Source organism: Micromonospora sp. NPDC049240, assembly GCF_040647835.1.
Taxonomy (GTDB): Bacteria; Actinomycetota; Actinomycetes; order Mycobacteriales; family Micromonosporaceae; genus Micromonospora.
This window is the reverse complement of record NZ_JBEZCX010000030.1, coordinates 1-56,977: the sequence shown is the minus strand read 5'-3', so window position 1 is coordinate 56,977 and position 56,977 is coordinate 1. Positions and strand designations below refer to the sequence as shown.

Annotated in this window: 51 protein-coding genes (1 of these 51 cut by a window edge); 22 read left to right on the top strand and 29 right to left on the bottom strand. The window is 75.1% G+C overall.

Going from position 1 to position 56,977, the window contains the following annotated elements:
• Together AB0B02_RS30330 and AB0B02_RS30325 are read right to left on the bottom strand one after the other, a co-directional pair.
• Positions 1 to 361: the 5' portion of a YciI family protein gene (locus AB0B02_RS30330; RefSeq protein WP_357306203.1), read on the bottom strand. It extends 50 nt beyond the left edge of the window; only the first 361 of its 411 coding nucleotides appear in the window; it begins with the start codon at positions 359 to 361; its stop codon lies off the left edge, out of view.
• Between the two features lie 174 nt (positions 362 to 535).
• On the bottom strand, positions 536 to 952 hold the full coding sequence (locus tag AB0B02_RS30325) for a DUF6069 family protein (RefSeq protein ID WP_357306200.1): 417 nt from the start codon (positions 950 to 952) through the stop codon (positions 536 to 538).
• Positions 953 to 1,123: 171 nt separating this feature from the next.
• Between AB0B02_RS30325 and AB0B02_RS30320 the strand changes: the two genes are divergently transcribed.
• The 5 genes from AB0B02_RS30320 to AB0B02_RS30300 all read left to right on the top strand — a co-directional run bounded on the left by AB0B02_RS30320 (position 1,124) and on the right by AB0B02_RS30300 (position 5,706).
• Positions 1,124 to 2,230, top strand: a complete 1,107-nt coding sequence (locus AB0B02_RS30320; RefSeq protein ID WP_357306197.1) for a histidine kinase — start codon at positions 1,124 to 1,126, stop codon at positions 2,228 to 2,230.
• 174 nt (positions 2,231 to 2,404) lie between these two features.
• Positions 2,405 to 3,067 carry a response regulator transcription factor gene (locus AB0B02_RS30315; protein WP_281941436.1) on the top strand — a complete coding sequence of 221 codons (663 nt, stop codon included), beginning with the start codon at positions 2,405 to 2,407 and terminating at the stop codon, positions 3,065 to 3,067.
• Positions 3,068 to 3,321: 254 nt separating this feature from the next.
• Entirely contained in the window at positions 3,322 to 3,807 is a 486-nt protein-coding gene (locus tag AB0B02_RS30310) for a hypothetical protein (RefSeq protein ID WP_281941438.1), read from the top strand.
• Between the two features lie 75 nt (positions 3,808 to 3,882).
• Positions 3,883 to 4,533, top strand: coding sequence for a class F sortase (locus AB0B02_RS30305; RefSeq protein WP_281942678.1), 651 nt, complete (start codon positions 3,883 to 3,885; stop codon positions 4,531 to 4,533).
• Positions 4,534 to 4,608: 75 nt separating this feature from the next.
• Positions 4,609 to 5,706 carry a magnesium and cobalt transport protein CorA gene (locus tag AB0B02_RS30300; protein WP_357306192.1) on the top strand — a complete coding sequence of 366 codons (1,098 nt, stop codon included), beginning with the start codon at positions 4,609 to 4,611 and terminating at the stop codon, positions 5,704 to 5,706.
• A gap of 10 nt (positions 5,707 to 5,716) precedes the next feature.
• Here AB0B02_RS30300 and AB0B02_RS30295 read toward each other — a convergent pair whose 3' ends face one another.
• Both AB0B02_RS30295 and AB0B02_RS30290 read right to left on the bottom strand, forming a co-directional pair.
• Complete coding sequence (locus tag AB0B02_RS30295; RefSeq protein WP_357306189.1) at positions 5,717 to 6,328, bottom strand: TetR/AcrR family transcriptional regulator C-terminal domain-containing protein; 612 nt, start codon at positions 6,326 to 6,328, stop codon at positions 5,717 to 5,719.
• 57 nt (positions 6,329 to 6,385) lie between these two features.
• Entirely contained in the window at positions 6,386 to 7,408 is a 1,023-nt protein-coding gene (locus AB0B02_RS30290) for an aminoglycoside phosphotransferase family protein (RefSeq protein WP_357306185.1), read from the bottom strand.
• 179 nt (positions 7,409 to 7,587) lie between these two features.
• On the opposite strand from AB0B02_RS30290, the gene AB0B02_RS30285 reads away from it, so the two are divergent.
• The gene (locus AB0B02_RS30285) at positions 7,588 to 7,977 is read left to right on the top strand and encodes a YchJ family protein (protein WP_357306182.1); all 390 of its coding nucleotides are present in this window, start codon (positions 7,588 to 7,590) and stop codon (positions 7,975 to 7,977) included.
• 83 nt (positions 7,978 to 8,060) lie between these two features.
• On the opposite strand, the gene AB0B02_RS30280 is transcribed toward AB0B02_RS30285, so the two are convergent.
• The 8 genes from AB0B02_RS30280 to AB0B02_RS30245 form a co-directional block, all read right to left on the bottom strand.
• Positions 8,061 to 9,923, bottom strand: coding sequence for a transketolase (locus AB0B02_RS30280; RefSeq protein WP_281941447.1), 1,863 nt, complete (start codon positions 9,921 to 9,923; stop codon positions 8,061 to 8,063).
• 56 nt (positions 9,924 to 9,979) lie between these two features.
• On the bottom strand, positions 9,980 to 11,263 hold the full coding sequence (locus AB0B02_RS30275; RefSeq protein ID WP_281941450.1) for an MFS transporter: 1,284 nt from the start codon (positions 11,261 to 11,263) through the stop codon (positions 9,980 to 9,982).
• A gap of 255 nt (positions 11,264 to 11,518) precedes the next feature.
• The gene (locus AB0B02_RS30270; RefSeq protein ID WP_308447844.1) at positions 11,519 to 12,550 is read right to left on the bottom strand and encodes a hypothetical protein; all 1,032 of its coding nucleotides are present in this window, start codon (positions 12,548 to 12,550) and stop codon (positions 11,519 to 11,521) included.
• A 71-nt stretch (positions 12,551 to 12,621) separates the two neighbouring features.
• Positions 12,622 to 13,605 carry a hypothetical protein gene (locus tag AB0B02_RS30265; RefSeq protein WP_357306177.1) on the bottom strand — a complete coding sequence of 328 codons (984 nt, stop codon included), beginning with the start codon at positions 13,603 to 13,605 and terminating at the stop codon, positions 12,622 to 12,624.
• 53 nt (positions 13,606 to 13,658) lie between these two features.
• Positions 13,659 to 15,302, bottom strand: a complete 1,644-nt coding sequence (locus AB0B02_RS30260) for a serine/threonine-protein kinase (RefSeq protein WP_357306174.1) — start codon at positions 15,300 to 15,302, stop codon at positions 13,659 to 13,661.
• Between the two features lie 238 nt (positions 15,303 to 15,540).
• Entirely contained in the window at positions 15,541 to 17,346 is a 1,806-nt protein-coding gene (locus AB0B02_RS30255; RefSeq protein ID WP_357306172.1) for a hypothetical protein, read from the bottom strand.
• 150 nt (positions 17,347 to 17,496) lie between these two features.
• Positions 17,497 to 17,937, bottom strand: a complete 441-nt coding sequence (locus AB0B02_RS30250) for a DUF4395 domain-containing protein (protein WP_281941459.1) — start codon at positions 17,935 to 17,937, stop codon at positions 17,497 to 17,499.
• 121 nt (positions 17,938 to 18,058) lie between these two features.
• Complete coding sequence (locus AB0B02_RS30245; protein ID WP_357306168.1) at positions 18,059 to 18,511, bottom strand: thioredoxin family protein; 453 nt, start codon at positions 18,509 to 18,511, stop codon at positions 18,059 to 18,061.
• A gap of 212 nt (positions 18,512 to 18,723) precedes the next feature.
• Between AB0B02_RS30245 and AB0B02_RS30240 the strand changes: the two genes are divergently transcribed.
• The 7 genes from AB0B02_RS30240 (at position 18,724) to AB0B02_RS30210 (ending at position 27,940) form a co-directional block, all read left to right on the top strand.
• A complete protein-coding gene (locus tag AB0B02_RS30240) occupies positions 18,724 to 19,857 on the top strand; it encodes an N-acetylmuramoyl-L-alanine amidase (protein ID WP_357306165.1) in 1,134 nt (377 codons plus the stop codon).
• A 269-nt stretch (positions 19,858 to 20,126) separates the two neighbouring features.
• Positions 20,127 to 23,312: a penicillin acylase family protein gene (locus tag AB0B02_RS30235; protein WP_281941464.1), complete on the top strand. Its 3,186-nt coding sequence runs from the start codon at positions 20,127 to 20,129 to the stop codon at positions 23,310 to 23,312.
• A 95-nt stretch (positions 23,313 to 23,407) separates the two neighbouring features.
• Positions 23,408 to 24,595 carry a DNA polymerase IV gene (dinB, locus tag AB0B02_RS30230; protein WP_357306162.1) on the top strand — a complete coding sequence of 396 codons (1,188 nt, stop codon included), beginning with the start codon at positions 23,408 to 23,410 and terminating at the stop codon, positions 24,593 to 24,595.
• Positions 24,596 to 24,696: 101 nt separating this feature from the next.
• Complete coding sequence (locus tag AB0B02_RS30225) at positions 24,697 to 25,626, top strand: hypothetical protein (RefSeq protein WP_357306159.1); 930 nt, start codon at positions 24,697 to 24,699, stop codon at positions 25,624 to 25,626.
• Positions 25,626 to 26,078, top strand: a complete 453-nt coding sequence (locus tag AB0B02_RS30220) for an ABA4-like family protein (RefSeq protein WP_281941471.1) — start codon at positions 25,626 to 25,628, stop codon at positions 26,076 to 26,078. The genes AB0B02_RS30225 and AB0B02_RS30220 overlap by 1 nt, the downstream gene beginning before the upstream one ends.
• Positions 26,079 to 26,087: 9 nt before the next feature.
• Positions 26,088 to 27,317, top strand: coding sequence for a histidine kinase (locus AB0B02_RS30215; protein WP_281941474.1), 1,230 nt, complete (start codon positions 26,088 to 26,090; stop codon positions 27,315 to 27,317).
• Positions 27,314 to 27,940 (top strand): response regulator transcription factor, encoded by a 627-nt coding sequence (locus AB0B02_RS30210; RefSeq protein WP_281941476.1) that lies wholly within the window; start codon positions 27,314 to 27,316, stop codon positions 27,938 to 27,940. Before AB0B02_RS30215 ends, AB0B02_RS30210 begins: the two co-directional genes overlap by 4 nt.
• 4 nt (positions 27,941 to 27,944) lie before the next feature.
• On the opposite strand, the gene AB0B02_RS30205 is transcribed toward AB0B02_RS30210, so the two are convergent.
• The 5 genes from AB0B02_RS30205 to AB0B02_RS30185 all read right to left on the bottom strand — a co-directional run bounded on the left by AB0B02_RS30205 (position 27,945) and on the right by AB0B02_RS30185 (position 31,771).
• A complete protein-coding gene (locus AB0B02_RS30205) occupies positions 27,945 to 28,658 on the bottom strand; it encodes an RraA family protein (protein WP_357306154.1) in 714 nt (237 codons plus the stop codon).
• 83 nt (positions 28,659 to 28,741) lie between these two features.
• Entirely contained in the window at positions 28,742 to 29,368 is a 627-nt protein-coding gene (locus AB0B02_RS30200) for a maleylpyruvate isomerase family mycothiol-dependent enzyme (protein ID WP_281941481.1), read from the bottom strand.
• Between the two features lie 31 nt (positions 29,369 to 29,399).
• A complete protein-coding gene (locus AB0B02_RS30195; RefSeq protein WP_357306149.1) occupies positions 29,400 to 30,152 on the bottom strand; it encodes a dienelactone hydrolase family protein in 753 nt (250 codons plus the stop codon).
• Positions 30,153 to 30,231: 79 nt separating this feature from the next.
• The gene (locus AB0B02_RS30190; protein ID WP_281941485.1) at positions 30,232 to 31,161 is read right to left on the bottom strand and encodes a diacylglycerol kinase family protein; all 930 of its coding nucleotides are present in this window, start codon (positions 31,159 to 31,161) and stop codon (positions 30,232 to 30,234) included.
• A gap of 10 nt (positions 31,162 to 31,171) precedes the next feature.
• Entirely contained in the window at positions 31,172 to 31,771 is a 600-nt protein-coding gene (locus AB0B02_RS30185) for a TetR/AcrR family transcriptional regulator (protein WP_281941487.1), read from the bottom strand.
• Between the two features lie 73 nt (positions 31,772 to 31,844).
• On the opposite strand from AB0B02_RS30185, the gene AB0B02_RS30180 reads away from it, so the two are divergent.
• Entirely contained in the window at positions 31,845 to 32,390 is a 546-nt protein-coding gene (locus tag AB0B02_RS30180) for a hypothetical protein (RefSeq protein ID WP_281941489.1), read from the top strand.
• A gap of 51 nt (positions 32,391 to 32,441) precedes the next feature.
• Here the strand turns inward: AB0B02_RS30180 and AB0B02_RS30175 are convergent, their stop codons facing one another.
• Both AB0B02_RS30175 and AB0B02_RS30170 read right to left on the bottom strand, forming a co-directional pair.
• Entirely contained in the window at positions 32,442 to 33,212 is a 771-nt protein-coding gene (locus tag AB0B02_RS30175; protein WP_357306145.1) for an NAD-dependent protein deacylase, read from the bottom strand.
• Complete coding sequence (locus AB0B02_RS30170; RefSeq protein WP_357306142.1) at positions 33,209 to 33,496, bottom strand: DUF1905 domain-containing protein; 288 nt, start codon at positions 33,494 to 33,496, stop codon at positions 33,209 to 33,211. Before AB0B02_RS30170 ends, AB0B02_RS30175 begins: the two co-directional genes overlap by 4 nt.
• Positions 33,497 to 33,615: 119 nt before the next feature.
• On the opposite strand from AB0B02_RS30170, the gene AB0B02_RS30165 reads away from it, so the two are divergent.
• Together AB0B02_RS30165 and AB0B02_RS30160 are read left to right on the top strand one after the other, a co-directional pair.
• Positions 33,616 to 34,905, top strand: a complete 1,290-nt coding sequence (locus AB0B02_RS30165) for a histidine kinase (protein WP_281941495.1) — start codon at positions 33,616 to 33,618, stop codon at positions 34,903 to 34,905.
• Positions 34,893 to 35,552: a response regulator transcription factor gene (locus AB0B02_RS30160; RefSeq protein ID WP_357306139.1), complete on the top strand. Its 660-nt coding sequence runs from the start codon at positions 34,893 to 34,895 to the stop codon at positions 35,550 to 35,552. The genes AB0B02_RS30165 and AB0B02_RS30160 overlap by 13 nt, the downstream gene beginning before the upstream one ends.
• Positions 35,553 to 35,556: 4 nt before the next feature.
• Here AB0B02_RS30160 and AB0B02_RS30155 read toward each other — a convergent pair whose 3' ends face one another.
• The gene (locus tag AB0B02_RS30155; RefSeq protein ID WP_357306136.1) at positions 35,557 to 37,185 is read right to left on the bottom strand and encodes an ABC-F family ATP-binding cassette domain-containing protein; all 1,629 of its coding nucleotides are present in this window, start codon (positions 37,183 to 37,185) and stop codon (positions 35,557 to 35,559) included.
• Between the two features lie 218 nt (positions 37,186 to 37,403).
• On the bottom strand, positions 37,404 to 37,709 hold the full coding sequence (locus AB0B02_RS30150) for a DUF1330 domain-containing protein (protein WP_281941503.1): 306 nt from the start codon (positions 37,707 to 37,709) through the stop codon (positions 37,404 to 37,406).
• A gap of 121 nt (positions 37,710 to 37,830) precedes the next feature.
• On the opposite strand from AB0B02_RS30150, the gene AB0B02_RS30145 reads away from it, so the two are divergent.
• Entirely contained in the window at positions 37,831 to 38,163 is a 333-nt protein-coding gene (locus AB0B02_RS30145; protein ID WP_107158076.1) for a putative quinol monooxygenase, read from the top strand.
• A 54-nt stretch (positions 38,164 to 38,217) separates the two neighbouring features.
• Here AB0B02_RS30145 and AB0B02_RS30140 read toward each other — a convergent pair whose 3' ends face one another.
• The gene (locus AB0B02_RS30140) at positions 38,218 to 39,063 is read right to left on the bottom strand and encodes a S1 family peptidase (RefSeq protein WP_281941506.1); all 846 of its coding nucleotides are present in this window, start codon (positions 39,061 to 39,063) and stop codon (positions 38,218 to 38,220) included.
• 411 nt (positions 39,064 to 39,474) lie between these two features.
• Here AB0B02_RS30140 and AB0B02_RS30135 point away from each other — a divergent pair, with 411 nt between their 5' ends.
• Complete coding sequence (locus AB0B02_RS30135) at positions 39,475 to 40,917, top strand: endo-1,4-beta-xylanase (protein WP_357306131.1); 1,443 nt, start codon at positions 39,475 to 39,477, stop codon at positions 40,915 to 40,917.
• 106 nt (positions 40,918 to 41,023) lie between these two features.
• Here the strand turns inward: AB0B02_RS30135 and AB0B02_RS30130 are convergent, their stop codons facing one another.
• A complete protein-coding gene (locus AB0B02_RS30130; protein WP_281941509.1) occupies positions 41,024 to 42,598 on the bottom strand; it encodes a Na+/H+ antiporter in 1,575 nt (524 codons plus the stop codon).
• A gap of 76 nt (positions 42,599 to 42,674) precedes the next feature.
• A complete protein-coding gene (locus AB0B02_RS30125) occupies positions 42,675 to 43,295 on the bottom strand; it encodes an L-threonylcarbamoyladenylate synthase (RefSeq protein ID WP_357306128.1) in 621 nt (206 codons plus the stop codon).
• A gap of 96 nt (positions 43,296 to 43,391) precedes the next feature.
• On the opposite strand from AB0B02_RS30125, the gene AB0B02_RS30120 reads away from it, so the two are divergent.
• Positions 43,392 to 43,655: a hypothetical protein gene (locus AB0B02_RS30120; RefSeq protein WP_357306125.1), complete on the top strand. Its 264-nt coding sequence runs from the start codon at positions 43,392 to 43,394 to the stop codon at positions 43,653 to 43,655.
• A gap of 235 nt (positions 43,656 to 43,890) precedes the next feature.
• Positions 43,891 to 46,896, top strand: coding sequence for a glycosyl hydrolase (locus tag AB0B02_RS30115; RefSeq protein WP_357306122.1), 3,006 nt, complete (start codon positions 43,891 to 43,893; stop codon positions 46,894 to 46,896).
• 46 nt (positions 46,897 to 46,942) lie between these two features.
• On the opposite strand, the gene AB0B02_RS30110 is transcribed toward AB0B02_RS30115, so the two are convergent.
• The 4 genes from AB0B02_RS30110 to AB0B02_RS30095 are packed head-to-tail and all read right to left on the bottom strand — an operon-like array spanning position 46,943 to position 51,958.
• Positions 46,943 to 47,323 carry a VOC family protein gene (locus AB0B02_RS30110; protein ID WP_281941517.1) on the bottom strand — a complete coding sequence of 127 codons (381 nt, stop codon included), beginning with the start codon at positions 47,321 to 47,323 and terminating at the stop codon, positions 46,943 to 46,945.
• Positions 47,324 to 47,332: 9 nt separating this feature from the next.
• Positions 47,333 to 50,161: an FAD-binding and (Fe-S)-binding domain-containing protein gene (locus AB0B02_RS30105; RefSeq protein ID WP_357306118.1), complete on the bottom strand. Its 2,829-nt coding sequence runs from the start codon at positions 50,159 to 50,161 to the stop codon at positions 47,333 to 47,335.
• Positions 50,162 to 50,163: 2 nt separating this feature from the next.
• Positions 50,164 to 50,997, bottom strand: coding sequence for a nucleotidyltransferase domain-containing protein (locus tag AB0B02_RS30100; protein ID WP_357306115.1), 834 nt, complete (start codon positions 50,995 to 50,997; stop codon positions 50,164 to 50,166).
• A gap of 43 nt (positions 50,998 to 51,040) precedes the next feature.
• The gene (locus AB0B02_RS30095; protein ID WP_281941524.1) at positions 51,041 to 51,958 is read right to left on the bottom strand and encodes a diacylglycerol kinase family protein; all 918 of its coding nucleotides are present in this window, start codon (positions 51,956 to 51,958) and stop codon (positions 51,041 to 51,043) included.
• Between the two features lie 431 nt (positions 51,959 to 52,389).
• Here AB0B02_RS30095 and AB0B02_RS30090 point away from each other — a divergent pair, with 431 nt between their 5' ends.
• Positions 52,390 to 54,453 carry a M4 family metallopeptidase gene (locus AB0B02_RS30090; protein ID WP_281941526.1) on the top strand — a complete coding sequence of 688 codons (2,064 nt, stop codon included), beginning with the start codon at positions 52,390 to 52,392 and terminating at the stop codon, positions 54,451 to 54,453.
• A 202-nt stretch (positions 54,454 to 54,655) separates the two neighbouring features.
• Here AB0B02_RS30090 and AB0B02_RS30085 read toward each other — a convergent pair whose 3' ends face one another.
• Entirely contained in the window at positions 54,656 to 55,105 is a 450-nt protein-coding gene (locus AB0B02_RS30085) for a YbaB/EbfC family nucleoid-associated protein (RefSeq protein WP_281941528.1), read from the bottom strand.
• 208 nt (positions 55,106 to 55,313) lie between these two features.
• Here AB0B02_RS30085 and AB0B02_RS30080 point away from each other — a divergent pair, with 208 nt between their 5' ends.
• Positions 55,314 to 56,876: an LLM class flavin-dependent oxidoreductase gene (locus tag AB0B02_RS30080; RefSeq protein WP_357306110.1), complete on the top strand. Its 1,563-nt coding sequence runs from the start codon at positions 55,314 to 55,316 to the stop codon at positions 56,874 to 56,876.
• Positions 56,877 to 56,977: the final 101 nt, after the last annotated feature.

Sequence of the window (56,977 nt, the reverse complement as noted above, 5' to 3'; positions counted from 1 at the left end):
ACTCGCGGATCGGCTTGCCGCCCTGCCCCGGCGCGGCCGACAACTCCGCGGCCAGGTCGAGGGCGCGTTCGTGGCTGTCCACGTCGATCACCATCCAGCCGGCGATGAGGTCCTTCGTCTCGGCGAACGGACCGTCGGTGACCGGCGGGCGACCCTCGCCGTCGTAGCGCACGAACGTGCCCTCCGGGGCGAGCGCCTGCGAGTCGACGAACTCGCCGGTCTCCTCGAGGCGGGCCGCGAAGTCCTTCATGTACTGCACGTGCGCGGTCACCTCCTCCGGCGTCCACCGGTCCAGCAGCGGCATGTCGGTGACCGGGGTCGGGCCGCCACGGTAGTGCTTCAGCAGCAGGTACTTCGCCATCGTGGGTCTCCTCGGTGCGGGTGCGGCCCATTCTGGCCGCGTGCACCCCGGGGACGGAGCCGGCCGCCGGTTCTCGACATCGCGGTCGCTGCACCCCGTAGGGCATCCTAGGATCCTGGATTATAGTCGGGTCGGGGTCGCCCACCCCCGTGCCGGCGACCCCGACCCGACGGCTCAGCCGGCGGCGGTCCGCCGCAGCCCGGGCACCAGCACGGCGCCGGCCACCAGGTGCAGCACCACCAGGGTCACCGTCGCCGGCCCACCCGCTCCCCCGCCCATCGGACCGAGCAGGGACAGCAGCAGCACCAGCACCGCGACCGCGGTCCAGACGGTCCGGGCCCGCCCGGTGAAGCGCTCCAGCAGGGCCAGCAACGCCCAACCGGCCAGGCCGGCGAGCAGCGTGCTGACCGCGACGGCGAACGGCGTGACGCGCTGCTCGCCGTCGCCGCTGCGCGCCACCAGCTCCACCCCGGCCAGCGGCACCGCGACGACCCAGCCCAGCAGCGTGGCGACGGTGGCGGCGAGCACGGTGAGCAGCCGGTCACGGCGACGGACCGGACGGACGCCGGCACTCGGGATCGTGGTCTCCATCGGTGCGTACCTCCCGGTCGGATCTACTGGCGGAAACGCTAGGTCCGGCCGGGCACCGCGCGGATCACGCCGGGGAGCGGTTCCCGCCTCCGTCCCGGGACCCAGCGCCCCGCCGCATCTCCGTCTCCCGGCCGATGAACGGCGGTGGGCCGACGGCCTAGCATCCGGGGCATGAGGTGCCCGTCCCGGTCCCGGTCCGTGCTGCTGCTGATCGACGGCGGCATCGCCGCCGTCGTGCTCGGCGTGTCGCTGCTCGTGCTGCTGACGTCGGACACCCGCCCGACCACGCCGGGCGGCACCGCCGTCGCGGTCGGCCTCGCCGCGTGGCAGGCCAGCTGTCTGCTGTGGATCCGCTACCGACCCGGGTACGCGCTCGCGATGGCCGCGGCGGCCGGCGTGGGCCTGGAGGCGCTCTGCCCGGCGCTGGGCTGGCTCGGGCTGGTGGCCGCGCCGCTGTCCTACGTGGCCCGGCTGCGGCCGCCCCGCTTCTCGCTTGTCGCGCTCGGCCTGCTGCTGGCGTGCACGCCATGGAAGCTGGTCACCGGTGACTGGCGGGACCTGCTGCTCGCGGTGACGGCGCTCGGCCTGAGCTGGTCGGTCGGCGAGTTGCTGCGCGCCCGGGAACAGCGGCGCTGCGAGTGGGAGCGGCAGGTCCGCGCACGGGAGCGGGAGCGGATCTCCCGCGAGCTGCACGACGTGGTCGCCCATCACGTGGCGGTGATCGCCGTGCAGGCCGTCGCCGCCGAGGACGTCTTCGACGAACAGCCGGAACAGGCGCGCGCCGCGCTCGGGTCCATCCACACGGCGGCCCGGTCCGCGCTCACCGAGCTGCGCGCCATGCTGCACGCGTTGACCGCCGACGACGGGACCGACCCGAACGGGCCGCAGCCCGGGCTGGCCCAACTCGACGCGCTGGTCGAGGCCGTGCGGGCGGTGGGGCTGCCGGTGACGCTGCGCCGGGAGGGCGACTGCGGGAAGCTGCCCGGCGGAGTGCAGCTCTCGGCGTACCGGATCGTGCAGGAGTCGCTGACCAACGCGCTGCGGCACGGGCACGCCACCCAGGCCGACGTCGACGTCCGGTACGACGACGGGGTGCTGCGGCTCGAGGTGGTCAACGACGGCTCGACGCCGACCCGCCGGCCCGGGACGACCGGTGGGCGCGGCATCGTCGGCATGCGGGAACGGGCCCGGCTGCTCGGCGGCACCCTCGACGCCGGCCCTTTGCCGACCGGCGGTTTCCGGGTGCACGCGAGACTGCCGGTCGGCGCGGCCCGGTGAGCGCGAGGAGCGAGCCGGGCTTGCGAGCCCCGCAGTCGCGAACGAAGGAGGCCCCGTGAGCGCGAGGAGCGAGCCGGGCTTGCGAGCCCCGCGGTCGCGAACGAACGAGGCCCCGCGAGCGCGAGGAGCGAGCCGGGGTTGCGAGCCCCGCGGTCGCGGACAGAAGGGGATCCGGTGACCGTGCGCGTGGTGGTCGTGGACGACCAGGAGCTGATCCGCGCCGGGCTGCGTACGGTGCTCGACGCGCGAGCCGACCTGACCGTGGTCGGCGAGGCCGCGGACGGCGTGGAGGCGGTGGCGGTGGCCACCCGGACCCGGCCCGACGTGGTGCTGATGGACGTGCGGATGCCCCGGCGGGACGGCATCGCCGCCACCCGGGAGCTGGTGGCCGCCGGCAGTCCGGCCCGGATCGTCATGCTCACCACGTTCGACGTCGACGAGCACGTCTACGCCGCGCTGCGCGCCGGGGCGAGCGCCTTCCTGCTCAAGGACACCCGCCCGGCGGACCTGGCCGAGGCGGTACGGGTGGTGGCCCGGGGCGAGGCGCTGCTGGCGCCGACGGTGACCCGGCGGCTGCTGGACCGGTTCGCCGACCGGCTGCCCGGTCCGGCGCCCACCGCCGAGCGGGCCCTCGCCGCGTTGACCGCCCGCGAGGTGGAGGTGCTCACGCTGACCGCCCGTGCGCTGTCCAACGCCGAGATCGCCGAGCGGCTGCATGTGAGCACCGCGACCGTGAAGACCCATGTCTCCGCGATCCTCACCAAGCTGGGCCTGCGGGACCGGATCCAGGCGGTGGTTCTCGCGTACGACGTCGGGCTGGTCCGGCCGGCCGGCTGAGCCGCGCCGGGCGCGCGGCGGCGCTCACCTCGCGGGGCGGGCTCGGCGTTTTGTCCGTGGCGGCGCCGCGTGTGCCGGCATGTCCGCCGTCCGGTGGCGGGAGGGGGGACACCGGACGGCAACGAAGATTTCTCAATTACCCCCAGTGACCGCCGCAACCCTCCTAGTGTTGGCCACACCGGTGCTCGTCACGGAGTTGGCCACCCGAACGACGTCCCACGCAGACAGCGGACGAAAAGTGAGGGAAGACGCGGATGAAGGCACAGTCAATTCTCGGATCGGCGGCGGTCGGCGTGGGTCTCGGCGCACTGCTGCTCCCGGCCGCCGCGCTGGCGGACACCAGAGTCTCACCCGCCACCACCCCGGTCGGCGGCACGGTAGTGCTCACCTCGACGTGCAACCCGAAGGCCGGTGACGCGATCTTCCGGGTCACCGGGCCGGACCGGGATCAGAACGTCAGGTCCACCACGGCCGCGGCGGGCGGCGGGCTGAGCGCGGAACTGTTCACCGCCGGGTTCACGCTCGGCACGTACACGGTGGCCACGACCTGCGGCGACGGTAGCGACGGCGGCAGCGCCACGTTCACCGTCACCCCGATCGGCGGCGCGCAGGCCGGCGCCGGTGGCCGGGACGGCGACACCGGAGTGCTGGTCGCGGGCGGCGCGCTGGCCGCCGGCGCGCTCGCCGGCGGGGCGTACGTCCTGGTCCGTCGCCGGCGCCGGGCCGGCGTCACCGCCTGACAGCTCGTCGAGTGGGTCGCCCGCGCCGGTCCGTCCGGCGCGGGCCCCGCGTCCTCGCCGGACGGAGGTAGGACCCTGTCCCCAGCAGAGCGTCGGACGGGTGGGCCGTCGCGGGCCCGCACCGCCGCCGTCGTCACCGCCGTCACCCTGGCCGGGGCCACCGGCGCCGGCCTGCTCTCGGCCGGTCTCGGCAGCACCTCGGCGTCGCCGCCCCAACCGGGCGCGTCCGCCGCGCCGGCCACCGAGCGCCCCGGCTCCGCCGGTCCGGCACTCCCCCGCGCGGCACCGCTACGGGTGGTCATCCCCCGCATCGGCGTCGACGCCGAGATCGTCGCGGTGGCCACCGACGACGACGGCGCGCTGGAGGTGCCGCCGCTGGAGCACCCGGAGGTCGCCGGCTGGTACCGGCCCGGGCCGGCGCCCGGCCAGGCCGGCAACGCGGTGCTGGTCGGGCACGTCGACTCCACCCGCGGGCCGGCGGTCTTCTTCGACCTCGGCCGGCTGCGTCCCGGCGACACCGTCCGGGTGGTCCGGGCCGACGGCCGGACCGCGGCGTTCACCGTGGACGGTGTCGGCGCGTACCCCAAGGCGCGTTTCCCCACCGAGCGGGTGTACGGCGGCGGCGCGGCGGCCCGGCTGCGGCTGATCACCTGCGGTGGTCGGTTCGACCCACGCACCGGCAGCTACCCCGACAACATAGTGGTCTTCGCCACCGCCGCCGGTTGACCCGGCCCGGACCCCACCGCCGCACCGCCGGGCCGTACGGTAGGCCGTCGGTTTCCCGGCGGGCGGAGGTGTGCGGTGGACCGGATCCGGTGGCGGGATCGGCTGCCCGGCGTCGTGGGGCGCCTGCTCGGGCGCGACCTTCCGGTGGCTGGGAAACGTCCACGCCGGACCAACCCGGACGCGGTGGTCGACTGCGCGGTCTACGTCGCCGGGCGGCGGGAGCCGGGCCGGCCGCACTACGCCGACGCGTACGCCCGGGCCCGCCACGGCCGCCGCGCGTTCGTCTGGCTCGGGTTGCACGAGCCGGGCGCGGCGGTGATGGCCGCGGTCGGCCGGACGTTCGGTCTCGACGAGGCGGCGGTGGAGCAGGCGCTCGCCGACGGGCACCGGCCCACCGTGCGGCGTCTCGGCGAGGTGACGCTGCTGGTGCTGCGTAGCGCCGGGTACGTCGAGCACGGCGAGCTGACCGCCACCTCGGAGGTGGTCGACACCGGGGACGTGCTGGTGTTCCTCGGCGACCGCTTCGCGCTGACCGTCCGGCACGGCGCCACCGGCGCGCTCGCCCCGGTACGCGAGGCCGTGCAGCACCGCCCCGACGTGCTGGCCCAGGGACCCTGGGCGGTGGCGTACGCGGTCTGCGCCCGGATGGTCGAGCTGTACGGGGAGGTCGCCGAGCACCTGGAACGTGATCTGGAGCGGGTCGAGGAGAGCGTCTTCGCCCGCGAGCACGGCGCCGACATCCAGCACCTCTACCAGCTCAAACGGGAGGTGGTCGAGTTCAAGCGGGCGGTGCTGCCGTTGGGCGCCCCACTGCGCGCGCTGCTGGACCCGTCCGACGCCGGCCCGCCGACCGCACTGCGGTCCCGGTTCGCCGCGGTGGCCGACGACCTGGCCCGGGTGGTCGAGCGGATCGGCGCGTACGACGAGTTGCTCACCTCGCTGGTCCAGTCCCGGCTGGCGCAGCTCGCGGTGGAGCAGAACGACGACATGCGCAAAATCGCGTCGTGGGCGGCGATCGCCGCCTCGCAGACCGCGGTGGCCGGCGTGTACGGGATGAACTTCGCGCACATGCCGGAGCTGCACTGGCGGTACGGCTACGGTGGCGCGCTGCTGCTCATGGCGACGCTGGCGGTGACGCTGCACCGGTTGTTCCGCCGCTCCGGCTGGCTCTGACCGACCGGGTTCACCGCGGTTCGGACGGCGTTCCGGGCCCGGCCGCGGCCCGGAGCAGGCCGGTGAGGCCCTCCTCGAACAGCAGGTCGTCGCTCCACCGGCCGTCGTCGAGGTGACCGGAGGCGGTCAGCGTCGGATAGGCGTCGGCACTCGCCGCCACGTGGGCGCGGGCGGCGGCCCGCGCGTCGGGGTGTGCGGTCCGGCGCCAGGTGGCCTCGGTCAGCGACGCGCCGATGACGTAGTTGGCCAGCATCCGGGTGACCACCGCGAGATGACGGCCGTGGCAACCGCCGCGCACCAGCGTGGCCTGGAGAAACTCGGTGCGGGCCAGCACGTTGGGGCCGAGCATCGGCCGGCCGACCAGCCCCGGCGCCCAGGGGTGGTCGAGCATCGCGGCGCGCCACGCGCGGACGAGAGCCCGGACGTCCTCCCGCCAGTCGTCGCTGACCGGCGGGACCGGCACCTCGCCGAAGATCCGGTCGACGGCCAGGTCCAGGACGTCGTCCCGGGTCCGCACGTGCCAGTAGAGCGCGGTGGGCGTCACGTCGAGGCGCTCGGCGAGGCGGCGCATCGTCAGCCCGTCGACGTCGTGCCGGTCCAGGAGGGAGACCGCCGCGTCCACGATGTGCTCCCGGGTCAGCGGCGGTCGGCGGCGCGCCCGGGCTCCGCCGGCCGCCGGTCAATTGAGCGGCCCGGACAGGTCGGCCAGCTCGGCGTCGAGCAGCTCGGCCAGCCGTGCCACCCGGCCCGGGTCCGACGCCGGGGTGATGCCACGGCTGGGCATCTCCACGGTCATCAGCAGATAGAGGTGCAGCCGGTAGAGACCGAGCCGCCGCCGCACCGCCGCGTCGAACGGGAACGGCGCCACCGCCCGGTACGCCCGCACCAGCGGATCGTCCGGCTCGTCCTCGGCGCGGCGGAACAGCAGCGGCGAGACCAGGTCCAGCAGCGGATCGCCCCACAGGTACCGTTCCCCGTCGACCAGGCCGCTGAGTCGGGGCGTGCCGTCCGGGCCCTCGACCGCCAGCACGTTGCCGGCCCAGCCGTCCACGTGCAGCAGCGCCGGACGGCGGACCGCGTCGAGGACTGCCGCGTGCCGGGCGACCGACGCCCGGATCCGGGACGTGGGCAGCGGCACCGCCCAGTCCGCCGCGTCGGCGAGCAGGTCGTCCACCATCGCGAGGTACGCGCCCCGCCAGGTGGAAGCGGCGGCCCGCCCGCCGTCATAGCCGTACCGTCCGCCGTCGCCGTGCCGCCCGTCGGGCACGGCGTGCAGGGCGGCCAGCGCGCGGCCGAACTCCGCCCGCAGCGGGGCGACGTCCGCGCCGGCCCGGGTCAGGTCCCACAGGGTACGGCCGGGTAGGCGCGCCGTGAGCAACCAGTCGCCCAGCTCGGGATGGCGTCCGTGGTGCAGCAGCGACGGCACCGGCACGGTCGGCGCGCGGTCGGCCACCAGCCGCAGGTAACGCGCCTCCGCCCCGATCATGTCGCGCTCGTAGCGCAGCAGTGGCACGCCCGGCGGTGGGCCGACCTTGAGCACCACCTCACGCCCGTCGGTGAGGCGTACCCACCAGACCGCGGCGAACCCGCCGCCGGTCAGCGGACCGCAGGCCGCCACCTCGCCGGCCGGCCCGAGCGAGGCGGTCAGGTAGTGACCGACCTGCTCCGGGTCGAGGTCGCGCCGGGTCGGACTGCCACTCATGGTGCCTCGGACACTAGTGCGCCGCTCCCGCACCCGCTGCCCCGCGCCGCCCCCTCCGGTCGGCGGGTAAGGAGGGGCCCCCGGTTAACGCATCCGGTAGAGAAGGGCGCCCCGCTCGACATGCCGGCGGTGAGCGGGCCCCCTGCTTGCACCTCTCGGCGGCAGGTGAGAATCGGGGAATGGCGAAACGGAGCACGGCCTGCCCGTGCGGGTCGGGCCGGCCGTACGAGGACTGCTGCGCCCCGGTACATCGGGGTGTCGCGACGGCGGCCACCGCCGAGGCGTTGATGCGGTCCCGGTTCAGCGCGTTCGCGCTCGGCGACGCCGACTACCTGCGGCGCAGTTGGCACTCCGGCACCCGGCCCGATCGGCTGGAGCTGGACCCGGGCACCCGGTGGACCCGGCTGGAGGTGGTGGAGACCGGGCAGGGTGGCCTGTTCGACAGCACCGGCACGGTGCGGTTCCGGGCCCACTACCGGGAGGGTGGCCGACCCGGCGTGCTGACCGAGCACAGCCGCTTCGCCCGGGAGGACGGCCGGTGGGTCTACGTCGACGCGCTGCCCGGGTGACGATGCCGGCGCGCCGGCCCACGCGTGTTAAGCGGGGCCCCCTGTTATGCAGAATGCGTTAACTGGGGGCCCCTCCTTGCGCCTCAGGCGAGGGCGCGGGCGGCGGCGACGACGGCGTGCACGCCGATGCCGGCGCGGTCGAGCTGCTGGGTCGGGGTGCCGGAGCCGGGCAGTCCGCGTACCGCGAGGTGCTGGACGCGCACCGGGTCGGCCCGGTCCGCCAACGCCTCCAGCACGGCCGAGCCGAGACCGCCCTCGGGGTAGTGGTCCTCGACCACCACGAGCCGGCCGCCGGTGTCCCGCGCGGTCTCGATCAGGCGCTCCCGGTCGACCGGCTTGATCGAGTAGAGGTCGACCACCCGGGCGTCGATCCCCTCCCGGGTCAGCTCGTCGGCGGCGGCCAGGCAGACGTGCACGGTGACGCCGGTGCCGAGCAGCGCCACGTCGGCGCCGTCGCGTACCACCCGGCTGCCGCCGATCGGGAACGCCTCGCCGTGGTCGTAGAGCACCGGGTACGCGCCGCGGGTGGTGCGCAGGTAGCTGACGCCCGGCCGGTCCGGCAACTGGGCGACGAGCGCCGCGCAGGAGACCGCGTCGGACGGGCACAGCACCGTGGAGCCGGGGACCGCGCGCAGCGCGGCGATGTCCTCCAGCCCCATCTGGGAGGGCCCGTCCGGGCCGATCTCCACGCCGGCGTGCGAGCCGACCAGGGCGATGTCGGCGCGGGAGACGCCGGCCATCCGGATGAAGTCGTAGGCGCGGGACCAGAACGCGGCGAAGGTGGCCGCGAACGGCCGCCGGCCGCGGACCGCCAGGCCCACGGCGGCGGCGACGAGCTGCTGCTCGGCGATGAACATCTGGAAGAACCGGTCGGGGTACGCGTCGGCGAAGCGCTCGGCCCGGGTGGAGTCGGCGACCTCGCCGTCGAGCGCGACCACGTCCGGCCGGGCGGCGCCGAGCGCGCGCAGCGCGTCGCCGTACGCGTCCCGGGTGGCGACCTTCGCGCCGCGCTCGTAGCGGGGCAGGTCGGGTTGTCCGGGCTCGGCCCCGGTGGCGCGCGGCGCGGCGGGCGGGCGCGGCCCGGTGACCCGGATCCGGGTCGGCCCGCCGAGCGCCCGCACCGCCCGGTCGGCCAGCTCGGGGTCGAACGCCTTGCCGTGCCAGGACGGGTCGTCCTCGACCTCGGGCACGCCCTTGCCCTTGACGGTGCGGGCCAGCACCACGGTCGGGCCGGTGGCGTCCCGGGCCTGCCGGTACGCGTCGTCGACCGCGCCGAGGTCGTGGCCGTCGACGACGATCGCCCGGCAGCCGAACGCCTCGACCCGCCGACGGTAGGTGTCCAGGTCCCACTCCAGTTCGGTCGGGCCGCGCTGGCCGAACCGGTTGACGTCGACGATCGCGGTGAGGTTGCGCAGGCCGTAGTGGCCGGCCTTGTCCAGCGCCTCCCAGACCGAGCCCTCGGCCGTCTCGCTGTCGCCGCAGAGCACCCAGACGTGGGCGGTCGACCGGTCGAGGTACTGGGCGGCGAGCGCCACGCCCACCCCGACCGGCAGGCCCTGGCCGAGCGAACCGGTGGCGACGTCCACCCAGGGCAGGACCGGGGTGGGGTGGCCCTGGAGGCGCGACCCGGCGCGGCGGTACGTCTCCAGCAGCTCCTGCTCGCTGATCGCTCCGACGGCCCGGAACACCGCGTACAGCAGCGGCGAGGCGTGGCCCTTGGAGAAGATCAGGTGGTCGTTGCCGGGGTTGCCCGGGTAGGACCAGTCGTAGCGCAGGTGCCGGGCGACCAGCACGGCGAGCAGGTCGGCGGCGGAGAGGCTGGAGGTGGGATGGCCGGAGCCGGCCATGGTGCTGCACCGGATCGCGTCCACCCGCAGCTGGGCCGCCAGCTCCGCCAGCCCGCTGAGGTCCTCGTCGCGCAGCGTGCGCTCTGCTTCCAGGGTCACCGCAATCGTCTCCCGCGGTCGGTCGGGTCCGCCACTCACCGTAGTGGCGAATGCGGCTATTGTTCCTTTTTCCAGTGAGTCACCCCCCGTCCGGTGAGCAACCAGAACGCCACCACCAGGTACGGCAGCACGGCCACCGCGAACGCGGCCGGGTTGCCGAGCGCACCGGCGAGCAGGCCGTACCCGGCGTAGCAGGCGACGGTGGTCAGGTCGGTGGCCATACCGGCCAGCGAGGTGACCGTGGCCCGGGCGTCGCCGGTGATCCGCGCCTGCAACCGCGCGTCGGCGAGCACGGTGGCGAGCTGGAACGCGGCGAACGCGACCGCCAGCAGCAGGAACCCGGCCGGGTGGCGCAGCAACGCCCCGGCCGCCGTCGCCACCGCCGCGGCCACCAGCAGGCCGGCGTACCCGCGGTGCGACAGCCGCTCGCCCAGCGGGGCGAGCAGCCCGCCCACGCTCATCCCGCCCCACACCAGCAGGAGCAGCAGCGGCACGGCCGCCTCGGTGACGCCGGTGTCGCGGGCCAGCAGCCCGGTGTACTCGTCGAGTCCGCCCCAGATCGCGGCCACGGCGGCGACCAGCAGCACGGCGGCGCGGACCGCGTGGTCGGCCCGCACCTCGGCCAGCCCGCCGCGCAGGCTCTCCCGCCAGCCGGGCTCGTCGTCGGCCGCGTCCTCGCCCGGGCCGACGCCGGGGGCGGTCTCCCCCGGGCCGGCGCCGCCCGGCACCGGTCGGTCGGCCGCCGGCACGGTGACCGGCGCCCGGCGCTCCGGCAGGCGCGCCGCGACGGCGGCGGCGAGCAGGCAGGTCAGCACGCTTGCCGCACCGACCGCGAGGTAGCCGCCGAGCGCGAACACCGGGCCGGCGAGCACCCCGGAGCCGACCGCGCCGAGCACCTCGGCGGTGCGGGCGCGACCGATCAGGCGGGCGTACCGGTCGGCCGCGCCGAGGCGGTCCAGCTCGGTGAAGACCAACGCCTCCAGCGCGCCGGAGCGCAGCGCGCCGCCCGCGCCCCAGAGCAGGAAGCCGACGGCGAACGCCGGGTACGACGGCAGCAGCACCCAGAGCGCGAAGCCGGCGGCGGTGAGCAGCGGCGCCAGGCAGAGCAGCAGCCGCCGGGACAGCGCGTCGGCCCACGCGCCGGACGGGATCTCCAACAGGATGCCGGCGGCCGACCAGAGGACGAACAGCGAGGAGATCTGCCCGACCGACAGCCCGGTGTCGGCGAACAGCAGGACGTAGAGCGGGTACAGCAGGACGAGGTCGGTGAGGAACGCGTAGCCGTAGAGCGTCGCCGCCAGTCGGCGGGTCGCGGGCACGCGGGCAGGGGCGACGAGCATGGGGCCTTCCCACGGGACGTGACGGACACCGGTCGGAGTGCACGGTGTCCGCGGCGGCCCGCGGCCTCGTCGGTCAGGCGGGGATCAACATCGCCAGGTCATGCCGACGATCCTAACCGGACTCCGCGTTCGACGAACAGGCGGAGCTGCGCCCACCCTCGAGCGGCCCACGGCCGGGCCGAGCGCCCCTACCCCCGGCTGAACACGCGCCGGGGCGGGACCCGCATCGGATCCCGCCCCGGTCGTGCGCTCGGCTCAGCGGCGGAACTTGTCCACGTCGGCCGGCGGGATGACCATCGTCGCCTCGCTGTCCGCCGCCTGCTCGGCGGTCGGCTGGCGCGGCGCGGCCGGCGGGGTGCGCCCGGAGTCGCCGAGCGGCGGGATCACCTGGGTGGCGTCCTCGGCGCCCGGGGCCGGCACCGGCTGGGTCGGCTCGGCGGCACCCGCGTACGCCGGCACCGGCTGGGTCGGCTCGGCGTCCCGGGACACCGGCTGAGCGCGGTCCGCCTCGGCGTCCCCGGCCACCGGCTGGGTCAGCTCGGCCTCGCGGTACGGGCCGGTCGTGGCGAGCCGGGCCTCGACGTCACGCCGACCGGCCTGGTAGGCGCGGGCGTGCGTGGCGATGGTCCGGGACTCCTCCTCGGCCCGGGTCAGCCAGCTCTCCCAGCGGCTCTGCATCGGCCGGACCAGACCGCCGCCGACACCCACCACCAGGATGCCGCCGACGGTGGCGAGCACCGCGATCAGCACCGGCGTGGTCACCGCGGTGGCGACGCCGATCTGGTTGAGCGCGGCGATCACCCCGAGGCCGAGGATGAACACCGAGGCGAGGTTGGCCAGCACCCGGCCGTAGGAGAGGCCGCCGAGCGCGCTGGAGATGATGTCCTTCACCGCGCGGGCGATGGCCGCGGCCACCACCACGATGACGATCGCGACGAACGCCCGCGGCAGCCAGGCGACCACCATGGCGATCAGGTCGGAGATCGGGTTGGGCCCCCAGATGCCGAACGCGAGCTGGAGCGTGACCAGCAGCACCGCGTAGTAGGCCAGCTTGGCGACGATGTCGCTGGCGTCGTACTTCGAGCGGGCCAGCGCGGTCTTGATGCCGCCGCGCTCGACCGCCCGGTCGAAGTGCACCCGCTCCAGGACCTTGTCCACCAGCTTCAGCACCGCCTTGGCGATCAGCCAGCCGGCGACCAGGATCGCGACGAACGCGACCGCCTTGGGCAGGAAGAGCATCACCGAACGGAACGCGTCGCCCACCGCGTCACCGAAGTTGTCTTTCATCGAAGGGCCTCCACGCATGGGTTCATGTTCATCCCGGGTGGGCCTACCCTGGGCGGCACGCGGGGAAACGCTCAGCCGCCGGGGCAGCGGTAGCTGACCCGCGTGCCGGCCTGCACCGGCGTCGGTTCGACGATGTTGACGGTGGCGGTCCCGGTCGTGGCGCCGACGCCGCTGAACGTCCACCTGAGGGTGAGCGTCGCGGTCCGCTGGCCGCTGCCGACCCGTTCGGCGAGCAGCGCGCCGGGCGGCGCGTCGGAACGGAACCACTGGTAGCGGATCGTGCCGGCGCGCCCGTTGGTGCGTACCGTGGCGACGACGTCGACGGTCACGTCGCAGGCCACCCCGGCCGGTCGGGGCACCGCCACCGCGACCTGTTCGATCTCCAACGGTCGCAGCCGCTGCCACAGGTAGAGCCCGACGGTCACCAGCAACGCGGCGGTGAGCAGCGTGGACAGCACCGAGACGACGCGGCGCCAGACCGGACGCGGCGGGCGGGCCGGCGGTGCGGCCGGCCAGGCCGGGGCCGGCGGCGGCGTCGCCGGCACACCCGGCCCGAAGCGCAGCTCGCCGCCGGGCGGGGGCGTCGGAACGCCGCTCACCGCCCGCGCGTCCACAGTCGTCTCCCGGTACGCCCCGGCGGTCGGCCCGGTCGGCCCGGTGGCCGTCGGCAGGTACCCGGTGGTCGGCTGCCCACCGGCCGACCACGGCCCGGTCAGGTGCACGGTCGGCTCCCCGCCGCCGGCGGTACCGCCGGCGAAGTGCACGGTCGGTGCCGCGCCGCCGGCGGTACCGCCGCCGAGGTACACGGTCGGCTCCCCGTCCACCGGCCCGGATATGGCCGGGCCGGCGAGGTGCGCCGTCGCGTCGGCTGCCGCGGGCGGGCGCGCGAGGTGCGCGGTCGGCTGCCAGGCGGGGTCGACGCTCAGGGGCGCGGTGGCGTCCGCGTCGACCGGCGGCCGGGGCGGGACGAGGTGGACGGTGGGCTCGTCCCGGGCCGGGTCGGCGGGCAGGGCGCGGGTGGGCAGCGCCTCGGTGGGCTCCTCCGGCCGGGTCACGCCGGCCGTCCCCGGTCCGGGCCACGGTGCGGGGCAGCGGGCACGTCGTCCTCCTAGCCGGGGGTGCAGTAGTTGTAGAGCGTCACGTACACCGGGGACGCCGAGGTGGCCGCGTTGCCGGCGGCGTCGACGGCGGTGACCTCGATCGGGATGCGGGTGCTCTGCTTCGGCGCGGCCAGCGGGCCGAGCGTGCCGGTGAACACGCCGCGTCCGGCGGCGGCCATCCGGACCGTGCCGGTGGCGCCCCCCAGCAGGTAGCGGAACGTGACCGTCAGGGCGGCCGGGCCGCTGCGGTCGTCGGTGACGGTGACCGTGACGGTGCTGCTCTGCGCACCGTACGGGCAGCCCTTCGGTTCGAGCTGGCCCGGGTCGACCGTCACCCCACCGACGGCCGGCGCGCTGACGTCCGGCGGGGGCGGCGGCGCGGTGCGGCGCGACGGGGTGGGGGCCGGCGCGCTGGTGCGTACCGGTGGCCGGGTCGGCGACCGCGTGCCGTCCGGGGTGGCGGACGGCGTGCCCGTCGGCGGGTCGGGCGGGACGGACGGCGTGGGCGACGCGGTGGCGGTGGTGTCCGGTGTCGCGGTGTCCGTCGGGTCCGGCGCGGCCGGGCCGGTGGGGCCGGCCGGCGACGCGCCGGCGGACGTCTCGGCGGCCGGGGTCTCGCGGGCGGCGTAGCTGTAGCCGGCGCCTCCGACCAGCACAGCGGCGACCACGGCGCCGGTCGCCAGCAGGACGCGCTTGCGTCCCCGCGGGAACAGGCGGCCCCGGTCGGTCGTGGCGCCGAGCGCGGTGCTGGCCAGCGCGGTGGCGCCCTCCGCCCGGTCGGGGAACGGCCACAGCGCGGCCAGCAGGGCGGCCCGCCGGGCCAGCTCGCGCAGCCCGCGCTCCTCCCAGTCGGGCCCGTATCCGGTGCCGGCCACCCGGTCCAGCAGTTCCAGGAAGACCGCGGCCGGTTGCGGCCGGTCGTCGGGGCGCTTGGCCATGCCGTGACGGAGCAGCTCGTGCACCGGCGCGGGCGCCGGGTCGGTGGGGATCGGCGCGCTGGCGTGCTGGTCGCGCAGGGAGAGCAGGTCGGGTCCCTGGTACGGGGGTCGCCCGGTGAGGCACTCGAAGAACGTGGCGGTGGCGGCGTAGATGTCGCAGGCCGGGCTGGCCGGAGCGCCGGTCCACTGCTCCGGCGCCATGTAGCGGGGCGTGCCGGAGACCGTGGTGTCGCTGCCCCGACCGATCGGCATGGCGATCCCGAAGTCGGCGAGCTTGCTCAGCCCGGCACCGGAGACGAGCACGTTCTCCGGCTTGTAGTCGCGGTGCACGACGCCGTGGGCGTGGGCGGCGGCGAGCCCGGCGAGCGAGCCCTTCAGCACGCAGAGCGCGGCCTCGGGCGTGGTCGGGCCGTGCGCGCGCAGCATCTGCCGCAACGACACGCCGTCGACCAGTTCCATCACGATGGCCGCGCCGTGCGGGGACTCGACGTACTCGTAGAGCCGGCTGACGTGCGGGTCGTCGACCTCGCCGAGCAGCCGGGCCTCGTCGCGGAAGGCAGCCCGGAACGAGGAGTCGGCGCCGAGATCACGGACCAGGTACTTGATCGCGACCGGGGTGCCGGTGCTGTCGTGGGTGGCCAGCACGACGCTGCCGGACGCCCCGGAGCCGAGCGTGCGAACCGGCGTGTAGCCGGACAGCTGCCAGCCGCTCATGCGACCCACTCCACGGCGCTCCAGGGGCGGATGTCGGTGGCCGCCTCGCTGGCCATTCTGGTCGCGTCGGGGCTGCCGGCCATCGGCGCAACGGATGCTTCCACTCGCCGGACGGCGGCCCCGGATCCGGCCGCGGGCGACGGATGGTCGGTAACGGACACACCGCCAGTGCTAGCAGACACCGGCAAGCGTCAGCCCGTCGGTCGCTCCCGGTCGGCGGCGCGACCCGGTGGGACGGTCAGAAGCGGCGGGTCGGGGGGACACCGCCGGGTGGGGGTCGGCGCAGCAGCCAGACCGGGTTGCTCGCCGCGACGACGTCGCCCTCACGGTCGCGGACCTGGGTTCGCAGGTACGCCCCAGCGCCCACCCGCACCGGCAGGTCGTGCCAGCCCTGGCGGAGCTGACGCCACGGCACCTGTCCGGTCCGGATCGCGGGCGTCGGATCCGCGACGCCGGCGGAGTCGATGTCGCCGGTGACCACCTCCAGGGCGGCCCCGGCCGGCAGGTCGGTGGCGCGCACCCGCACCGTCACGGTGTCGTCCGCGACGGTTGGCAACGCGCCCATGGCGCTGCGACCGCCCAGTTCCAGGTCCAGCGCGCCCCGATAGGCGGCCAGGTCGGCGAACCACGCCTGCCCGGCGCGCAGCGCCGCGACCAGGTCGTCCCGCCGGGTGGAGCCGGCCCAGACGGAGGTGATCCACCGGTCCCGCCCGGCCCGCCAGTCGGTGCCGTCGTGGTCGTCGGTGACGCCGACGGCGGTCAGCGGGATCGCGTTGCGGGCCGCCACGTCGTACGCCCAGAGGTGGTCCTCGACCGGGGCCCGTCCGATCTCGATCAGGTCGACGCCGAGCCCGCGCCGCGCCACCAGCAGCCGGGCCAGTGAGTCGCGCCGCTCCACGTCCAGCGGGTGGTTCCAGCAGACCACGCCGCCGTGGGCGTGCAGGAACCGCACCATTCGTTCGGTCGCGTCGACGTCGTTGTCCCGCACCGGCGGGGACGGGAAGCGGGGCAGTGTGCCGTCGCCGCCGAACCAGTTGAGGTGGCGCACCATCGACACCTCGTACGCCCGGTGGTGGGTCACCTCCGGGTACGCCCCGGCGTAGCCGCGCAGCACCTCGGCGCGCAACTCCTCGCCGGCCTGCCCGGCGCGGCGGGCCCGGTCGAAGACCAGCCGGTCGACCAGGTACGCGCCCCGCGCGCCGTCGGTGACGGTGACGCCGAGGCGCAGCCCGCGCAGCGAGTTGTCGCCGGCCACCAGGTCGGGCCAGAGCCGCCGGACGTCGGCGAGCAGGTCGAACGTGTGCCGCCGCCAGACGCCGGCCGGGGCGGGCCGGTCGACCGTGCCGTGCCGGCCGTCGACGGTGTGCCGGGCCGCGTCGGTGCCGCCGAGCCGGTAGCGCAGCACCAACTGCCCGGCGGGCCGGCCGGGCCCGGCCGGGTGGTGGGACAACGCGATCTCGACGGTCAGCGTGGCTCCCGGCCCGGTCGACTCGGGTCGCACGTCGAGGTGGAGCGTGGTGTCGGCGATGTTCCCGGTGTGCGTCCAGTTCCACGCCTTGCCGGCGTACCAGTGGGTGCCGGCGCCGGCGGCGGTGAGGCGCAACGCCCGGCCGGGTCCGTCGGCGGCGTCCGGGACGACGACGAAGTCGGCGGACGAGTCGGTGAGTCGCCCCTCGGTGGCCGGACGCCAGGTCCAGGCGAGCCCGCCCTCCGGTTCCTCCGGCCCGTCGAAGTGCACGACGCGACGGTGGTCGTGCGCGGCCACCCGGAAGTCGTGGTCGGTCCACCAGAGCACGTCGACGGCGTTACGGCGGGCCTGGTCGAGGTGGGCGGCGTAGCTGGCGACGCCCTCGCTGAACGAGGCGTGCAGGTGCATGGCCATGCTGACCGGCCGGCGTCCGCGGGCCTCCCGCGGCCGGTCGCGGGTGGCGGCCAGCCCGACCGCTACGCCGATCCCGGCGACCGCCAGCCCACCTGCCGCGACGAGCACGCTGCGCCGGTCCAGCCGTACCCGACCACCCATGCCGCTCCCCCGTCCCCGCATCAGCCGGCCCAGCGTACGGGCGACCCGGGTCGATCGGAATCCGGTGAACGCCCCACCCGCCGATCTTGCGGTTGCCGCCCTCGGTGCGGGCGGATCGCCCCTTTCGTCGGGGCACCGAGCGCAAGATCGACGCACCGGGACGGCGGGGGGTCAGCGTGGGGGCAGGGCGACCCGGGCGGCGAGTGGACGGCCGGTGAGCCGGCGGACCGCCAGGTACGCCTCGCAGCCGAGGCAGAGCCCGAACGCGGCGTTGAGGAACGCGGCGGCGAGCGCCCCGGCGGTGGCGACCAGCCCGAGGGCGGGCAGGCCGGCGAACCAGCCGACCGCGCCCACGACGGTGAAGGCCAGCCCGACGAGCTGCGCGAACCGGACCGGGGCGACCGGCTCCAGTTCGGTCGGCGGGTCCAGCCGGGGCGCCACCACCGCCCGAAACAGCAGCCCGTACGGGGCGAGGCGCGGACTCGCGGCGGTGAGCGCGAAGACGGCGGCCTGGGCGAGCAGGAGCGGTCCCGATCCGGTGAGCAGGGCGACGGCGAGGACGACGGTGGTGAGGGCGGCGGCGAACCGCGCTCCCCGGGGATCGAGCAGCATGGGGGTTCCGTTCCGGCGAGGGCGAGCGGGGCGGTCGGTCAGGCGGGGCGGGCCGACGCACAGAGGCTCGCCGCCAGCCGGCCGTGGTCCACCACCCGGCGCCGGGTGAGCCACGCCCCGGTCATCCGCGGGCCCCGGCGGCGAGCGGGGCGAGCATGCCGAGCAGTTCGTCCCGGTCCGGCACGCCGGCGGCCCGTCGGACGATCCGACCGGTCGCGTCCACCACCAGCACCGTCGGCGTGCGCCAGACATCCAGCGCGCGGGCGGCGTCGAGGTGCTCGTCGACGCCGATCTCCAGCAGGCTGACCCCGTCGAGCCGACCGGCGACGTCGTCGAGGACCCGGCGGGTGGCCCGGCAGGGCGCGCAGACCGGGGCGGAGAACTGCACCAGGGTGACCGCGCCGGCGCGTACCCCGAGGGTGGCGAGCGTGACGGTGTCACCGGCGGCGGTCGGGCGCCGATCGCGGACAGCACGCAACCGGCCGTCGTGACGACGGCGCCACCAGCCGAACGCGGTGGCCGCCGCGATCACCGCGACGAGCACGGAGAGGCCGGTCAGGTTGGGCGACTGCACCGCTCCAGGCTGCCACGACGACAGGCGGCGGGACATGGTCCGTTCCGGTCGACGGATGTGACATCGCCTACCTGTCCGGTAGGAGTCGGCCGACACGAGTGGCATTTGTCCTCTGGCGCGCCGCGCCGCCGTGGCAATATTCTCCATCTCGCGCGCTTAAGTTGTAGTTCCTTTACATCGCCCGGCGTCGGTCGGGTCATCGAGGAGATGCCATGCACTTCGACCACCCCGAGCTGGACCGCCGTACGCTGCTGCGGGCCGGCCTCGGCGCCGCCGCGGTCGCGGTCGTCGGGAGCGAACTCGCGTTCCCGGCCGCCGCGCAGGCCGCGCCGGGCGCGGACCTCGACTGGATCATCAGCTGTGACGAGTGGGCCGCCCGTCCGCCGGCCGACCCGCTGTCGGTCAGCGCGATCCCGACCAACAAGATCATCGTGCACCACATGGCGTTCCCGAACGTCACCGACTACTCCGAGGAACACGCCAAGCAGCTCGCCCGCGACTGCCAGGACCTGCACATGGACGGCAACGGCTGGTCGGACACCGGGCAGCACTTCACGGTGAGCCGGGGCGGTCACGTCCTGGAGGGACGCCACGGCAGCCTGGAGCGGTTGCAGGCCGGCGACCGGCAGATGATCGCCGCGCACTGCCCGGGTGAGAACGGCCGCGCGATCGGCATCGAGAACGAGGGCACCTACGTCACCGAGACGCCGCCGGAGGAGCTGCTCGACGGCCTGGTCCGGCTCTGCACCGCGATCTGCCGGCAGTACGGGCTGCACGCGCACGACATCTTCGGCCACTGGGACTTCCGCGCCACCCAGTGCCCGGGCGCGATGTTCTACCGGGAGTTCCCCCGGCTGCGCCGCGAGGTCTTCCGCAAGCTCGGCACCCGGTTGGGTGACGTGCCGGCGCGCCGCTGGCCGGACATCTGGCGCTTCGTCGGCGGCCCGGTCGTCCAGGTCGCGCAGCACCTGCTCACGTTCCGCGGCTACGCCGTGCCGGTCACCGGCGTGTTCGACGCCGCCACCGTGGCGGCGGTGCAGGACTGGCAGGCCCGCAACGGCATCGGCGTCGACGTGGACGCCACGCTCACGGCGCCGACCTGGGAGACGCTCGCCCCGGAGCTGGACCAGCACGACACCGGCGTTCCGGTGGTCGCGGCGCAGCTCATGCTCGCCTCCAAGGGCTACGCGGAGGTGCTCCCGACCGGCGAGTACGACCACGTGACCCGGACCGCGGTGAAGGACCTGCAACGCCTGCACGGACTGCCGCCCACCGGCAAGCTCAGCACCAGCACCTGGTGCGCGCTGGTGGGAGGTGTGGTGCGCCAGTCGTTCCACAAGGGCTGACGGTCGCACCGGCGGGGAGCACGGTGGGGGGCGGCAACGGCGCCGCCCCCCACCGTCGCGTCCGGACCCCGCGCCTGGAGCGAAACGTCGGCATTCGCGGCTGGTGAACAACGGGTATCCCGGACGGCGGTCCGCCGCCGATCATTGCCCGGAGATATATGTGAGTCATTCTCACCTCCGGGTGGATCGCCCGGGCGCGGAGGGCGAGACGTCGGCAACCGGCAGCCGGGCGTACCGAAGGCCCGACTCCGCGTCCCCGGAGGATCGCCATGCCCCGACCCCCACTCCGTGCCCGGCTCGCGGCGCTCACCGCCGCTGCCCTGACCGCGAGCGTGCTGACCGTCACCCCGCCGTCACCGGCGCTGGCGGCCACCACGTTCGCCGCCAACGACTACTGCCTCGGCCAGTGCGCCGACATCCTGCCCCCCGGGCAGAACGGCAACGCCACGCTCGTCGCCATCCTGGCCCACCAGACGCTCGGCACCCGCCCGGCGCACTCCAGCGACCAGCTCGACGAGTACGCCAACCTGGTCTACAACTACGCCGGGCTGACCGACGAGCAGATCGCCCAGTTCTACAACGACTCCTCGTTCGGCGTCCCCGCCGCGCAGGTCGAGAGCACCGTCTCGCCGCGCTCGGACGTCACCATCGTGCGGGACAAGGCCACCGGCGTCCCGCACGTCACCGGCACCACCCGCGGCGGCACCATGTTCGGCGCCGGCTACGCCGGGGCCCAGGACCGGCTCTGGGTGATGGACCTGCTGCGGCACGTCGGCCGCGGCAACGTCACCTCGTTCGCCGGCGGCGCCCCCGGCAACCGGGAGCTGGAGCAGAGCGTCTGGGCCAACTCGCCCTACACCGAGGCGGACCTCCAGGCCCAGGTGGACGCGCTGCGCACCAAGGGCACGCGGGGCCAACAGCTCTACACCGATGTCGTCGACTACATCGCCGGCATCAACGCCTACATCGACAAGTCGATCGCCGACGACAACTACCCCGGCGAGTACGTGCTGGCCGGCGCCGGCAAGCCGAAGCACTTCACCATGACCGACCTGATCGCCACCGCCGGCGTGATCGGCGGCCTGTTCGGCGGCGGGGGTGGCAGCGAGATCCAGTCCGCGCTGGTCCGGGTCGCCGCCCGGGCCAAGTACGGCGCCACCGAGGGCGACCGGGTGTGGGCGGCGTTCCGGTCGCAGAACGACCCGGAGACCGTGCTCACGCTGCACGACGGGCAGAGCTTCCCGTACGGGGCGACGCCGCCGGGCGCGACCAGCGCGGTGCTGCCCGACGCCGGTTCCGTGGTCGCCGAACCGCTCGCCTACGACGCCACCGGCGGGGCCGCCGCCCGCACCGGCGCCAGCACCGCCACCAAGGACCTGCTCGGCGGCCTGGCCAACCTGCGCGCGCACGGCATGTCCAACGCGGTCGTGGTCTCCGGCCGGCACACCACCACCGGCAACCCGGTCGCCGTGTTCGGGCCGCAGACCGGCTACTTCGCGCCGCAACTGCTGATGCTCCAGGAGTTGCAGGGCCCCGGGATCAGCGCGCGCGGCGCGGCGTTCGCCGGGCTCAACCTCTACGTGCTGCTCGGACGCGGCCAGGACTACGCGTGGAGCGCCACGTCCGCCTCGCAGGACCTCACCGACACGTACGCGGTGCCGCTGTGCACCACCGACGGCAGCGCGCCGACGCTGCGCACCAACCGCTACCTCTACCACGGGCAGTGCCTCGCGATGGAGGCGCTGGAGCAGCGCAACTCGTGGTCGCCGACGGTGGCCGACTCCACCCCGGCCGGCTCGTACACGCTGCGCGCGCTGCGCACGAAGTACGGGCTGGTCGCGTACCGGGGGCTGGTGAACGGGCAGCCGACCGCGTTCACCAAGCTGCGCTCCACCTACCGGCACGAGGCCGACTCGGCGATCGGCTTCCAGGCGTTCAACGACCCGTCGGCGATGGGCAGCGCGGCGGCGTTCCAGGCGTCCGCGGCCAGCGTCGGGTACGCGTTCAACTGGTTCTACGTCAACTCGACCGAGGCGGCGTACTACAACTCCGGCTCGAACCCGGTCCGGTCGTCGGTCACCGACCCGAACCTGCCGACGAAGGCCGAACCGGCGTACGAGTGGGCCGGCTGGAACCCGGACACCAACGACGCCAGCTACGCCCCGGCGTCGGCGCATCCGCAGTCGGTCAACCAGGACTACTACGTGAGCTGGAACAACAAGCAGGCGCGGGACTTCGGCGCGGCGGACGGCAACTTCAGCTTCGGCTCCGTACACCGGGGTCAGTTGCTGGACGGCCCGGTGCGCGCCGCGATCGCCCAGCGCAAGCTCGGCCGCGCCGACGTCGTCAAGATCATGGCGGACGCGGCGGTGACCGACCTGCGCGGCCAGCAGGTCCTCGGCGACCTGCTGCGGGTGCTGGACAGCGCGCCGGTCACCGACCCGGCGCTGGCCGACGCGGTCGGCAAGCTGCGGGCCTGGCAGCAGGCCGGCAGCAGGCGGGTGGAGACGTCGCCCGGCTCGAAGGTCTACCAGCACGCCGACGCCATCCGGATCTTCGACGCCTGGTGGCCGCTGCTGGCCTCGGCCGAGTTCCGGCCCGGCCTCGGGCCGGACCTGTACGCCACGCTGGTGGACGCCATCGAGGTCAACGAGGCGCCCTCCGGTGGCCAGAACGGCGGGCGCGACGGCGCGGCGAGCTGGGCGTTGCAGGGCCAGGCGCACAAGGGCTCGTCGTTCCAGTACGGCTGGTGGGGCTACGTCGACAAGGACGTGCGCACCGTGCTCGGCGACCCGGTGGCCGGCGGGCTGGGGCGCGCGTACTGCGGCAACGGCGACCTCGGCGCCTGCCGGACGGCGCTGCTCGGCGCGCTCGGCCAGGCCGCCGCGGTGCCCGCCACCACGGTCTACCCGGGTGACAAGTCCTGCGGCGCCGGCGACCAGTGGTGCGCCGACTCGATCGCCCAGTCCGGGCTCGGCGGCATCACCCACCCGCTGATCGCCTGGCAGAACCGGCCCACCTACCAGCAGGTCGTCTCGTTCCCGGCGCGCCGGGGCGACGACGTCACCAACCTGGCCCAGGGCCGCCCGGCCAGCGCGTCGAGCACCCAGTTCCTGACCAGCTACACGCCGGACAAGGCGGTCGACGGCAGCCTGGGCAGCCGGTGGGCCAGCAGCTACAACGACAACCAGTGGCTGCGCGTCGATCTCGGCGCGGCCCGCACCGTGAGCCGGGCGGTGCTGCGCTGGGAGTCCGCGTACGGCACGTCGTACCGGGTGGAGGTGTCCGGCGACGGCAACTCCTGGACGCCGGTGTTCGCCACCACCACCGGCAACGGCGGCGTCGACAACGTCACCTTCGCCCCGGTCAGTGCCCGCTACGTGCGGGTGTACGGCGTCAAGCGGGCCACCTCGTACGGCTTCTCGCTCTACGAGTTCGAGGTCTACGGGCGGTGACGACGGTGACCGGCCGGTGGGAACCTCCGCCGGCCGGTCACCATTTCCCCGCAGGTCAGCACCCATCCGTCGAACAGGTGTGCGAAGATGGTCGGGTGTCGGGCGAGGCCACCATCCTGCATGCCGACCTGGACGCGTTCTACGCCTCGGTCGAGCAACGCGACGACAGCCGGCTGCGCGGCCGGCCGGTGATCGTCGGTGGCGGCGTGGTGCTCGCGTGCAGCTACGAAGCGAAGGCGCGGGGCGTGCACAGCGCCATGGGCGGCCGGCAGGCGCGGCGGCTGTGCCCGGAGGCGATCGTGGTGCCACCCCGGATGGCCGCCTACACGGCCGCCAGCCGGGCCGTGTTCGAGATCTTCCGGCAGACCACCCCGCTGGTGGAGGGCATCAGCATCGACGAGGCGTTCCTCGACGTCGGCGGGCTGCGGCGGCTGGTCGGGCCACCCGCCGGCATCGCGGCCGAGCTGCGCGACCGGGTCCGCCGCCAGGTCGGCCTGCCGATCACGGTCGGCGTGGCCCGCACGAAGTTCCTGGCCAAGGTGGCCAGCGGGGTGGCCAAGCCGGACGGCCTGCTGGTCGTCGAGCCGGCGCGGGAGCTGGCCTTCCTGCACCCGTTGCCGGTCGAGCGGCTGTGGGGCGTCGGCCCGATCACCGCCGCGAAACTGCGCGAGCGCGGCATCCGTACGGTCGGGCAGGTGGCCCGGCTCGACGAGCCGACCCTGGTGTCGCTGCTCGGCGGCGGCGCCGGCCGGCACCTGCACGCCCTCGCCCACAACCGCGACCCGCGCGCGGTGCAGGTGGGCCGCCGCCGCTCCTCGATGGGCGCGCAGCACGCGCTGAGCCGCGAGCCGCACTCCCCCGCCGAGCTGGACGCGGTCCTGGCCGGCCTGGTCGACCGCGTGACCGGGCGGATGCGCGACGCCCGGCGCACCGGCCGCACGGTGACGCTGCGGTTGCGCTTCGCCGACTACACCCAGGCCACCCGCTCGCACACGCTGGACAAGCCGACCGCGCAGACCGCCCCGCTGCGGGCCACCGCCCGGGCGCTGCTGCGCGCCGCGTTGCCCCAGATCGAGCAGCGCGGCATCACCCTGCTGGGCGTCTCGGTGGCCAACCTCGACGCCGGGCACACCCAGCTCACCCTGCCGTTGACCGCCCAGCCGGGGCCGGCGCTGGACGCCGCCGTCGACGCCGTCCGGGACCGCTTCGGCGCACGGGCGCTGACCCGAGGGGTGCTGCTCGGCCGCGACCCGGGCGTGGAGATGCCCCGACTGCCCGACTGACCGCCTCCTCCCCCGGGAGGAGACCCGGCTCCCACCGGTGGCCGCGACCGCGACCCCCGGTCGGGCGCGACCACGGTCGCCGGCCGCGAGCATCTACAGACATGACTACCGTACGGAACCGGGCGGCCGGCTGGCCCCGCCCCCTGCTGCTCCTCGTGTCCATGATGGCGGCGCTGACCGTCGTCGCCGCGATCGGCCTCGTCACCGATGCCCGCGTGCTCACCGGCGCGCCGGTCTGGCTCAAGCCGCTGAAGTTCGCGGTCTCGCTCACGCTCTACGGCGGCACCCTGGCCTGGATGCTCTCCCTGCTGCCCCGACGCAGCCGGCTCGCCGAACGGGCGGTCACCGTGATCGTGGCCGCGGCGGTGCTGGAGATGGTCCTCATCGTCGTCCAGGTGCTGCGCGGCACCACCAGCCACTTCAACACCGGCACGCCGCTGGACGCGGTGCTCTACAACGTCATGGGCACGGCCATCACGGTGCTGTTCCTGGCCCAGGTCGTGCTCGCGGTCGTCCTGGCGCGCCGGCCCCTGCCGGACCGCGCGGGCGGGTACGCGATCCGGGCCGGGCTCGCGGTGTCGCTGCTCGGCATGCTTGTCGCGTTCCCGATGCTGACCCAGCACCCGGACGGCACGCCCGCCGGCATCACCGGGGCGCACAGCGTCGGCGTGCCGGACGGCGGCCCGGGGCTGCCGGTGGTCGGCTGGAGCACCACGGGCGGCGACCTGCGGGTCGGTCACTTCATCGGGCTGCACGCGTTGCAGGCGCTGCCGTTGCTGGCGATCCTGCTCGACCGGTTCCTCGGCGCCCGCCTGGACGAGCTGGTCCGAGCCCGGCTGGTGCTGGTCGGCGGGTTCGCCTACGCCGGGCTGACGCTGCTGGCCACCGTGCAGGCGCTGCGCGGACAGCCGCTGCTGCGGCCGGACGAGATCACGCTGACCGCGGCGGGGGTGCTGGTGGCCGCCACCGCGGCGGCCACCGGCCTGGTCCTGGCGCGCCGGTCCGACCACGCCACGGCGGTGCTGGTCTGATGGCCGCCATCCTGTTCGGGCTGACGTTCGCCCTCGCCGCGCCGTTCTGGGCGCTGATGATCGTGGCGCCCCGCTGGTCGTGGACCGCGCGGATCGTCGACTCGCCGTTGATCGTGGCACCGGTCCTGCTGATCTACGCGATCCTGGTGCTGCCGGCGCTCGGCACGGTGCTGCCGGTGGTGGCACTGCCCACCCTGGACGGCGTGCGGGACCTGCTCGGCACCGACAGCGGCGCGGCGGCGGCCTGGGCCCACATGATCGGCTTCGATCTGTTCGTCGGGCGGTGGATCTGGCGCGACGGCCGGGAGCGGGGCATCCCGGCGCTGCTCGCCGCGCCGGTGCTGGTGCTCACCATCCTGCTGGGCCCGCTCGGGCTGGCCGTCCACCTCGGACTGCGGGCCGGGTGGCGGCGGCGGACCGTGGTGGTGGCCCCGGCCGCGCCGGTTGCCTAGGCTCACGTCGTGGGCTGGGTAGGTCGACTGCTCGACGCAAGTGACACGCTCGCGCGGCGACTGCTGCTGAATCTCGCCGGCGTCGGCTACCTGGTCGTCGGCGTGCACGGCCGGCCCGGGCCGACGACGACGCAGTGGATCCTCGCGCTCGGCGCGTTCGTGCTGGCGCTGCTGTGTCATCGCCGGCCGCTGCTGAACCTGCTGCTCCAGTCGGCCCTGCTGGCGGTCGCGTTCCCGCTCGTCGACGACGTGATGATCAACCAGGTCGGGGCGAGCTGGGCGCTGTTGGAGCTGACCATGCGGGCCGCGCGGCCCCGCACGTTCTGGCTGGCCGCCGGGCTGCTGGCCGCCGTCGACCTGACCGGTCTGATCGGCGACCCGCTCCGGCAGGCGCTCGCCGGTCTGCTCGGCCTCGCCGTCACCGTCGGGCTGCCGCTGCTGATCGGCCTGGTCGTGCGGACCACCCGGGAACTCGGCCGGCAGGCCGAGGAACGGGCCGTGGCGGAGCAGCGCCGACGCGAGTCGGAGAGCCGGGCCGCGCGCGCCGACGAGCGGGCCGCGATCGCCCGGGAACTGCACGACGTGATCGCCCACCACGTCGCGTCGATGGTGCTGCGGGTCGGGGTGGCCCGGCACGTGCTGCCGGACCTCGACCCACGGGTCGGCGCGGTCTTCGACGACGTGCACCGCACCGGCACGGCCGCGCTGACCGACCTGCGCCGGCTGGTCGCGGTGCTGCGCGACCCGGACGGCGTCCGCGGTGACGCGGCGCTGACCGCGATCGATCCGGCGGCGTTGCCGGCGGCGCTCGGCGTGGCGGTGGACCGGGCCCGGCAGGCCGGGGTCACCGTGGAGGCCGACGTGGACCCGGCGATCGGCACCCTGGACGCGGTCCGCGGCCAGGCGGTGCTGCGACTGACCCAGGAGGCGTTGACGAACGTGGCGAAACACGCGGGCGCGACCGCCCGGGCCCGACTGACCGTGTCGGTGGTCGACGGGGCGGTGCACTGGGCGGTCTCCGACGACGGGCGCGGCGCGGCGCCGACCGTGGTGCCGGTCGGCGGCGGCCACGGGATCGTCGGGATGCGGGAGCGGGTCGAGGTGCTCGGCGGGCGGCTGGAGGCCGGGCCGACCGGCGACGGGTGGCGGGTGCGGACGGTGCTGCCGCCGGGCGGCGCCCCGGACCGGCCCGCCCGGGTGGCGCCGGGGTCGCGGCCGGCCGCGCCGGAGCCGGCATGATCCGCGTGCTGCTGGCCGACGACCAGCACCTGATCCGCGCCGGCCTGCGGATGCTCTGCGACGCGCAGCCCGACCTGGAGGTCGTCGGCGAGGTCGACAACGGCCGCGACGCGATCGCCGCCGCCGCCCGGCTGCGGCCGGACGTGGTGGTCATGGACCTGCGGATGCCCGGCGTCGACGGGATCACCGCGACCAGCCGGATCCTCGCCGACCGGCCCGCCACCCGGATCATGGTGCTCACCACGTTCGGCGACGACGACCACCTCTATCCCGCGTTGACCGCCGGCGCCTGCGGCTTCCTGCTCAAGGACGCGCCCCCGGCCGACCTGCTCGACGGCCTCCGCCGGGCCGCCGCCGGGGACAGCCCGTTCAGCCCCGAGGTGCTGCGCCGGCTGGTCCAGCGGGCGGTGCACGCCCGCGCCGGCACGCCCCGGCGGTCGGCCGGGCTGACCGCCCGTGAGCAGGACGTGCTCGACCTGGTCGCGGAGGGGCTGGCCAACACCGAGATCGCGGAGCGGCTGCACATCGGCGTGACCACGGTGAAGACCCACATCACCAGCCTGATGGCGAAGACCGGCAGCCCCAACCGGGTCCGCCTGGCGCTGTGGGCGCGCGGCGGCTGAGCGGTCACTCCTCGATCGCGCCGCCGACCGCCCGCAGGTGCGCCCGGAACGTCAGCGTCGGGTCCGCCGCACGGGCGGTCAGGTAGTCGTCGAACGCGAGCTGCGCCCGCAGCGACCGGCCGGCCCGGATCCGGTCGGCCTGCCGCCGCTCGGTGTCCCGGATGGACCCGGCCAGGTCGAACAGCTCCCCGGCCCGGTCGGCCGGCACGAAGAGCACACCGTCGTCGTCGGCCAGCACCAGATCACCGCCGTCGACGGTCCACGGCCCGACCCGCGCCGCGTCCAACGCGCCGGCCGGCCGTGGGTCCAGCTCCAGCGGCCCGCTCGCCGTGGCGCCGAGGCTGAACACCGGCAGCCCGACGACGGTGAGGTCCGCGGTGTCCCGGTGCGCGCCCCAGACCACGAGGCCGGCCAGGCCGGCGGCCCGCGCCTCCCACGCCACCAGGTCCCCGACGCAGGCCCGGTCGGTGCGACCGCCGTCGTCGACCACCAGCACGTCCCCCGGCTCGGCCCGGTCGATCGCCTCGAGGAAGACGTCGACGCTGCCGGCGTGCCGGGCCGGCCGGACCCGCCCGGCAAGGCGCCGCCCGGCCAGCACCGGGCGTACGGCGGCCGGGGCGCAGCGGACCGCGACGCCGGCCCGCAGACAGGCGTCAGCGACGTGGGCGGTGGTCAGCGCGGCGAAAGGCCCGGCCGGGGCGGGGTGGTCGACGTCCATGGGCCGACGCTAGCCAGCCGGGGACGGGGATGGCAGGTGCCAGTTGCGCGCCGGTGGCCTGTGCCCGCGCCGGCGGAGGCCGGTCAGGGGGCGGCGAGCCGCGCCACGCCGTCCCCGGTGAGGTCGGCCAGCGCCACCCGGCGGCCGGTCAGCGCGAGCAGCAGCGCGGCGCCGGTGCCCCGCACCACCGGCCCGTCCCCGGCCGACCAGCCCAGGTCGGTCGCCTCGACGCGCAGCCCGGCGACCCGCCGACGGTCGACGAACCCGACCGCCCGGCCACCGGTGAGGAAGTCCAGCGAGATGCGCAGCCGCTCCGGGTCCAGGTCGGCGGGGAGGCCGAGCGGCCGGCGGATGTCCTGCCCGTGCACCTGGAGGCCGGTGAGCTGGCCGGGCCAGCCGACCACCGGCAGGCGGAACCGGTGGTCGGCGTGCTCCCGCAGCGCGGCGGCCAGTTCGGCCGGCGGCCGCCGGGCCACCCGCCGGGCCAGCCGCGCGTTCGCCACGTGCGGCCGGAACCCGGCGCCGACCAGCAGCGGCAGCATGCGCCACGGCGTGGAGACCAGCGGTGACACCAGGTGACCGGCGACCTCCCGGACGGTCCACGCCTGGCAGAGGCTGGGCGTGTCCAACTGGGCCGGGGTGAGCGAGTCGATCAGGTCGGCCGTGCGGCGCCGCTCGGCGGCGATCATCGGCAACAGGTCGGTCTCCACCACCCCATTGTGGCCGCGCCGACCGGCCGGGTCAGCCCGGGAAAGTGCGGTCTAGCAGGTCGAACAGGGCCGCCCAGTGCCGCTCGGTGGCCTGCTCGTCGTACATCGGCGTGTCCGCCTGCGTGTAGCCGTGGCGGGCGCCCCGGTAGACCTCCGAGCGGTAGGTGACGCCGGCCGCGTCCAGCGCCTGCTCCAGCGTCGAGATCTGCTCGGCGGTCATCGACGCGTCCTGGTCGGCGTGACCGAAGTAGAGTTCGCCGGTCACCGCGCCGACGCCCCGGTGCGGGCTGTCGGGCGCGTCGCTGACCACGTGACCGGCGTGGAAGGCGGCCACCGCGGCGATCCGGTCCGGGTGGGCCTCGATGGCCCGCAACGCGTTCGTGCCGCCCATGCAGTAGCCGGTGATCGCCGCCGGGCCGGGTGCGACATCCGGCTGGGCGGCGAGGAAGTCGAGGTAGGCGGCAGTGTCCCGGGCCACCACGTCCGGCGTCAGCGCGGCCATCAGCGGGCCGAGCCGCGCGAACAGCTCGAGACGCCGGCTGTCGTCGGCCAGCGCGGACGTGTCGACCGGCGCGGCGGGGCCGGCGCGGTGGAACAGGTTGGGCACCAGCACCACGTATCCCCGGGCGGCGATGGTCGCGGCCATCTCGGCCAGCCGGGGCCGCAGCCCGAACGCGTCCATGAACAGCAGCACGCCCGGGAACGGGCCGCCGGAGTCCGGCCGGAGCAGGTAGGCGTCCGCCGTCCCGTCGGGGGTGGGCACGTCCACGATCGTCGGCTGCACGGTCCGAACCTCCTCGCTGCGGTTTCCGCGTCGCACGCTACTCCCGGCGTCGGTGGCCGGCACGTCGAGGCCGGGCCGGTCAGTGGTCCGGGCTGTCCGCGGGCGCCATCAGCCGCAGTGCGTTCGGGTCGAGGCCGATGCGCACCGGCGTCCGCCCGTACGGTTCGCCGTCGACCTCGATGCGGGCCGGCGGGTCGGTCTCCAGCCACAGCTGACGCACGGCCAGGAACGGCTCGTCGCGCAGCGTGCGACGCCGGCCGGCCGCCGCGTTGCGGGCCGTGTCGCGCAGCAGCCCGCGTCGGCTCGGCCCGCCGACCGGGTACGCGACCAGCAGCCGGTCGTCGGCGTTGGCGTCGGCGGTGATCGGCCGGCCGGCGTGGAAGCCGCCGTTGGCCACGTACACCTGGTGGGTGCGGAACGCGTGGTCCCGGCCCTCGGCGCGGACCGTCACGCGCAACGGGCGGTGCCGGGTCAGCAGCCCCAGCGCGGTCAGCGGATAGGCGAGCCGGCCCACGGCGCGCTTCAGCCGCGGCGGCGCGGTCAGCATGATGTCGGCCGACAGCCCGATCCCGACGTGGTTGGTGAACCGGGTGTCGCCGATCAGGCCGAGGTCGACGTCGATCACCTTGCCGCCGGTGAGCACGGCGATCGCCGCGTCGAGGTCGAGCGGGACGCCGACGGTGCGGGCGAAGTTGTTGGTGGTGCCAAGCGGCAGCAGGCCCAGGGCGACGTCCCGGTGGGCGAGCAGCCGGGCCGCCGCGCCGACCGTGCCGTCGCCGCCGCCGGTGACCAGCAGGTCCGGGCCGAGGTCGGCGGCCTCGGCGAGCACCCGGTCCAGCTCGCCCGGCCGGTCCACCGGATACGCCCCGAGCAGCGTGAACCCGGCCGCGCGCAGGCGCGCGTGGACGGTGTCGTAGAGCCGGCGGCCCCGGCGGGAATGGGCGTTGACCACCAGCGCCGCCCGCCGTCGTTCCCGGATCGCCGTCGACAGCTCCTGTTTGGTCCGCACGGGTGCGACCCTATCCGCCGACGCCGGTGTCCGACCCCTCGGCGAGCTGGTCGAGGTGCGCGGCGAGCAGGTCGCGGATCCGGGCCGGCGGCATCCGGTCGGGATGCAGCAACGCGTGCAGCGTGAGGCCGTCGAGCAGGGCGTGCAGCCGGGCGGTGGCGGCCTCGTCGGCCGGTTCCGCGCCGGTGAGCAGCGCGACGGCGAGTTCGGCGGCCCGGCGTACGCCGTCGTCGGCCTCGGTCATCCGCTCGCGGGCGGCGGGGTCGACAGGAACCCGGGCGGCGAGCAGCAGCCACACCTCGGCCTCCCGCGCCCGTTGCCGGTCCAGCGGGAGCAGCTCCTCGAGCATCCGTTGGACGACCTGCCGGGTGGTGCCGGTGCGGTCCCCGGCGGTGAACCGCTCGGTCGCCTCGGCCATCACATGTTCCATGGCGAAGACCAGCAGCTCGGTCTGGGTCGCGAAGTAGTGCCGCAGCGCGCTGGGCGACCAGCCGGCCTCGGCGGCGATGCTGCGCACCGTGGCGGCGCCGACGCCGTCGCGGTAGACGACCCGCCACATCGCCTCGGCCAGCTCGGCGCGGCGGGCGTCATGGTCGACGATCTTGGGCACGGCCCCTCCGGCGGCGGGTGGACGACTGTTGCTACGGTTGTTGTCGCACAGCGTACTAAAACCTGGAGGCCACATGCTCATCGGAGTGATCATCGCCTGTGAGGTGGCGTTCTGGCTGTTCCTGGTCGCCGGGCTGGTCGCCCGCTACCCGCTGCGGCGGCCCCGCCTGGGCGCCGCGCTGCTGCTCGCGGTGCCCGCCGTCGACCTCGTGCTGCTGGCCGCCACGATGATCGACCTGCGTGGCGGGGGCACCGCCACGTTCGCGCACGGCCTCGCCGCCGCCTACCTGGGCTTCTCCGTCGCCTTCGGGCACAGCATGGTGCGCTGGGCCGACGAGCGGTTCGCCCACCGGTTCGCCGGCGGGCCGCCGCCGCGCCGGGCCCCCCGCCACGGCTGGGCCCGGGCCCGGCACGAGTGGCGGGAGTGGGGCAAGGGCATGCTCGGCTGGGCGGTCGCCTGCGCCGTGCTGCTCGGCGGCGTCGCGCTGGTCGGCGACGCCGAGCGGACCGGTGAGCTGTGGGCCTGGGCCGGTCGGCTCACCCTGGCCATGGCGGCCTGGCTGGTGTTCTGGCCGGTCGCCTACACCGTGTTCCCCAAGCGGGCGCCCCGCGACGTCTGACGCTCACCCCTTACGGCCGGTGGTCGCGATGCCCTCGACGAACCACCATTCTCAGCCGGCGGACGCGTCGGGCCAGGCGGCCCGGACCAGCGCCGGCAGCACCTCGCCGGCCGGCCCCCGCAGGTTGACCGCGCAGACCGCGTCCAGCGGCGTCGGCACCGGGTTGACCTGCACCACCGGCGCGCCGAGGCGGGCCGCCACCAGCGGGATCTCCGCGGCGGGGTGGACCAGGGCCGAGGTGCCGACGGTGAGCAGCAGGTCGCAGCGGGACGCCGCCTCGACCGCCGCCGCCAACGCCGCCTCGGGCAGCGCCTCACCGAACCACACCACGCCGGGCCGGACCGGTGCGGCGCAGTGGGCACAGGCCGGCGGGTCGAGCGGCCCGGCCGGCTCCCCCGCGGCGTCGGGCAGCGGCGCCGGCCGGGCGCACCCGGAGCAGCGGGGCGCGAACAGGCTGCCGTGCAGGCGGACCGGGGCGACGGCGCCGCCCCGCTCGTGCAGGTCGTCGACGTTCTGCGTGACCACCACGGTGTCCGGCAGCCGGGCCTGGATCGCGGCCACCGCCCGGTGCCCCGGGTTCGGCGCGGCACGGCGCACCCCGTGCCGCCGGCCCTCGTACCAGCCCCAGACCAGGGCCGGGTCGGCGTGGAACGCGGCCGGGGTGGCCAACTGCGCCGGGTCGAAGCGCTGCCAGAGGCCGACCTGCGCGTCCCGGAACGTCGGCACGCCGCTCTCGGCCGACATGCCGGCACCGGTGAACACCACCGGCCGGGTCGCGGCGGCCAGCAGCCGGGCCGCCGCGGCGAGGTCGCCGGCGCTCACCCGTCCACCGTCAACCGGACGCCCACCCGGTCGCCCAGCTCGATCCGTTCCGCGCGGCGCACCGCCACCTTGAGCGGCAGCACGTAGCGGCCGTCCTTGGGCCACAGCGACGTCCGCCAGTCGGTGGCGCCGATCCGGACGCCGACCGGGACCATGCCCCAGCCGTAGCTGACCGAGGCGGCAGCGGTCGCCAACGCCGCGCACTGCTCGTCGGGCACGGTGACGAAGTGGTAGGGCGCCGGGCCGCGCCAGAACCACACCTCGCCGCTGAACGCCAGCTCCATCCGCTCAGGATAGGGACGGGGTACGACGTGCCCGGCCCGGCGGGGTGGGGCCAGCCCCACCCGACAACCGGGGTCTGGAGGGCTGGGCCGGCCGGCCGCCGCCTGGCTAGCGTCAGCCCATGACCGTGGACCGACCGTCGTACCTGGCCGGGGCGTTGCGCCGGCGCCGATACCTGCGCTCCGCCTGGCCGTGGCGGGCCCTGGCGTACGCCGTGACCACCCTGCCGGTCGCCGGCGTGCTGGCGGTGGCGGCGGGCGTGCTCGCCGCGCCGCTGCTGCTGGTGGTGAGCGCGCTGCGGCAGGGCCGGCCGGTCGACGTCCCGGTCCTGGTCGTGCTCACCCTGGTGTCGCTGGCCGGGCTCGCCGTCGCCCCGCTGGTCGGCGCGCCGGTGGCGGCGGTCGAGCGGTGGCGGCTCGGCCTGGTCGACCGCCGGCCGGTACGCGCGCCGGGGCGGCGTGGCCCGGCCGCCCGCTGGACCGGCGCCGCCGCCTGGCGGGAGGTCGCGTACGCCGGCTGGCTGGGCACCGTGGTGCCGGTGGCGTACGGCACGTTCGCGCTGCTGGTGCTGCTCGACGCGGCGCTCGTCGCCGGCCCGTGGCTGGCCGGCGGCGAGGACCGGATCGTGCTGGTCTGGGCCACCGTCGACTCCCCGGCCGGGGCGGTCCCGTACGCGGTCGCCGGTGTGCTCGCCGTGCCGGCCCTGGGCTACCTCGCCGGCCTGCTGGTCGCGGGGCAGGCGGCGGTGGCCCGGTGGCTGCTCGACGACGCGCCCGACGCCACCGCGCTGCGCGAGGTGACCCGGTCCCGGGCCCGACTGATGGGCGCGTACGAGGCGGAACGCCGCCGCATCGAGCGGGACGTGCACGACGGCGCGCAGCCGCGGCTGACCAGCCTCACGCTCCAGCTCGGGCTGGCCCGCCTCGACGTGCCGGACGACTCGCCGGCGGCACGACCGCTGGACCTGGCGCACGAGCAGGCCAAGGAGCTGATGGTGACGCTGCGCGGCATCGTGCAGGGCCTCCGCCCGCCGCAGCTCACCGAACTGGGGCTGGCCGGCGCGGTCGGCGACCTGGCGGCCCGCTCGACGGTCCCGGTCACCGTACGCGCGGAGCTGCCCCGCCCGGTGCCGGAGCTGGTCGAGACCACCGCCTGGTACGTGGTCTCCGAGGCGTTGGGCAACGTGGCCCGGCACGCCCACGCGACGCGCGCCGTGGTGCGGTTGACCCGGACCGGCCACCTCCTGGTGGTGGAGGTCGAGGACGACGGCCGGGGCGGCGCCGACCCGGCGCGAGGCACCGGCCTGACCGGGCTCGCCGACCGGGTGGCCGCGGTGGACGGCAGGTTGCTGCTGGCCAGCCCGGCGGGCGGGCCTACCCTCGTGCGGGTGGAGCTGCCGTGCCGTCCGTGATCCGGGTCGTCCTCGCCGAGGACGAGGTCCTGCTCCGGGAGGGTCTGGTCGGCCTGCTGACCCGGTTCGGGTTCGCGGTGGCCGCCGCGGTCGGTTCCGCACCGGCGCTGCTCGACGCCGTCCGCACGCACCGGCCCGAGTTGCTGGTGACCGACATCCGGATGCCGCCGGAGCACCGGGACGACGGCCTGCGCGCGGCGGTCACGCTGCGCGCGGAGCGGCCGGATCTCGCGGTGGTGGTGCTGAGCCAGCACGTGCAGAGCGGGTACGCGGCGGCGCTGCTGGACAGCGGCGACGGCCGGCGGGTCGGCTACCTGCTCAAGGACCGGGTGGCCGACGTCGCCGAGTTCGCCGACACGTTGCGCCGGGTGGCCGCCGGCGGCACCGCGGTCGACCCGGAGGTGGTGCGGCACCTGCTGCGCCGCCCCCGCGACCCGCTCGACGCGCTCTCCCGGCGCGAGCGGGAGGTGCTGGGGCTGGTCGCGGAGGGGCACTCCAACGGCGCGATCGCGGCCCGGCTGCACGTGACCGAGGCGGCGGTCGGCAAGCACGTCGGCAACATCCTGGCCAAGCTGGACCTGCCGCCGGACCAGGACACCCACCGCCGGGTGCTGGCCGTGCTCGCCTACCTGCGCGCCGAAGGTTGACGGGCTACCGCTCCGGGCCGCCGGTCTCGGTCAGGGCGCCGTCGGCCAGCCGCAGCCACCGGTCCACCCCCAGGTCGGCCAGGAACCGCGGGTCGTGGCTGACCACCAGCAGCGCTCCCCGGTAGCCGCCGAGCGCGCCCGCCAACTGGGCCACGCTGTCCAGGTCGAGGTTGTTGGTGGGCTCGTCGAGCAGCAGCAACTGCGGCGCCGGCTCGGCGTTCAGCACGCAGGCCAGGGTGGCGCGCAGCAACTCGCCGCCGGAGAGCACGCGGACCGGCAGGTGCACCCGGTCGCCCCGGAACAGGAACCGGGCCAGCAGGTTCATCCGCTCGGCGTCGGCGAGCCCGGGTGCGAAGGCGGCCAGGTTCTCCGCGACGGTACGCGCCGGGTCGAGCAGGTCCAGCCGCTGCGACAGGTACGCCACCCGCCCCTCGACCCGGGTGGCGGTCCCGGCGGTCGGCTGCTGGTCACCGCTGACCAGGCGCAGCAGTGTGGACTTGCCGGTGCCGTTCGCGCCGGTGAGCGCGATCCGTTCCGGCCCCCGGACGGTCAGGTCGATGCCGTCGAACACCTGACGGCCGGCGTACTCGGCGCACAGCCGCTCGCCGTGGAAGACGGTCCGGCCGGCCGGCACGGCGGTGTCGGGCAGGTCGATCACGATCTTGTCGTCCTGGCGGGCGGCCCGGCTGGCCTGGTCCAGCCGGTGCTGCGCGTCGCCGAGGCGGGCGGCGTGCGTCTCGGCGGCCCGGCCGGCGGAGACCTGGGCGTCCCGCTTCAGGCCACCGGCGACGATCCGGGCCAGCCCGGCGTCGGGCAGGTTACGGGCGGCCGTGGCGGCGCGGCGGGCGGCGCGTTCCCGGGCCTGCTGGAGTTCGCGCTTCTGCCGCTTGAGGTCCTGCTCGGCGCCGCGGACCTGCCGCTGAACCACCTCGCGCTCGGCGCGCACGGCCTGCTCGTACGCGGTGAAGTCGCCGCCGTACCAGCGGAGCTCGTCGGGGGCCAACGCGGCGATGCGGTCCATCTCGTCCAGCAGCGCCCGGTCGTGGCTGGCCACCAGCAGGCAGCCGGTCCAGCCGCGCAGCACCGCCGTCAACCGCTCGCGGGCCGCCTCGTCGAGGTTGTTCGTCGGCTCGTCGAGCAGCAGCACGTCCGGCCGCCGCAGCAGTTGCCCGACCAGCCCCAGGGAGATCACCTGACCGCCGCTGAGCGTGCCCAGCCGGCGGTCCAGGGCCAGCCCGCCGAGGCCGAGGCGGTCCAGCTCGGCGTGGGTGCGCTCCTCGACGTCCCAGTCGTCGCCGACGGCGGTGAAGTGTTCCTCGCGGGCGTCGCCGGCCTCGATGGCGTGCAGCGCGGCGACGGCCCGGTCGACGCCGAGGACCTGGGCGACGGTCTGGTCGACGGCGAACGGCAGGTGCTGGGGCAGGTAGCCGAGCACGCCCCGGACGGTGACCGCGCCGGCCGTCGGGCGCAGCTCGCCGGCGATCAGCCGCAGCAGGGTGGTCTTGCCGCTGCCGTTGGGCGCCACCAGGCCGGTACGGCCGCCGGGCACGGAGAAGGTCAGGTCGGTGAGGACCGGTGTGTCGTCCGGCCAGGAGAAGGAGAGCGCGGAGCTGACGACGTAGGCGTCGGACATGATCAACCTCAGGAGGGAGAGCCGCGGGCGCGGTGCGCCGGCGTGGACAGGGGACGACGAAGGGGGCCGCGGCGACGGCGCGGGATGCGCGCGTCGGCGGCCGTCCGGGGCTCTCACCCGGAGATGTCGTCGTCACCTGCCATGACCACTCCGATCCTCGACGGACCGGTAAACCCTAGCTCACCGAGGGGCCGCCCGGGGCCCGCCGGTGGCGTCGGTCAGGCCGGCCAGGCGTGGCCGATCCCGTCGAGCAGCAGGACCACCCCGCCGGTGGCCGCCTCCCGGTCCCGGGAGATCGCCTGGTACTCCGGCGAGGCGGACCAGCGCTCGAAGTCCTCCCGGCTGTCGAAGGACATGAGCACCACCTTGTCGTGCGGCCAGTCGCCCTCCACCACGCGGGGGGCGGTGTCGGCGGCGAGCAGCCGGCCGCCGTGCCGGGCCAGCACCGGGAGGAAGGCGGCGACGTAGCGGTCGTAGCGCGCCCGGTCGTGGACGGTGAGCTGCGCGAGGGCGTAGACGGTCACCGGGTCAGGCTACCGATCGGTAGACGCGCCCGATGCCCTCCGCGTTCACCGACCGGCGGCGGGCGAGCTGCTGGGGCCGGTGACCAGGGATCGGGGCGCCCGGCCTGGGTAGCCTGGACCCATGATCTTCATCACCGCCAAGTTCCGGGTCCGGCCGTCCGACGCCGACCGCTGGCCGCGGATCGCGGCCGACTTCACCGAGGCGACCCGGGCCGAGCCCGGCTGTCTGTGGTTCGACTGGTCCCGCAGCCTGGCCGACCCCACCGAGTACGTGCTGGTCGAGGCGTTCCGCGACGACGAGGCCGGCGCCGCGCACGTGCAGTCGGCACACTTCCGCGAGGCCCAGCGCACGCTGCCGCCGCACCTGGTCGAGACGCCACGGGTCGTCAACGCGACCGTGCCGCAGCAGGACTGGTCGCGCCTCGGCGAGATGGCCGTGCCGGGCGACGACTGACCCGGGTGCCCGCCGGGCCGGGCGGTCGGTCCGCGCCCGCCCGGCCCGCGCCGGTCACGGGATGCTGAGGCCGTACGCCGCGAGGATCTCCAGGATCGGCTGGTAGTAGCTGGTGCCGCCACTCGTGCAGTTGCCGCTGCCGCCGGAGAGGATCCCGAGCACCGTGCCGGTCGCCGCCACGTAGAGCGGGCCGCCGCTGTCCCCCGGCTCGGCGCAGATGTTCGTGCGGATCAGCCCGGTGACGCTGCCCTCGGCGTAGTTGACTGTCGCGTTCAGTCCGGTGACCGAGCCGCAGCGGACGCCGGTGGTGGCGCCGCTGCGGCAGACCGCCTGCCCGACGTACGCGTTGCCGGCGGCGGAGATGGTCACCTGGCCCGGGTAGGTGTACACGGCACTGGGATGGGTGACCGTGCCGGTGTAGCGGACCACGCCGTAGTCGTTGCCGGGGAAGCTGCTGCCGGTCCGGCTGCCCAGCACCGTGGTGCGGGCGCTGTCGGCGTACCAGGTCGCGCCGAGCGTGGTGCAGTGTCCGGCGGTGACGAAGTACCAGGCGCTGCTGCTGCGGACGTTCACGCCGAGCGAGCAGCGCCCGCCGCCGCTGTAGATCGCCTGGCCGCCGGCGATGAGCGGGCGCAGCCGGCCGGGCTCGTGCCGCAGCACCGCGCCGGATCGGGTGGCGGCGCGGCGCACCGCGGCCAGCGCGGCCCCGCGTACCGTGTCGTCGACGGTGACGGTCAGGCGGCCGGTGGCCGGGTCGTGGCCCCAGGCGGTGCCGACGGTGCGCGCCTCGGCGAGCGTCGACGGCGCCGGTGGCGGCGTCGTCGCGGCGGCACGGGCGGCGGCCGGGGTGGCGGCCAGCAGGGCGGTGAGGACGAGGACGACGAGCGACGGTCGGCGCATCCGGAGGATCCTTCCATCGGTGGAAGTCGATTCCGTTCAGCATCGACCCCGGCCCGCCGGTGTTCAAGCGCCGGCCGCCGTCCGGTGCCGGACAGCGGCGCGACCGGGTCGCCTCGGCATGCCCGGCGCCGAAACTTCCGGAGCCGGCACGCCGATCGGGCCGACCGCCCGAGCCGCATCTTCACGCGCTCGGCCGCCGGCTGCGCCGGGCAAACTCGGGTATCGACGGCGTTAAGTTTTCGGAATGATTCCGGTAGGCTCTCCGGCCAGGGATCTGCTTCGATCGACCCACGGTGGCGGGGAGTCACTCCCCATCCCGCGCGGCCTCCGGGCGGCCGCGCACGAGCCGACACCGTGACGGGCGGTGGTCGGGGCGACCTCCCATTCGCCCAAGCTAGGAAAGGCTTTCACATGGACAAGGTGCTCGCCCGCGACAGCGGAAGCGCGGCAGCCCGGTCGCGTCCGCGTGCCGCGGTGGTGTCGATCGTGGCCGGAGCCGCGGCCGTGGCCGCGACGATCGCGGTGGCGACAAGCGCCAGCGCCGGCACGACGCTCGGCGCGTCGGCGGCGGAACAGGGCCGCTACTTCGGCACCGCGGTGGCCGCGTTCAAGCTGTCCGACAGCACGTACGTCGGCATCCTGAACCGCGAGTTCAACATGGTCACGCCGGAGAACGAGATGAAGTGGGACGCCACCGAGCCGTCCCAGAACCAGTTCAACTACAGCAGCGCCGACCGGATCGTGGCGCACGCCCAGGCCAACGGCATGCGGGTGCGCGGGCACGCGCTGGCCTGGCACTCGCAGCAGCCGGGCTGGGCGCAGAACCTGTCCGGCACCGCGCTGCGCAACGCCATGGTCAACCACATCACCCAGGTCGCCACGCACTACAAGGGCAAGATCTACGCCTGGGACGTGGTCAACGAGGCGTTCGACGACAGTAACGGCGGCCGGCGCGACTCCAACCTGCAACGCACCGGCAACGACTGGATCGAGGTCGCCTTCCGCACCGCCCGCGCCGCCGACCCGGGCGCCAAGCTCTGCTACAACGACTACAACACCGACAACTGGACCTGGGCCAAGACGCAGGGCGTCTACAACATGGTCAAGGACTTCAAGGCCCGCGGCGTGCCGATCGACTGCGTCGGCTTCCAGTCGCACTTCAACAGCGGCTCGCCCTACCCGGGCAACTACCGCACCACGCTGCAGAACTTCGCCGACCTCGGCGTCGACGTGCAGATCACCGAGCTGGACATCGAGGGCTCCGGCAGCACCCAGGCCACCACGTACGGCAACGTGGTCAAGGACTGCCTGGCCGTGGCGCGCTGCAACGGCATCACGGTCTGGGGCATCCGCGACAGCGACTCGTGGCGGGCCAGCGGCACGCCGCTGCTGTTCGACGGCAACGGCAACAAGAAGGCGGCGTACACGTCGGTGCTCAACGCGCTGAACGCCGGTGGCACGACGCCGCCGACCAGCACCCCGCCGACCACGACGCCGCCGACGAGCACGCCGCCCACCACCACGCCGCCCACGTCGGAGCCGCCGTCGACGCCCCCGCCGGCCGGCGCCTGCACCGCGACGCTGACCACCAACCAGTGGCAGGGCGGCTTCGTCACCACCGTGCGGGTCACCGCCGGGGGCAGCCCGCTCAACGGATGGTCGGTGTCGGTGACGCTGCCCTCCGGCTCGTCGGTCACCAACGCGTGGAGCGCGCAGGCCAGCGGCTCCAGCGGCGCGGTGACGTTCCGCAACGTCGACTACAACCGCCAGGTCGGCGCCGGCGGCAGCACCGAGTTCGGGTTCCAGGGGACGGGCACCGCCCCCGCGGGCACCGCGAGCTGCACCGCCGGCTGATCCCTCTCCCCCTGTTCCACGGAAGGAGTGGCTGTCCGGGCCCGGACAGCCACTCCTTCCGTGAATCGAGCGGGGGCGGGGGCGGGGCTGGCGATCGACGCGCCGTTCAGTCCTCCAGCTCGGGGCCGAGCAGGCGCAGCTCCTCGATGTCGGTGGCCGCCTGGAGTTCCCGCAGCACCGCCTCGTCGATCTGGTTGGTGTTGCGCAGCCGGGTCACCTCCCGACGCTTGCGGTCCAGCATCTCCAACTGGAGTCGCCGGGCCAGCTCCCGCTCCCGGTCCGTCGCCTCGTCGCGCGGGTTGCGGACGTCGTCCAGGTGGTCCTGGTAACCGGCGCGGAGCCGCTCCACGGTGCCCGGCGCGACGCCCAGCTCCGCGGCGGTTCCCGGTAGCGCCTCCAGCACCGCCTCGGTGGCCCGGATCCGGGCCACCCGTATCTCGTCCGCGCGCTCCCGGTCGCCGGTCAGGCCGGCCCAGCCCACGACCGCGGGCAGCGTGGTGCCCTGCACCACCATGATCAGCACGATCACCACCACGGTGACGAAGATGATCAGGTCACGTTCGTGCACCGGCGTGCCGGCGTGCGTGGTCACCGGCACGGCCAGCGCCGCGGCGAGCGAGACCGCGCCCCGGAACCCGGCCCAGCCCGCCGCGGTACGCATCCGGGCGTCGAAGTGGCGCGACCGCCGCGACTCCCGCCGGTCCACGCGTTGCAACGCCGAGACCGACAGGTGCACCCAGGCCAGTCGGGTGACCACGACGACCAGCGCCACCAGCACCGCGATGCCGAACGACGCCACCGGCGGGTGGCTGGTGATGCTGCGCAGCGAACGCGGCACCTGCATGCCGAGCAGCACGAACAGGCTGCCGTTGATCATGAAGGTGGAGAGGTCCCAGAACGCGTACGCGGTGACCCGGGAGCGGGCCCGGATCACCCGGGGGCCCGCCCACGACAGCAGCAGGCCGGAGACGACCACCGCGAGCACGCCGCTGGCGTGCACCGCGTCGGCGAGCAGGAACGCGACGAACGGGGTCATGATGCTCAGCCCGCCCTCGCGCATCGCGTCGTCGACGTGTTTGCGGATCAGCACGACCAGCCCGCCGACGAGCAGCCCGGCGGCCACCCCACCCAGCGACTTGCCGACGAACTGCCCGGTCAGCGAGAGCGCCCCGGGCACCTTCCCGCCCGCGATCACGCCCACCGCCACCGCGAACAGCACCAGCGCCGTACCGTCGTTGACCAGGCTCTCCGCGCGCAGCGTGGTGAGGATGCCCCGCGGCATCCGCTTGGCCAGGCCGGCGACGGCGGCGGCGTCGGTGGGCGCCAGGACCGCGCCGAGCACCCAGGCGGCGGCCGGTTCCACCCCGAGGGCCCGGGTGACGTACGCGACCGCGACCATCGTGATGATCACCAGCGCGACGGCCAGCAGCACGATCACCGCGAGGTTGGCCCGGATCTCCCGGAGGCTGATCACCAGGCTCTCCCGGTAGAGGATCGCCGGCAGGAACAGCACCAGCACCACCTCGGGTTCGAGGACCACGTTCTCGAACGGGGGCAGCAGGCCGAGCAGCGCGCCCATGGCGATCAGCAGCACCGGCGGCGCGACGCTGTACCGGCCGCCGATGGTGGTACCGACGAGCACGGTGGCGCCGAGCACGCCGATCAGCACCAGTGCGTCCACGCCGTACCCCCGTCACCGTCCGCCGGAACCACCGTGCCGCACCTCGTGGGCCCGGTGCGGCGGAACGGACCGATCGCTACTCGAAGCGGGACGGGTCGCCGGCGCCCCGGCGCAGGATCTCCGGCTCCGGGCCGGACAGGTCGACCACGGTGGTCGGTTCGAGCCCGCAGTCCCCGGCGTCGACCACGGCCTCGACCAGGTGGTCGAGGCGTTCCTTGATCTCCCAGCCCTGGGTCATCGGCTCCGCCTCACCGGGCAGCAGCAGGGTGCTGGAGAGCAGCGGCTCGCCCAGCTCGGCGAGCAGCGCCTGGGTGACGGTGTGCTTCGGCACCCGCGCGCCGACCACCCGCCGGCGCGGGTCCTGCAACCGGCGCGGCACCTCCGAGGTCGCCGGCAGCAGGAACGTGTAACTGCCCGGGATCACGGACTTGACCTGCCGGAAGACCGCGTTGCTGAGTTTGACGAACTGACCGAGCTGGGCGAAGTCGCGGCACACCAGCGTGAACGGGTGCCGCTCGTCGAGCCGCCGGATCTCCCGGATCCGCTCCACGCCGGCCCGGTTGCCGAGCCGGCAGCCGAGCGCGTAGCAGGAGTCGGTCGGGTAGACGATCACGCCGTCGGACCGGAGCAGGTCCACCACCTGCCGGATCACCCGGGGCTGGGGGTTGTCCGGATGCAGGTCGTAGTACCGCGCCACGCCGGCCAGCCTATGCCCCGTCCCGATCATCCGCAGGTTTGCCGGGGGCCGGTTCCGGAAACAGGTGGGGGCCGTTCACCACAGGGGGGATCGACCATGTCCGAATCCAGCACCGCCCGCGCCGCCGCCCGTCCGGCGGAAGTGACCGACCCACTGCTGTGGGATCTGTCCGCCGCGGTGGCCGACGCGCACCAGCCGGACGAGGATCGGGCGTGCGCCAGCCCGAGCTGCGCCGGCGCGGCCTGGCCGTGCGCCGCCTGGGACACCGCACAGATGGGGCTGAGCGCCGCCTGCCCCGGGTCGTCCGCGACCGACGCGCCACCCACCACCACCCCGCAGCGCCTGGCCCCCGCCGCCTGACCCACCCGCCCCACCCAAATTCCCGGAAAGAGTGACTATCCGGGCCCGGATAGTCACTCTTTCCGGAAAAAAGGGGGCGCTCGTGGGGGTGTTGGTGGGGACGAGAGAGCGCTCTCTTGGGCAACAAAACATTGACGGACGCGTAACCGGAACCTAATCTCGCTTCTCAAGAGAGCGCTCTCTCAGCCGTCGGACCACCATCCGGACACCACCTTCTCCTCTGAAGGGGACCTCCATGACACTCCCCCTGCGGGACGTCTCCCCCGGCGCCGCACCGCCGCCGACCCCGCTCCCGTCCACTCCCCGGCGCCGCCGGGCCATCGCCCTCGCCGCCGCGTCCCTGCTGGCGGCCGGCCTGCTCGGCGTCGTGGTCGGCGGTGGCGGCACCGCCACCGCCGGCACCGTCGGCGCGGGCAGCTACACCGAGACGCTGCCGCCCGGGGCCGTGCTGCCCAGGGGCTGCGGCACGGTCAGCACCAATCCCCGCATCTTCGCCACCGCCGACGCGCCGGCCGGTGCGATTCCCACCAACGACTGGTGGTCCTCGCTGATCTGGAAGCGCAACAACTGCGGGACCAGTGAGAACCTCCAGGCCCACCCGCTGGCGTTCAAGGCCGAGAACAACGGGCTCGGGCTGTCCTACACCACCACACCGGCGATCAGCGGCACCGCGACCGGGGTCGGCGAGTACCACTACCCGTACACCGAGGACGTCCGCGTCGGGGTGGCCGGGCTGGCCGCGCCGGTGGTCAAGGCCGCCGGCTGGACCGACTGGACCGTCACCGCCGACTGGAGCGACGGCAACCGCAGCATGCGGGCCACCATCGGACACGGCCTGCCGTTCAGCTACTACACCGTCACCGGCGGCGGCGCCGCGCAGCTCACCGCCACCGCGACGCCGACCGTGTGGCGCAACTCCGGCGCCACCATCGGCTTCACCGTCAACGGCCACGACTACGTCGCGTACGGGCCGACCGGGTCGAGCTGGACCGTCAACGGTGCCGGCATCAGCTCCACGCTGGCCGGCAAGGGCTACTTCTCGGTGGCGGTGCTGCCCGGCGGCGCGGACAAGGCGGCCCTGGCCGACACCTACGGCCGGTACGCCCACGCGCACGTCACCGGCACCCGGATGAGCTACGCCTACGACCCGGCGACCGGCTCGGTGCGCACCACGTACGCGTTCACCACCACGCCCCGCGAGGGCACCGAGACGAAGACGGTGGTGGCGCTCTACCCGCACCAGTGGCGCAGCCTCACCGGCGCCACGCCGATCACCCCGACGTACGTCTCGCCCCGCGGCGCCATGCGGGTGCTCGCCGGCGTGCCGTCGTTCACCACCACCATGCGCTTCACCGGTGTGCTGCCCGAGGTGCCGGCCGTCGGCGACGCCGCCGGCGCGGACCTGAGCACGGTCACCAACTACCTCAACGCCGAGCTGGCCAACCCGGAGGGGATCAGCGGCAAGGACACCTACTGGGCCGGCAAGGGCCTCGGCCGGGCCGCCCGGATCGCCGAGATCGCCGACCAGCTCGGGATCACCACGGTCCGTGACGCGGCCGTGGCGGCCATGAAGACCCGGCTCACCAACTGGCTCACCGCCGGCTCCGGCGAGACCGGCCAGCTCTTCTACTACGACCGTAACTGGGGCACGCTGATCGGCTACCCCGCCTCGTACGGCTCCGACGAGGACCTCAACGACCACCACTTCCACTACGGCTACTTCGTCGCCGCGGCGGCCACGGTGGCCAAGTTCGACCCCGGCTGGGCCGACGACACCCGCTACGGCGGCATGGTCGACCTGCTCATCCGCGACGCCAACAACTACGACCGGGCCGACGGGCGCTTCCCGTACCTGCGGGACTTCGACATCTACGCCGGCCACGACTGGGCCTCCGGCCTGGCGCCGTTCTTCGCCGGCAACAACCAGGAGTCCTCCTCGGAGGGGATGAACTTCGCCAACGCCCTGATCCAGTGGGGACAGGCCACCGGCGACACCGCCGTCCGGGACGCCGGCGTCTACCTGTGGACCACGCAGTCGGCGGCCATCTCGGAATACTGGTTCGACGTGCACGACGAGAACTTCCCGGCCGGCTTCGGGCACAAGACCGTCGGCATGGTGTGGGGCGACGGCGGCGCGTACTCCACCTGGTTCTCCTCCGCGCCGGAGATGATCCAGGGCATCAACATGCTGCCGATCACCGGCGGCCACCTCTACCTGGGCGACCACCCCGAGTACGTCAAGGCCAACTACGCCGAGCTGCTCACCAACAAGAACGGCCCGCCGACGGTGTGGCAGGACATCATCTGGGAGTTCCTGGCGCTCGGCGACGGCGACGAGGCGTTGCGCAACTTCCGGGCCAACAGCACGTTCGCCAGCGAGGAGGGCGAGAGCAAGGCGCACACGTTCCACTGGATCCGCAACCTGGCCGCGCTCGGCAACGTGGACACCACGGTCACCGCGAACCACCCGCTGGCCAAGGTGTTCCGCAAGGGCACCGCACGCACCTACGTGGCGTCGAACATCACCGCCGCGCCGCTGACCGTCACGTTCTCCGACGGCACCCGGCTCACCGTGCCGGCCGGGAAGACCGCCACCTCCGGGGCGTACACCTGGAGCGGCGGCAACGCCACCGGCGGCGTGACCGTGCCGACCGGTCCCCCGCCGACCGGCACGCCGACGCCCACCCCGACCACCCCGACGCCCACCCCGACCACCGCCAGCCCGACGCCGACCAGCCCGAGCCCCAGCCCGAGCCCCTCGACGCCGACGCTGGAGCCGACCCGCTACCTGGCGGCCGGCGGCGGGCTGGACGGCACCGCCGGCCCGGCCGGCACGGTCACCGTCGTCGCCGCGAACGGCAACCACGACGGGACGCCGACCAGCCCGCGGGTCTTCACCGCCACCGGGCTGACCGGCACGTACACCGGCGGGGCCACCGCCTTCGACCTGGGCGTCGACGCCGGCATCGCGGTCGGCAACGGCGTCCAGGCCCGGGTCTCGTACGACCTGACCGGTGACGGCAGCTTCGACCGGGTGGAGACCTACCGGTACTTCGCCACCGACCCGATCGTCGGGTTCGAGCGCTACCGCCAGACCCAGGGCCTGGCCTCGGCCACCGGCGCGCTGGGCAACCTGGCCGGTGGCACGGTGAAGGTCGAGGTGTGGAACGCCATCGGCAACAACCCCACCACGGTCGGCACCGGCGACCGCTCGACGATCACCCTGCCCTACTCCAGGTGACCGAGGACCGGCGCCCCGACCCGTCGACGGGTCGGGGCGCCGGCCGTCACGGCCAGCGGCTGGCGGTGGCCTCGAACAGCTCCGGGTCGCTGGCCACCGGGATGACACAGACGAGGTGACCGCCGGGGGCGCGCAGCACGTGGCAGTCCTGCCAGCGGGAGACCGGGGTGGCGCCCAGCCCGCGCAGCCGCTCGACCTCGGCGGGCACGTCGTCGGTTTCGATGTCGAGGTGGTGCCGGGGCGTGTCGTCCACCGCCTGCACGGCGGTGACCAGGCCCGGCACCACGTCGGCCAGGCCGGTGAACTCGGGCTCCGACGGGTCGGTGCGCACCTCGGCGCCGAGCGCGGCGGACCAGAACGCGCTCACCTCCCCGGCCGACTCCTTCGGCGCGTCGATGATCAGGGCGTACAGGCGGGACCGGTGCATCGCCCGAGCCTAGACACGATCGCCGTGCCCGGCAGCCCCGCCGGATCCGACGGTGGCCTCGGCCAGCAGCTCCAGCAGGTGCCGGTACGGCTGCCCGGTGGCCCGCGTCAGGCCGATCTCGCAGGTGCGGTTCACCGAGGCGTACCCGTCGAACGGCCGGGCCGTGACGGCGGCGGCCTCGGCGCGGGTCGCCGACGCGGTCAGCTCCGGGTGCAGCAGACCCCGGTCGCCGGCGAAGCCGCAGCACTGCCAGCCCTCCGGGACCACCACCTCGTCGGCGACCGCCCGGGCCACCGCGAGCACCGCGTCGTCCAGGCCCAGCCGCACCGACGAGCAGGTCGGGTGCAGCGCCAGCGAGCCCAGCCGGTGGCGCACGGTCAGCCGCGGCAGCAGCGTGGTGGCCGTGAACTCCACCGCGTCGACCACGCGGAGCCCGCCGGCGTCGGCGAGCAGCCGGTCGAAGCCCTCGGTGCAGGAGGCGGCGTCGCTGACCACCGGCAGCGCGCCGTCCCGGCTGGCCGCCCGCAGCACCGCCGGCACCCGGTCCCGCACCGCCCGCCACCCGTCGGTGAGGCCCTTGGACGACCAGGGGGTGCCGCAGCACAGGTCGCCGACGCCATCCGGCACGAGCAGGCGTACGCCGGCCCGGTCGGCGAGGGTGCGCAGCGCGTCGGCCACGCCGGTCCCGCCCTCGGCGGGGGCGAACAGCGTGCCGAGGCAGGACGGGACGAAGACCGCGTCCGGCTCGTCGGCCGGGTGCGGCCGACGGGGCGTGCCGCCGCGCGGCAGGTCCCGCCGCCACTGCGGCACCCGCTCGGCGCCCAGCACGGCGCGGGCCGCCCGGGTGGCCGCCTCGGGCAGCGCCGGCGGTAGCGCGCCGGCCAGGTCCAGCCCACGGGCCATGCCCCGGGTGGTGGCGCCCCAGCGGCGGGCCGCGCCGCGCCAGCCGGCCCGCGTCGCCCGGCCCTGCTCCTCGGCGCGCAGTCGCTTGACCAGGTCACCGGTGTTGATCAGCACCGGGCAGGCGGTGGCGCACATGCCGTCCACGGCGCACGTCTGTACCGCGTCGTAGTCGTACGCGTCGGTCAGCTCCCGGGCCAGCGCGGCGTCGCCGGCGGCCTCGGCGGCGACGATCTCCCGGCGCAGCACGATGCGCTGCCGGGGCGTGGTGGTCAGGTCGCGGCTGGGGCAGACCGGCTCGCAGTAGCCGCACTCGACGCAGCGGTCCACCTCCTCCTCGACGGTCGGCACGGTCTTCAGGTGCCGCAGGTGCACCGTCGGGTCGTCGCTGAGCAGCACGCCCGGGTTGAGCACCCCGTGCGGGTCGCAGAGCGTCTTCAGCTCCCGCATCACGTCGTACAGCTCGTCGCCGAACTGTCGGCGCACGTACGGGGCCATCACCCGGCCGGTGCCGTGCTCGGCCTTGAGCGTGCCGCCGTGGCCGAGCACCAGGTCGACCAGTTCCTCGGTGAAGTCGGCGTAGCGGGCCGGGGCCGCGCCGTCGGCGAACCGCTCGTTGAGCATGAAGTGCAGGTTGCCGTCCTTGGCGTGCCCGAAGATCACGCTGTCGGCGTAGCGGTGGTGGCCGAACAGGTCGGCCAGCGCCGCGCAGGTGTCGGCGAGCGCCGCCACCGGCACCGCGATGTCCTCCAGCAACGCGGTGGTGCCGGACGGGCGGGCGCCGGCCACCGCCGCGTACAGCCCCTTGCGGATGTGCCACAGCGCGGCCCGGGCGGCGGGCTCGCCGCTGAGCCGGGCCGGGGTGGTCAGCGGCAGGTCGGCCAGCACCGGGCCGGCGGCGGCGACCCGGTCGGCCAGCGCGTCCGGCGCGGACTCCTGCCACTCCACCAGCAACGCGGCGTGCCCGCGCACGGTCAGGGCGCGCAGCGCATCGTCCGCCTTCGGGTCGCGCTGGGCCACCCGCAGCGCGGCGGCGTCGAGCAGTTCGACCGCCGCCGGCCCGGCGGCGACCAGCGCCGGCATGGCGGCCATCGCCGCGTTGAGGGTGTCGAAGACCAGCAGGCCGGTCGCGGCGTGCCGGTGCACGGGTACGGTGCGGAACGTCGCGGACGCGACGAACGCGAGCGTGCCCTCGCTGCCCACCACCAGCCGGGTGAGCAGGTCGGCCGCGTCGTCGTGGTCGAGGAACGCGTTGACGCCGTACCCCATGGTGTTCTTCATGGCGAACTGGGCGCGGACCCGGCGCACCGAGTCGGGGTTGCCGCGGACCCGGTCGCGCAGCCGTAGCAGGCCGGCGTGCAGCGCCGGCTCGGCGGCGCGCAACCGGGCGTCGGCGTCCGGGGCGCCGGTGTCCAGCACGGTGCCGCTGGGCAGCACCAGCACCAGCGACTCCAGCGTGCGGTAGGTGTTGGCCTCGGTGCCGCAGGTCATGCCGCTGGAGTTGTTGGCGACCACGCCGCCGACCGTGCAGGCGGACTCGCTGGCCGGGTCCGGGCCGAGCCGGCGGCCGTGCGGCGCGAGCCGCGCGTTGACCTGCCGCAGCACCACGCCCGGCTGCACCCGCACCCGCCGCCCGTCGTCGAGCACCGTCAGGTCGCGGAAGTGCCGGCGGACGTCGACGAGCAGCCGGTCGGTGACCGCCTGGCCGCTGAGGCTGGTGCCGCCGGAGCGGAACGTCAGCGGGGTGCCGGAGCGGCGGCTCTGCGTCAGCAGCGCGGCGACCTGGCCGGCGTCGGCCGGGGTGGCCACCGCGCCGGGGTGCAGCAGGTAGTGCGACGCGTCGTGGGCCAGCCGCAGCCGGTCCGCGGCCCGGGTGCTCACCCCGCCGGGCACCGCCGCCTCCAGCCCGGCCCGGACCGACGCGCTCAACTCTCCCATGATCACCAACCTCCCGACCCCACCCTAATCCCGTCCCCGGTCCGCCCCGGTCGGTCGGGCGGGTCGCCGCCGGCGGTGAGGCAGGACAGGACGCGGCGCTGGAACGCGCGGGCGGCCGGGCCGGCCGGGGGCGGGGCGCCGCGGCGGGCGGCGATCGACGCCCGGATCAACGCGGCGTCCGGGTCGGTGGCGGCCACCCGCAGGCCGGCGTCGACCTTGCCCAGCCAGACCCCGTCGCGGTGGCGCACCAGCGCGCGGCAGGCCCCGAGCACCGCGTCCTCGGCGCCCGGCGCCGGCCCGTCGCCGGGCGGCGTGGGCCGCGCCAGCCACCAGCGCAGCGCGTCCACCAGCAGCGCCCGTAGCGCCGCCGGGGACGGGTCGGCGAAGACGTCGGCGGCGGGTGCGCCGAGCAGGGCCAGGCCGGACTGGCGCAGGATGCTGCGGTCCAGCGCGTACCAGAACCGCCCGTCGGCGGCGGGCCGGTCGGCCGGGTCGAACGTGGCCCGGAACGCCATCGCGGCGCCGGTGTTCAGCTCCACCTCGAAGCCCGGCTCGGGCGTGCCGGAGGCGGCCACGTCCCGCCGGTAGACGACCAGCTCCAGGCCGCGCGCCGGGCAGGGCAGCGCCTCGTGCCGCAGCCGGTCCACCAGCGCCCGCTTCGCGGCGGCCGGGACCGGGCCGGCGACCAGCAACGCCACGTCCACGTCGCTCCGCCCCGGATGGTAGGCGCCCAACCCGACCGAACCGGCCGCGTACCCGCCGGTCAGGTCGTCGCCGAGCACGCCGCGGGCACGCTCGACCAGGTCGGTGAGGTAGTCGCGGACGTCGTCACGCATGCCGGCATCCTGCCCGGCGCGGTTGCCGGCGTCGACGGCCGGGTCAGTCCTCCGGCTCCGGGCAGCAGACCGTCAGCCCGCCCGGCACCACCTTGACCTTGAGCCGTTTCGCCGTCCCCCGCGCGCCGCCGTCCAGCTCGTACGTCTTCGGCGCGGCGAACCGTACGGTGATCTTCCGACCCCGGGTGATCCGCACGAACGGCGACTCGTCGGAGCGCCCGGCGGCCATCCGCCCCAGCGTGCGGGCCCAGTCCACGGCGCCGCTGGCGGTGGCGACGCCCACCTCGAGCGCGCCGTCGTCGGGCCGGGCGTCGTCGAAGGCCGGGATGCCGCCGGTGATGGTGCCGACGTTGCCGAACAGCACGCAGCTCGCCTCGCCGTCGAACCAGTCGGCGCCGTCCACCCGGACGCGGGTGCGCACGCACTCGCCGCGCACGTGCCGCAGCCCGGTCCAGACGTAGGCGACCCGGCCGAGCCGGCTCTTGAGCCGGCGGTCCGCGTCGCGGATCAGGTCGCCGTCGAACCCGGCCCCGGCCATCACCGCGAAGTGCTCCCCGTTGATCCGGCCGAGGTCCAGGCGGCGGCGCGGGCCGTGCAACGCGACCCGGACCGCCTCGGGCAGGTCGGCCGGGATGCCGAGGTTGACGGCGAAGAGGTTGGCGGTGCCGGCGGGCAGGATGCCCATCGGCACGTCGGTGCCGGCCAGCGCGTCGGCACACCGTTGCACCATGCCGTCGCCGCCCCAGACCAGCACCAGCTCCGCGCCCTCGTCGAGGGCCGCGCGGACCCGCTTCGGCGCCTTGCGGCTCTTCGGCACCTCGTACCAGAGCAGCCGGCCGACGCCGGCGCCGACGAGGCGGGCGCGCAGCTCGTCCAGGCCGCCGCCGAAGGTCTTCTTCCGGTGGGCCACGACCGCGATCACGCCCGTGCGGGTCGGGCGGTCGGTGGTGCTCGTTCTCATGGCGCCCTCGTACCCGGAGCGCGCCCGGCCCACGCCTGCCACCGTGACCGGCCCGGCCGCTCGTTCACGCTGAATCTATGTGCACAGGCTGCGTAGAGCGGCAATCCTCGCATCTCGGACCGACCATCGTCCACGGACGACAATGTTCACCCTGATCAGGGGCTATTGAAGATCATGGCTTCCTGAATTCGCGTCGACGGCCGACTGTCCGGCAGTTGTCGGTTGCCCCGGTCACCCATTGCTCCCGGCTCGCGCGCCGTGTGATTGTGCACCCAACGAGCCGCCGACCCCCGACGGCCCGGACGGTCGATCTGTCGACCCGGAGCCACGCCGGCAGCTCCGGTGACCGACCGTCACCCCGCCTCGCACCATCGCGCCGCCCGTCCCCACCGGGCTCCGTGCGGCGCGCCTAGGAACAGGAGCACACCCTCTTGAAGCTCTCACCCCGCCTCGCCGCGCTCACCGGCGCGGCCGCGGCCGGCGTGCTGGCCGCCGGCACCGCCGCGGCCGTGCAGGCCGCGCCCCCCGGGCCCGCCGCCCCGAACCCCGCCCAGGCCCGCGCGACAGCCGCCGACTCGGCCCGCGCGCTGGTCGCGAACCGTCCCGCCTACCTGCAGGCCGGCTCCGACGACGCGTTCGTGCAGAAGCCCGTCATCTCCTCCGAGGGCACCCAGTACGTGCCCTACGAGCGGACCTACCGGGGCCTGCCGGTGGTCGGCGGCGACTTCGTGCTCGCCACCGACGCCGCCGGCAACCTGAAGTACGCCTCGGTCGCCCAGCAGCGGCCGATCGGTGCGCTCGCCACCACCCCGAAGCTGACCTCGGCCGCCGCCGCGAAGACGGCGCGCGCCCAGCTCAAGACCGTCAGCGCGGTCGAGGGCACCACGCTCGTGGTCTACACGCTCGGCGCCAGCCCGACGCTGGCCTGGGAGACCACCGTGCGCGGCACCGGCGCGGACGGCGCCAGCCGGCTCACCGTGGACGTCGACGCCCGCACCGGCGCGGTGCTGCGCAAGCAGGAGCACATCGTCGCCGGCACCGGCACCGGCGCCTGGAACGGGCCCAGCCCGCTGACGCTGAACACCACCCAGTCGGGCAGCACGTACACCATGAAGGACCCGACCGTCACCAACCTCAGCTGCCAGGACGCCGCGAACAACACCACGTTCAGCGGCACCGACGACGCCTGGGGCAACGGCACCGGCACCAACAAGGAGACCGGCTGCGTCGACGCGCTGTTCTCCGCCCAGACCGAGCACAAGATGCTCAACCAGTGGCTGGGCCGCAACGGCGCCGACGGCAACGGCGGCTACTGGCCGATCCGGGTGGGCCTGAACGACCAGAACGCCTACTACGACGGCACCCAGGTCCAGATCGGCAAGAACACCGCCGGTCAGTGGATCGGCTCGCTCGACGTGGTGGCCCACGAGATCGGCCACGGCATCGACGACCACACCCCCGGTGGCATCTCCGGCGGCGGCACCCAGGAGTTCGTGGCGGACACGTTCGGCGCGGCCACCGAGTGGTTCGCCAACGAGCCGTCCAGCTACGACGCACCGGACTTCCTGGTCGGCGAGAAGATCAACCTGGTCGGCTCCGGCCCGATCCGGAACATGTACAACCCGGGGGCGCTCGGCGACCCGAACTGCTACTCCAGCAGCGTCCCCGGTGGCGAGGTGCACGCCTCCGCCGGGCCGGGCAACCACTGGTTCTACCTGCTGGCCAACGGCAACAGCCCGACCAACGGGCAGCCGTCCAGCTCGACCTGCAACGGCGGCAGCGTGACCGGCCTGGGCATCCAGAAGGCCATCAAGATCATGTACAACGCGATGCTGCTGAAGACCTCGTCCTCGTCGTACCTGAAGTACCGCACCTGGACGCTCCAGGCGGCGAAGAACCTCTACCCGAGCGGCTGCACCGAGTTCAACACCGTCAAGGCGGCCTGGGACGCGGTCAGCGTGCCGGCGCAGTCGGGTGACCCGACCTGCTCCGGCGGCGGCACCCCGACGCCCACGCCGACCACCTCCACCCCGCCGTCGGGCGGCTGCTCCGGCAACAAGCTGGCCAACCCCGGCTTCGAGTCGGGCAACGTGAACTGGACCGCCTCGTCCGGCGTCATCACCACCGACAGCGGCCAGGCCGCGCACGGCGGCTCGTACAAGGCGTGGCTCGACGGCTACGGCTCCTCGCACACCGACACGCTCAGCCAGTCGGTCAGCATCCCGGCCGGCTGCCGGGCCACGCTGAGCTTCTGGCTGCACGTCGACAGCGCGGAGTCCACCACGAGCACCGCGTACGACAAGCTGACCGTCAAGGCCGGCAGCACCACGCTGGCGACCTACTCCAACCTGAACAAGGCCACCGGCTACGTGCAGCGGTCCTTCGACATCTCGTCGCTGGCCGGCACCACCGCCACCATCTCGTTCAGCGGCGTGGAGGACGCCTCCCTCCAGACGTCCTTCGTCGTCGACGACACCGCGGTCAACCTGAGCTGACCGCAGCGCGAGCGGCCGGTCGTCATCCTCGGAGACGGCCGGCCGCTCCGTCGTCTCCGGTGACCGGCTGCCGCCGGTCAGGCCGGACGGACGGGCGGACGGGCGGATGGGCGGCGCGGGGCGCTGAGCGCCGATCAGACCGGACGGACGAGCGGCACGGGTCAGGCCGGACGGACGGGCGGGGCGGGGCGCTGACCGCCGATCAGACCGGGCGTGCGGCGCGGGACGCGGCGGCGCGGTCGCGGCGGATCCGCGCGGCCACCTCGTGCATCGTCGCGCTGAACAGCTCCGCCTGGTCGGGCAGCCCGCCGAGCCGGGCGGCGAGCGCGTCGGCGTCCGCCCGGGCCGAGGCGCTGACCTGAGCGTCCAACTCGGCGAGCGCGGCGTTGACGGCGGCGACGACGTGCCCGCAGAGCGCCTCCAGCGGTTCCCCGGCCAGCTCCGGGTCGACCGCGACGGAATCCAGCCGGCCACCCTGGACGGCGACCGCGCGGACCCGCCCGCCGGCCGCGACGCCCTCGGCCCGCAGCAGGTCGCCCGGCTCGCCGTCGGCGTGCACGGTGGCCCGGGACCGCATCGCGGCCAACGCCTGCTGCGTGCGGGTCAGCAGCTCGTCGAGGCTCGCGGCGGCCGAGAACGCATCGTTGGTCATATCCGCGCTTTCTTCACGTCTTAGCCAAGCACCCGTGACCATAGCAACCGGCGGCGACGGAACCCGGTCACCGGCCACCCCGGCCGGTCACCGGCGCCCCGAGCAGCACGGACGCCGACGGCCCGGCGTGTCGCGGGACGGCGGACGCCGGGCGGGCCGCGGCGTTACCGTGGGCGGGACCGGACAAGATCGCGCGAGGAGCGGGTGGATGACCGACCACGGACCCGAGCTGGCCTTCGGCAGCTTCCTCACGCCGGCCGCCGGGCAACCCGAGCAGGTGGTGGCGCTCGCCACGCTCTGCGAGCGGGCCGGGCTGGACCTGGTCACGTTCCAGGACCATCCCTACCTGCCGGCCTTCCTGGACACCTGGACGCTGATGTCGTACGTGGCCGCCGCCACCGACCGGATCCGCCTGGCCGGCAACGTGCTCAACCTGCCGCTGCGCCAACCGGTGGTGCTGGCGCGCAGCGTCGCCAGCCTGGACCTGCTCACCGGCGGCCGGGTCGAACTGGGGCTCGGCGCGGGCGCGTTCTGGGACGGGATCGAGGCGGCCGGCGGGCGGCGGCTCTCCCCCGGCGCGGCGGTCGACGCGCTCGACGAGGCGATCCGGGTCATCCGCGCGGTGTGGGACGCCGACCGGCGCGACATGATCCGCCTGCCCGGCGAGCACTACCGGGTGGTCGGGGCGAAACGCGGGCCGGCCCCGGCGCATCCGGTGGGCATCTGGGTGGGCGCGTACAAGCCGCGGATGCTGCGGCTGGTCGGGCGCGCCGCGGACGGCTGGCTGCCGTCGCTGTCGTACCTGCCGAACGGGCCGGACGACCTGCCGGCGCTCAACGCGCTTGTCGACGACGGCGCGCGGGCCGCCGGCCGGGACCCGGGCGCGATCCGCCGGATGCTCAACGTCAACGGCACGTTCGCCCGCTCGTCCACCGGCTTCCTCGCCGGGCCGCCGGAGCAGTGGGTGGAGGAGCTGGCCGGGCTCACGCTGGCGCACGGCATCACCACGTTCATCCTCGCCGGTGACGAGCCACGCGCCATCCAACTCTTCGCGCAGGAGGTGGCGCCGGCGGTGCGGGAGCTGGTCGCCGCCGAGCGCACCACGCCCGGCAGCGGCGCCCGGGCCGTCGCCGGGGAGCAGGCCACGACCGGCGGTCCGACCGCGCTCGCGGTCACCCCCACCCCCGACCCCGGGGTACGCCTGAGCGCGCGCCGCCCCTGGGACGAGTCGACCCGGCCGACCGCCCCGCCGGCGCCGGCCGGTCAGGTCTACCCGGCCGGCGGGCAGGCGGCCGGACAGCACCTGGTGGACGTGCACGACCACCTGCGCCGGGAGCTGGCCCAGGTGCGCGACCTGCTCGACCAGGTCAGGCGCGGCGCGGTCTCGCCCGGTGGGGCGCGGGCCGCGCTGAACGAGATGACCATGCGGCAGAACAACTGGACGCTGGGCGCCTACTGCGCGGCCTACTGCACCGTGGTGACCCAGCACCACGGGCTGGAGGACGCCTCCATCTTCCCGCACCTGCGCCGGGCCGACGGCGGGCTGGCGCCGGTGCTGGACCGCCTGACGGAGGAACACGTGGTGATCCACGACGTGGTGGAGAGCGTGGACCGGGCGCTGGTGGAACTGATCCGCTCCCCCGGCGACTTCACCGAACTCCAGGACGCGGTGGACCTGCTCACCGACACGCTGCTGTCGCACCTGTCGTACGAGGAGCACCAGATCGTCGAGCCGCTGGCCCGCTACGGCTTCTTCCCCGGCCAGCTGTGAAAGGAGGGGCCCCGGAAAAATCAACCGCAGGGAGACGGGGGGCCCCGGCGGCGCGGTCGGGGGGGGGGCGCGGCGCGTGGGCGCGGGGGCGCCGAGGGGCG

Bases quoted from the DNA above. Each gene is read 5' to 3' on its own strand.
- AB0B02_RS30325 (WP_357306200.1), bottom strand. From the start codon at position 952: ATGGAGACCACGATCCCGAGTGCCGGCGTCCGTCCGGTCCGTCGCCGT.
- AB0B02_RS30320 (WP_357306197.1), top strand. From the start codon at position 1,124: ATGAGGTGCCCGTCCCGGTCCCGGTCCGTGCTGCTGCTGATCGACGGC.
- AB0B02_RS30310 (WP_281941438.1), top strand. From the start codon at position 3,322: ATGAAGGCACAGTCAATTCTCGGATCGGCGGCGGTCGGCGTGGGTCTC.
- AB0B02_RS30290 (WP_357306185.1), bottom strand. From the start codon at position 7,408: ATGAGTGGCAGTCCGACCCGGCGCGACCTCGACCCGGAGCAGGTCGGT.
- AB0B02_RS30285 (WP_357306182.1), top strand. From the start codon at position 7,588: ATGGCGAAACGGAGCACGGCCTGCCCGTGCGGGTCGGGCCGGCCGTAC.
- AB0B02_RS30275 (WP_281941450.1), bottom strand. From the start codon at position 11,263: ATGCTCGTCGCCCCTGCCCGCGTGCCCGCGACCCGCCGACTGGCGGCG.
- AB0B02_RS30270 (WP_308447844.1), bottom strand. From the start codon at position 12,550: ATGAAAGACAACTTCGGTGACGCGGTGGGCGACGCGTTCCGTTCGGTG.
- AB0B02_RS30260 (WP_357306174.1), bottom strand. From the start codon at position 15,302: ATGAGCGGCTGGCAGCTGTCCGGCTACACGCCGGTTCGCACGCTCGGC.
- AB0B02_RS30255 (WP_357306172.1), bottom strand. From the start codon at position 17,346: ATGCGGGGACGGGGGAGCGGCATGGGTGGTCGGGTACGGCTGGACCGG.
- AB0B02_RS30250 (WP_281941459.1), bottom strand. From the start codon at position 17,937: ATGCTGCTCGATCCCCGGGGAGCGCGGTTCGCCGCCGCCCTCACCACC.
- AB0B02_RS30240 (WP_357306165.1), top strand. From the start codon at position 18,724: ATGCACTTCGACCACCCCGAGCTGGACCGCCGTACGCTGCTGCGGGCC.
- AB0B02_RS30235 (WP_281941464.1), top strand. From the start codon at position 20,127: ATGCCCCGACCCCCACTCCGTGCCCGGCTCGCGGCGCTCACCGCCGCT.
- AB0B02_RS30225 (WP_357306159.1), top strand. From the start codon at position 24,697: ATGACTACCGTACGGAACCGGGCGGCCGGCTGGCCCCGCCCCCTGCTG.
- AB0B02_RS30220 (WP_281941471.1), top strand. From the start codon at position 25,626: ATGGCCGCCATCCTGTTCGGGCTGACGTTCGCCCTCGCCGCGCCGTTC.
- AB0B02_RS30210 (WP_281941476.1), top strand. From the start codon at position 27,314: ATGATCCGCGTGCTGCTGGCCGACGACCAGCACCTGATCCGCGCCGGC.
- AB0B02_RS30205 (WP_357306154.1), bottom strand. From the start codon at position 28,658: ATGGACGTCGACCACCCCGCCCCGGCCGGGCCTTTCGCCGCGCTGACC.
- AB0B02_RS30180 (WP_281941489.1), top strand. From the start codon at position 31,845: ATGCTCATCGGAGTGATCATCGCCTGTGAGGTGGCGTTCTGGCTGTTC.
- AB0B02_RS30170 (WP_357306142.1), bottom strand. From the start codon at position 33,496: ATGGAGCTGGCGTTCAGCGGCGAGGTGTGGTTCTGGCGCGGCCCGGCG.
- AB0B02_RS30165 (WP_281941495.1), top strand. From the start codon at position 33,616: ATGACCGTGGACCGACCGTCGTACCTGGCCGGGGCGTTGCGCCGGCGC.
- AB0B02_RS30155 (WP_357306136.1), bottom strand. From the start codon at position 37,185: ATGTCCGACGCCTACGTCGTCAGCTCCGCGCTCTCCTTCTCCTGGCCG.
- AB0B02_RS30145 (WP_107158076.1), top strand. From the start codon at position 37,831: ATGATCTTCATCACCGCCAAGTTCCGGGTCCGGCCGTCCGACGCCGAC.
- AB0B02_RS30140 (WP_281941506.1), bottom strand. From the start codon at position 39,063: ATGCGCCGACCGTCGCTCGTCGTCCTCGTCCTCACCGCCCTGCTGGCC.
- AB0B02_RS30135 (WP_357306131.1), top strand. From the start codon at position 39,475: ATGGACAAGGTGCTCGCCCGCGACAGCGGAAGCGCGGCAGCCCGGTCG.
- AB0B02_RS30120 (WP_357306125.1), top strand. From the start codon at position 43,392: ATGTCCGAATCCAGCACCGCCCGCGCCGCCGCCCGTCCGGCGGAAGTG.
- AB0B02_RS30115 (WP_357306122.1), top strand. From the start codon at position 43,891: ATGACACTCCCCCTGCGGGACGTCTCCCCCGGCGCCGCACCGCCGCCG.
- AB0B02_RS30110 (WP_281941517.1), bottom strand. From the start codon at position 47,323: ATGCACCGGTCCCGCCTGTACGCCCTGATCATCGACGCGCCGAAGGAG.
- AB0B02_RS30105 (WP_357306118.1), bottom strand. From the start codon at position 50,161: ATGGGAGAGTTGAGCGCGTCGGTCCGGGCCGGGCTGGAGGCGGCGGTG.
- AB0B02_RS30100 (WP_357306115.1), bottom strand. From the start codon at position 50,997: ATGCGTGACGACGTCCGCGACTACCTCACCGACCTGGTCGAGCGTGCC.
- AB0B02_RS30095 (WP_281941524.1), bottom strand. From the start codon at position 51,958: ATGAGAACGAGCACCACCGACCGCCCGACCCGCACGGGCGTGATCGCG.
- AB0B02_RS30085 (WP_281941528.1), bottom strand. From the start codon at position 55,105: ATGACCAACGATGCGTTCTCGGCCGCCGCGAGCCTCGACGAGCTGCTG.
- AB0B02_RS30080 (WP_357306110.1), top strand. From the start codon at position 55,314: ATGACCGACCACGGACCCGAGCTGGCCTTCGGCAGCTTCCTCACGCCG.